The sequence below is a fragment of the Xanthomonas sp. CFBP 7698 genome (assembly GCF_003600855.1).
GTDB classification, from domain to species: Bacteria; Pseudomonadota; Gammaproteobacteria; order Xanthomonadales; family Xanthomonadaceae; genus Xanthomonas; species Xanthomonas cannabis.
On record NZ_PRDN01000006.1, the window covers coordinates 1 to 57,671 of the forward strand.

At 63.5% G+C, this 57,671-nt stretch carries 48 protein-coding genes (1 of these 48 running past the window's edge); 21 read left to right on the plus strand and 27 right to left on the minus strand.

Going from position 1 to position 57,671, the window contains the following annotated elements; all coding sequences use genetic code 11:
- Positions 1-113: 113 nt before the first annotated feature.
- The 14 genes from XnspCFBP7698_RS18405 to XnspCFBP7698_RS18470 form a co-directional block, all read right to left on the minus strand.
- Positions 114-1,064: an NAD-dependent epimerase/dehydratase family protein gene (locus tag XnspCFBP7698_RS18405; RefSeq protein WP_104581740.1), complete on the minus strand. Its 951-nt coding sequence runs from the start codon at positions 1,062-1,064 to the stop codon at positions 114-116.
- The gene (gene gmd / locus XnspCFBP7698_RS18410; protein WP_104581741.1) at positions 1,048-2,082 is read right to left on the minus strand and encodes a GDP-mannose 4,6-dehydratase; all 1,035 of its coding nucleotides are present in this window, start codon (positions 2,080-2,082) and stop codon (positions 1,048-1,050) included. Before gmd ends, XnspCFBP7698_RS18405 begins: the two co-directional genes overlap by 17 nt.
- A gap of 77 nt (positions 2,083-2,159) precedes the next feature.
- A complete protein-coding gene (locus XnspCFBP7698_RS18415; protein WP_221197657.1) occupies positions 2,160-2,759 on the minus strand; it encodes a glycosyltransferase in 600 nt (199 codons plus the stop codon).
- A 35-nt stretch (positions 2,760-2,794) separates the two neighbouring features.
- On the minus strand, positions 2,795-4,543 hold the full coding sequence (locus XnspCFBP7698_RS18420; protein WP_104581743.1) for a glycosyltransferase: 1,749 nt from the start codon (positions 4,541-4,543) through the stop codon (positions 2,795-2,797).
- 20 nt (positions 4,544-4,563) lie between these two features.
- Positions 4,564-5,625 (minus strand): glycosyltransferase, encoded by a 1,062-nt coding sequence (locus XnspCFBP7698_RS18425; protein ID WP_104581744.1) that lies wholly within the window; start codon positions 5,623-5,625, stop codon positions 4,564-4,566.
- Positions 5,626-5,674: 49 nt separating this feature from the next.
- Positions 5,675-7,963, minus strand: a complete 2,289-nt coding sequence (locus tag XnspCFBP7698_RS18430; RefSeq protein ID WP_233549026.1) for a methyltransferase domain-containing protein — start codon at positions 7,961-7,963, stop codon at positions 5,675-5,677.
- Between the two features lie 39 nt (positions 7,964-8,002).
- A complete protein-coding gene (locus XnspCFBP7698_RS18435) occupies positions 8,003-9,289 on the minus strand; it encodes an ABC transporter ATP-binding protein (RefSeq protein ID WP_104581746.1) in 1,287 nt (428 codons plus the stop codon).
- Positions 9,286-10,071, minus strand: coding sequence for an ABC transporter permease (locus XnspCFBP7698_RS18440; protein ID WP_184375384.1), 786 nt, complete (start codon positions 10,069-10,071; stop codon positions 9,286-9,288). Before XnspCFBP7698_RS18440 ends, XnspCFBP7698_RS18435 begins: the two co-directional genes overlap by 4 nt.
- Positions 10,072-10,162: 91 nt before the next feature.
- A complete protein-coding gene (locus tag XnspCFBP7698_RS18445) occupies positions 10,163-11,542 on the minus strand; it encodes a glycosyltransferase family 4 protein (RefSeq protein WP_104581748.1) in 1,380 nt (459 codons plus the stop codon).
- Entirely contained in the window at positions 11,539-12,738 is a 1,200-nt protein-coding gene (locus XnspCFBP7698_RS18450) for a cystathionine gamma-synthase (protein WP_104581749.1), read from the minus strand. Before XnspCFBP7698_RS18450 ends, XnspCFBP7698_RS18445 begins: the two co-directional genes overlap by 4 nt.
- 102 nt (positions 12,739-12,840) lie before the next feature.
- Entirely contained in the window at positions 12,841-14,211 is a 1,371-nt protein-coding gene (locus XnspCFBP7698_RS18455) for a pyridoxal-phosphate dependent enzyme (RefSeq protein ID WP_039403582.1), read from the minus strand.
- 231 nt (positions 14,212-14,442) lie between these two features.
- Positions 14,443-14,661, minus strand: a complete 219-nt coding sequence (locus XnspCFBP7698_RS18460; RefSeq protein ID WP_005991804.1) for a YdcH family protein — start codon at positions 14,659-14,661, stop codon at positions 14,443-14,445.
- A 354-nt stretch (positions 14,662-15,015) separates the two neighbouring features.
- Positions 15,016-15,906 (minus strand): hypothetical protein, encoded by an 891-nt coding sequence (locus tag XnspCFBP7698_RS18465; protein ID WP_104581750.1) that lies wholly within the window; start codon positions 15,904-15,906, stop codon positions 15,016-15,018.
- Positions 15,903-16,286 (minus strand): DUF4398 domain-containing protein, encoded by a 384-nt coding sequence (locus XnspCFBP7698_RS18470; RefSeq protein ID WP_047692969.1) that lies wholly within the window; start codon positions 16,284-16,286, stop codon positions 15,903-15,905. The genes XnspCFBP7698_RS18465 and XnspCFBP7698_RS18470 overlap by 4 nt, the downstream gene beginning before the upstream one ends.
- 99 nt (positions 16,287-16,385) lie before the next feature.
- On the opposite strand from XnspCFBP7698_RS18470, the gene XnspCFBP7698_RS18475 reads away from it, so the two are divergent.
- Complete coding sequence (locus tag XnspCFBP7698_RS18475) at positions 16,386-17,519, plus strand: PilT/PilU family type 4a pilus ATPase (protein WP_039403605.1); 1,134 nt, start codon at positions 16,386-16,388, stop codon at positions 17,517-17,519.
- Between the two features lie 598 nt (positions 17,520-18,117).
- On the opposite strand, the gene maiA is transcribed toward XnspCFBP7698_RS18475, so the two are convergent.
- Together maiA and XnspCFBP7698_RS18485 are read right to left on the minus strand one after the other, a co-directional pair.
- Positions 18,118-18,780, minus strand: a complete 663-nt coding sequence (maiA, locus tag XnspCFBP7698_RS18480; protein WP_104581751.1) for a maleylacetoacetate isomerase — start codon at positions 18,778-18,780, stop codon at positions 18,118-18,120.
- Positions 18,781-18,823: 43 nt separating this feature from the next.
- Positions 18,824-19,813: a fumarylacetoacetate hydrolase family protein gene (locus tag XnspCFBP7698_RS18485; RefSeq protein WP_123137679.1), complete on the minus strand. Its 990-nt coding sequence runs from the start codon at positions 19,811-19,813 to the stop codon at positions 18,824-18,826.
- A gap of 377 nt (positions 19,814-20,190) precedes the next feature.
- Here XnspCFBP7698_RS18485 and XnspCFBP7698_RS18495 point away from each other — a divergent pair, with 377 nt between their 5' ends.
- The gene (locus tag XnspCFBP7698_RS18495; RefSeq protein WP_039403615.1) at positions 20,191-21,573 is read left to right on the plus strand and encodes a DEAD/DEAH box helicase; all 1,383 of its coding nucleotides are present in this window, start codon (positions 20,191-20,193) and stop codon (positions 21,571-21,573) included.
- Between the two features lie 196 nt (positions 21,574-21,769).
- Here XnspCFBP7698_RS18495 and XnspCFBP7698_RS18500 read toward each other — a convergent pair whose 3' ends face one another.
- Both XnspCFBP7698_RS18500 and XnspCFBP7698_RS18505 read right to left on the minus strand, forming a co-directional pair.
- A complete protein-coding gene (locus XnspCFBP7698_RS18500) occupies positions 21,770-24,079 on the minus strand; it encodes a transferrin receptor-like dimerization domain-containing protein (protein ID WP_104581753.1) in 2,310 nt (769 codons plus the stop codon).
- A 165-nt stretch (positions 24,080-24,244) separates the two neighbouring features.
- Positions 24,245-26,878 (minus strand): TonB-dependent receptor, encoded by a 2,634-nt coding sequence (locus XnspCFBP7698_RS18505; RefSeq protein WP_233549027.1) that lies wholly within the window; start codon positions 26,876-26,878, stop codon positions 24,245-24,247.
- Positions 26,879-27,140: 262 nt separating this feature from the next.
- Between XnspCFBP7698_RS18505 and queD the strand changes: the two genes are divergently transcribed.
- Both queD and XnspCFBP7698_RS18520 read left to right on the plus strand, forming a co-directional pair.
- Positions 27,141-27,494 (plus strand): 6-carboxytetrahydropterin synthase QueD, encoded by a 354-nt coding sequence (queD, locus tag XnspCFBP7698_RS18515; RefSeq protein WP_008576903.1) that lies wholly within the window; start codon positions 27,141-27,143, stop codon positions 27,492-27,494.
- A gap of 193 nt (positions 27,495-27,687) precedes the next feature.
- Positions 27,688-28,023, plus strand: coding sequence for a phasin family protein (locus XnspCFBP7698_RS18520; protein WP_104581755.1), 336 nt, complete (start codon positions 27,688-27,690; stop codon positions 28,021-28,023).
- A gap of 319 nt (positions 28,024-28,342) precedes the next feature.
- Here XnspCFBP7698_RS18520 and bioD read toward each other — a convergent pair whose 3' ends face one another.
- Positions 28,343-29,017, minus strand: coding sequence for a dethiobiotin synthase (gene bioD / locus XnspCFBP7698_RS18525; RefSeq protein WP_104581756.1), 675 nt, complete (start codon positions 29,015-29,017; stop codon positions 28,343-28,345).
- A gap of 264 nt (positions 29,018-29,281) precedes the next feature.
- Here bioD and XnspCFBP7698_RS18530 point away from each other — a divergent pair, with 264 nt between their 5' ends.
- Both XnspCFBP7698_RS18530 and XnspCFBP7698_RS18535 read left to right on the plus strand, forming a co-directional pair.
- Entirely contained in the window at positions 29,282-29,764 is a 483-nt protein-coding gene (locus tag XnspCFBP7698_RS18530) for a GAF domain-containing protein (RefSeq protein ID WP_104579445.1), read from the plus strand.
- The gene (locus tag XnspCFBP7698_RS18535; protein WP_228334471.1) at positions 29,761-30,153 is read left to right on the plus strand and encodes a TfoX/Sxy family protein; all 393 of its coding nucleotides are present in this window, start codon (positions 29,761-29,763) and stop codon (positions 30,151-30,153) included. Before XnspCFBP7698_RS18530 ends, XnspCFBP7698_RS18535 begins: the two co-directional genes overlap by 4 nt.
- Before the next feature lie 259 nt (positions 30,154-30,412).
- On the opposite strand, the gene gph is transcribed toward XnspCFBP7698_RS18535, so the two are convergent.
- Together gph and dinB are read right to left on the minus strand one after the other, a co-directional pair.
- On the minus strand, positions 30,413-31,063 hold the full coding sequence (gene gph / locus XnspCFBP7698_RS18540; protein WP_047692961.1) for a phosphoglycolate phosphatase: 651 nt from the start codon (positions 31,061-31,063) through the stop codon (positions 30,413-30,415).
- A 119-nt stretch (positions 31,064-31,182) separates the two neighbouring features.
- Positions 31,183-32,262 carry a DNA polymerase IV gene (gene dinB / locus XnspCFBP7698_RS18545; protein ID WP_104579446.1) on the minus strand — a complete coding sequence of 360 codons (1,080 nt, stop codon included), beginning with the start codon at positions 32,260-32,262 and terminating at the stop codon, positions 31,183-31,185.
- Between the two features lie 346 nt (positions 32,263-32,608).
- Between dinB and fabA the strand changes: the two genes are divergently transcribed.
- Complete coding sequence (fabA, locus tag XnspCFBP7698_RS18555) at positions 32,609-33,124, plus strand: 3-hydroxyacyl-[acyl-carrier-protein] dehydratase FabA (RefSeq protein WP_039403728.1); 516 nt, start codon at positions 32,609-32,611, stop codon at positions 33,122-33,124.
- A complete protein-coding gene (gene fabB, locus XnspCFBP7698_RS18560; RefSeq protein WP_104579448.1) occupies positions 33,124-34,332 on the plus strand; it encodes a beta-ketoacyl-ACP synthase I in 1,209 nt (402 codons plus the stop codon). The genes fabA and fabB overlap by 1 nt, the downstream gene beginning before the upstream one ends.
- A gap of 98 nt (positions 34,333-34,430) precedes the next feature.
- Here the strand turns inward: fabB and XnspCFBP7698_RS18565 are convergent, their stop codons facing one another.
- Positions 34,431-36,455: a M3 family metallopeptidase gene (locus tag XnspCFBP7698_RS18565; protein ID WP_104579449.1), complete on the minus strand. Its 2,025-nt coding sequence runs from the start codon at positions 36,453-36,455 to the stop codon at positions 34,431-34,433.
- Positions 36,456-36,548: 93 nt separating this feature from the next.
- Complete coding sequence (locus XnspCFBP7698_RS18570; protein WP_039403655.1) at positions 36,549-37,652, minus strand: PLP-dependent cysteine synthase family protein; 1,104 nt, start codon at positions 37,650-37,652, stop codon at positions 36,549-36,551.
- A gap of 134 nt (positions 37,653-37,786) precedes the next feature.
- On the opposite strand from XnspCFBP7698_RS18570, the gene XnspCFBP7698_RS18575 reads away from it, so the two are divergent.
- The 6 genes from XnspCFBP7698_RS18575 (at position 37,787) to XnspCFBP7698_RS18600 (ending at position 44,994) form a co-directional block, all read left to right on the plus strand.
- Entirely contained in the window at positions 37,787-38,203 is a 417-nt protein-coding gene (locus XnspCFBP7698_RS18575) for a CopL family metal-binding regulatory protein (RefSeq protein ID WP_104579450.1), read from the plus strand.
- Positions 38,204-38,429: 226 nt separating this feature from the next.
- Complete coding sequence (locus XnspCFBP7698_RS18580; RefSeq protein WP_104579451.1) at positions 38,430-40,214, plus strand: copper resistance system multicopper oxidase; 1,785 nt, start codon at positions 38,430-38,432, stop codon at positions 40,212-40,214.
- Positions 40,211-41,242: a copper resistance protein B gene (locus XnspCFBP7698_RS18585; RefSeq protein WP_104579452.1), complete on the plus strand. Its 1,032-nt coding sequence runs from the start codon at positions 40,211-40,213 to the stop codon at positions 41,240-41,242. Before XnspCFBP7698_RS18580 ends, XnspCFBP7698_RS18585 begins: the two co-directional genes overlap by 4 nt.
- 159 nt (positions 41,243-41,401) lie before the next feature.
- Entirely contained in the window at positions 41,402-41,926 is a 525-nt protein-coding gene (gloA, locus tag XnspCFBP7698_RS18590; protein WP_104579453.1) for a lactoylglutathione lyase, read from the plus strand.
- Positions 41,927-42,258: 332 nt separating this feature from the next.
- Positions 42,259-43,020: a hypothetical protein gene (locus XnspCFBP7698_RS18595; RefSeq protein WP_047692993.1), complete on the plus strand. Its 762-nt coding sequence runs from the start codon at positions 42,259-42,261 to the stop codon at positions 43,018-43,020.
- A gap of 72 nt (positions 43,021-43,092) precedes the next feature.
- Positions 43,093-44,994, plus strand: a complete 1,902-nt coding sequence (locus tag XnspCFBP7698_RS18600) for a peptidoglycan-binding protein (RefSeq protein ID WP_104579721.1) — start codon at positions 43,093-43,095, stop codon at positions 44,992-44,994.
- A gap of 134 nt (positions 44,995-45,128) precedes the next feature.
- Here XnspCFBP7698_RS18600 and XnspCFBP7698_RS18605 read toward each other — a convergent pair whose 3' ends face one another.
- From XnspCFBP7698_RS18605 to glmS, 3 genes are all read right to left on the minus strand, one after another.
- Positions 45,129-46,274, minus strand: a complete 1,146-nt coding sequence (locus tag XnspCFBP7698_RS18605) for a hypothetical protein (RefSeq protein WP_104579454.1) — start codon at positions 46,272-46,274, stop codon at positions 45,129-45,131.
- Positions 46,275-46,508: 234 nt separating this feature from the next.
- Complete coding sequence (locus XnspCFBP7698_RS18610) at positions 46,509-46,982, minus strand: hypothetical protein (RefSeq protein ID WP_039564281.1); 474 nt, start codon at positions 46,980-46,982, stop codon at positions 46,509-46,511.
- A 391-nt stretch (positions 46,983-47,373) separates the two neighbouring features.
- Positions 47,374-49,203: a glutamine--fructose-6-phosphate transaminase (isomerizing) gene (gene glmS, locus XnspCFBP7698_RS18615; protein WP_104579455.1), complete on the minus strand. Its 1,830-nt coding sequence runs from the start codon at positions 49,201-49,203 to the stop codon at positions 47,374-47,376.
- Positions 49,204-49,408: 205 nt separating this feature from the next.
- On the opposite strand from glmS, the gene XnspCFBP7698_RS18620 reads away from it, so the two are divergent.
- The 7 genes from XnspCFBP7698_RS18620 (at position 49,409) to XnspCFBP7698_RS18650 (ending at position 57,445) form a co-directional block, all read left to right on the plus strand.
- The gene (locus tag XnspCFBP7698_RS18620) at positions 49,409-50,680 is read left to right on the plus strand and encodes an efflux RND transporter periplasmic adaptor subunit (RefSeq protein WP_104579456.1); all 1,272 of its coding nucleotides are present in this window, start codon (positions 49,409-49,411) and stop codon (positions 50,678-50,680) included.
- A 48-nt stretch (positions 50,681-50,728) separates the two neighbouring features.
- Positions 50,729-51,448: an ABC transporter ATP-binding protein gene (locus XnspCFBP7698_RS18625; RefSeq protein WP_047692950.1), complete on the plus strand. Its 720-nt coding sequence runs from the start codon at positions 50,729-50,731 to the stop codon at positions 51,446-51,448.
- Between the two features lie 11 nt (positions 51,449-51,459).
- On the plus strand, positions 51,460-52,761 hold the full coding sequence (locus XnspCFBP7698_RS18630) for an ABC transporter permease (RefSeq protein WP_104579457.1): 1,302 nt from the start codon (positions 51,460-51,462) through the stop codon (positions 52,759-52,761).
- A 55-nt stretch (positions 52,762-52,816) separates the two neighbouring features.
- Positions 52,817-54,049 carry an FtsX-like permease family protein gene (locus XnspCFBP7698_RS18635; RefSeq protein ID WP_047692948.1) on the plus strand — a complete coding sequence of 411 codons (1,233 nt, stop codon included), beginning with the start codon at positions 52,817-52,819 and terminating at the stop codon, positions 54,047-54,049.
- Between the two features lie 199 nt (positions 54,050-54,248).
- Positions 54,249-54,596, plus strand: coding sequence for a hypothetical protein (locus XnspCFBP7698_RS18640; protein ID WP_104579722.1), 348 nt, complete (start codon positions 54,249-54,251; stop codon positions 54,594-54,596).
- A gap of 150 nt (positions 54,597-54,746) precedes the next feature.
- Positions 54,747-56,090 (plus strand): sigma-54 dependent transcriptional regulator, encoded by a 1,344-nt coding sequence (locus XnspCFBP7698_RS18645; RefSeq protein WP_104579458.1) that lies wholly within the window; start codon positions 54,747-54,749, stop codon positions 56,088-56,090.
- 8 nt (positions 56,091-56,098) lie between these two features.
- Positions 56,099-57,445 carry a HAMP domain-containing sensor histidine kinase gene (locus XnspCFBP7698_RS18650; protein WP_039409248.1) on the plus strand — a complete coding sequence of 449 codons (1,347 nt, stop codon included), beginning with the start codon at positions 56,099-56,101 and terminating at the stop codon, positions 57,443-57,445.
- A 206-nt stretch (positions 57,446-57,651) separates the two neighbouring features.
- Here XnspCFBP7698_RS18650 and glmU read toward each other — a convergent pair whose 3' ends face one another.
- Positions 57,652-57,671: the final stretch of a bifunctional UDP-N-acetylglucosamine diphosphorylase/glucosamine-1-phosphate N-acetyltransferase GlmU gene (gene glmU, locus XnspCFBP7698_RS18655; protein WP_104579459.1), read on the minus strand. It continues 1,345 nt past the right edge of the window; the window shows 20 of its 1,365 coding nt (coding positions 1,346-1,365); its start codon lies beyond the right edge, outside the window; the stop codon is at positions 57,652-57,654.

Here is a 57,671-nt window from a genome sequence, read left to right on the forward strand (position 1 = left end):
TCATGGAACCTCCTCGGAAAAGGGTACGAGAAAATTCCACTTCTGGCGTCAGCTAACCTGTGGGGGGATTACCCTCTGAGAGCGAGGCTTTGCTATTTTGTTAGTTATACGATTTAGTCTACTCTCAAGCTACTTTGACTTGCACTCTCAAGCATCCACCGCAACGTGTCTTCCAGTGGCGGGCAACGCCACTCACCGATCAGGCTCTGCAATTTCGCATTGCTGCCAAGCAGTTTCTTGACTTCGTTCTGACGAACAAATGCGGGGTTCACCTGCACATCGATCCGGTGTCCGGTGATTTCCGAGCAGATCCTGATGATGTCACCCAACGAACTGGCAGCCCCGGAACATACATTGACGGTTTGTCCATCGGCATCAGGTGTCTGCAAAAGCTGCCGATAGGCCAGCACGACCGACCTGACGTCTCCGAAATCACGCCACACCTCGGTATTGCCGAGCTCTATTGCAGGAGCTCGCGATGCGAAGTGGGAAACAATTTTCGGCACTAGAAAATTGGCTGACTGACCGACGCCGGTGTAGTTGAACGGGCGCGTGATCACCAACGGAAGACGCTCATGCCACAGCCTTACCACGTATTCCATGGCGAGCTTGCTTACCGCGTAATCGTTCGCCGGAGCTGGCTTTACCGATTCCTCGATGACACCCTCGGTCGCATTACCATAGACATTTGCGCTACTGGCAATCAGCACCCTCTCTGGACGGCGTCGGGCGGAGGCCAGCGCCTGCAGTAGGTTACGCGTTCCGATCAGATTGACATGATAGAAATCGTCGGCCTCGCCATGTCCGACGAAGGCCACCGCAGCCAAGTGGACGACGTAGTCGGCGTCAACCTCTGCAACGACGCGCGCAACATCCGCCGCATCGCGCAGGTCCATCGGCAGAAACTCGTCTGTAACGGCCGAACCCGCGCTTTCCGTACGGGTTCCCACTCCGATCACGGTGCAGCCCTGCTCTTTGAGTTCCTGGGTCAGATAGCGCCCGGTGAACCCGGACGCTCCGCTGACCAGGACGCGCTTGCCGTTCAGATCAGAACGAGAAGCCATGCGCGTTCCTCTTGAGGTCGGCCTCGACCATCATCTGGCAGAGCTGCTCCAGCGTGGTTTCAGGCTTCCAGCCGAGGACGCGCGTCGCCTTCTCAGGATCGCCGATCAACAGGTCCACTTCTGCAGGGCGGTGGAATTTCGCGTTGATGCGCATCACCACCTTGCCGGTAGCGACATCCACTGCAGTTTCATCTGCATCCTTGCCGCGGAATTCAACATCAATTCCGGCTCCCTTGAAAGCCATACTGACAAAATCACGGACGGTTTCAGTGCGATTTGTTGCCAGAACAAAAGTGTCCGGCTCAGCGGCCTGAAGCATGCGCCACATCCCTTCCACGTACTCGCGCGCAAATCCCCAATCGCGCTTGGCATCCAGATTGCCCAGCTCTAGGCATTCCAACCGCCCGAGTTTGATCTTGGCCACCGAATCGGTGATCTTGCGCGTCACAAATTCGCGGCCGCGCAGCGGGCTTTCATGATTGAACAAAATCCCGCTGGAGCCGAAGATGCCATAGCTCTCACGATAATTGACCGTCATCCAATGCGCATACAGCTTCGCAACGCCATAAGGGCTGCGAGGATAGAACGGCGTGCTTTCGATCTGCGGGACCGCCTGCACCTTGCCAAACATTTCCGATGTCGAGGCCTGGTAAAACCGAATGTCCTTGTTCACCTGCCGAATGGCTTCCAGCAGGTGCACCGGGCCGATACCGGTGATGTGCGCGGTCGTCGTCGGCTGGTCGAACGACACGCCCACGAAACTTTGGGCCGCCAGGTTGTACACCTCGGTGGCGCCCGTGCTTTCAAGCATACGGATGCTCGAACCAAGGTCGGTCAGGTCGTACTCGATCAGGTGCAAATTGGGATGGTTTGCAATTCCCACCTCTTCGATTCGCCAGAAATTGACCGAACTGGTACGGCGATATGTGCCGAACACGCGGTAGCCTTTATCCAACAACAGCTGGGCCAAGTAGGCACCGTCTTGGCCGGAAATGCCGGTAATCAACGCAGTTTTCATCATCCCTCTCTTGTTTACTTATAAATTCTGGAATCAAGCCGAGAATTAACGCGGCTCTTTCCTCTGATCGTGGAGTCTCAGCGCGTGGCCAAAGGCTTTCCGCCTGCACCGCAAACCGTTTCCTTGCCCTGGTCCTGGCACGAAGTCAGGGGACCATAATCGAGCGAATCCACCTTGAAGTCGCTATACCACGCCACCGATTCCTGGACGAGGCCGAATCGCAGCGTTTTCCCAATCACTGCCTGGCTGGGTACATCTGCGACCACCTCAGCGGAACCACCCGCCGGAATGCCCTCGGCAGGAAGCGGCGCGCGCAGGAAGTCCCGATTCGAGAAATTGCCGGAATCATCCACCAGGGAGATGGCGAGATTGACCGGCAGTGTACCCTTGGAGTTGATCACGACCTTGCCCGAATTGGTGACAGACACCGCAATCCGCACCAGTTCGCCGTTATTGACCAGTACCGGTTCCGAGGCAATGGCGTAGCGTGCGCCGACCTGCTCTTGCGTCAGCGGAGTCGACATGCCGCCGGCCTCGGTAGTCTGGGCAGCCTGCTGCGGCTCAGCCTTCACTGGCTGTTCTGCCTCCGGGGCCTTTGAGCAGCCAGTGAACGCGATTACCGTTGCAAGTACGGCAACTGAACCGAAGGAAACAGGGGATTTCATACTATTTTTCATGGATAAGGACCTGTGGTGGATGAGTGCGCCGCTCATTATTGAGCGGCTTCTACTCGAATGAGAAGTCGGGCCGGTGAGAAGCCACGGCTTTTGAACCAGCAGACCGACTCCTGGACTAGATCAATCTCCAGGTAATAGTCACCTGCAACTGCCGGAGCGCGGACGGTGAGATCGTGGACCGAAGAAGACATCGGCGCGACCGCATCGAGAATAAAATGACGAGGCTGCTCGGCTACTGCCGTCGGTGTTTCTGCATGAATCCAGAAGTGTCCAAGGTAAATGCCGAACGGCCGCAGTACGTGACCGAGCGGACTGAACCAGGAGTATGCGCTGTTGTTGGTCAATTCGACACGCAAGGAGATTATGCTGGACGGCTCGGCAACTAGCACCTCCTGCTCAGCAACGACAGCTTGCCCCTGAAAGGCCTCTTCCGGCAGTGGCTCACTGTAGGGATAGGGTCCCACTGTTGCCCCCACTACACGCGCATGCGAATCCAGTTCTTGATCCTTCAATGCTGCCAGGGCTGGGTTAACCCAGCGGTCCCCACGCAGGCTGCTCAGCACATCAATTCGATGCAACTCTTCGGCAAGCGGCGAGTCGATTTCGACCTTCAGGCTCACGACTGCATCGGCAACCCGGTCCCTGAAATCGGAGACGACACAATGCCGTCTCAGCAGGCGTGCATACTGCTTGGTAGCGACATATGGATCTAGCGCCGGCCGCCTTGCTGCATCGGAGCACTCTTCAGCCCATGCGGCGTAAGCTGCCGGGTCAAGTGCCAGTTGGCGCAGCAATGCGGCAAGGGCCTGCGGGCACTCCGTGTCCGGCGCGAGCTTCCTGACCGAAGCGGGCAGTTCTGCGTACCACCCGTGATCGGATACGACGCTCGGAAGGCCAGCTTGCATTGCCTTGCACACGACTGCCGAAGCCTCGCCCATCGTCGGTTGGCGCAACGCTATCATCAGGTCCGCGCGCTCGAATACCCCCCAGAACTGATCATCATCGACATGACCATGGTTGACCAATCGCACGTTGCGCAGGTCGGCAAGAGTTTCCAACTGTAAGAGTACGGCCGCTTCCACCTGGCCGGCAATCTCCAGCGTGATGGGTTTACCCAGATCGGCGTCGATCATCGCCAGTGCCTGCACGACCCAGTCGAAGCGGCGATTGGCCTGTCCACCACCTAATAATGCGATGGTACGAAGGCCGTCGCGGACGCGGTGCGGAGCAACGACTGGGTACAGCTGTGGCACTACCGTGACGGGAAGCCAGGGAAAATCTCTGTTGACGCGATCGGCCGCATACTGTGAATGAACCACCACCTCGATGGCCAGCTTCGTCGCCACTTGGTGCAGCGGGAAACGAACTACGTCTTCCCGATTCCATACAGGCGATCCACTACGAAGCGCCAGACTCGCGGTCCGGACATCAGTGACCGAGCACCACTTATCCAGCAGACCCAGATAGTCGCCGTTGAGTAGACGGCCTTCGTCGTTTAGCACTCCGGCCGCCATGTGATGCAATACGAGGTCATGCAAATGCACGATCCCCGGCGCTGCTGCCATCAAGGGCAGCATCCAGCCGTGAAACGCCGGGTGGTTCCCCATTTGGTAAACGATCGCATCTGCGTCAAGCAATCTGCCGACGGCGACGCTCACACCGAGGCGAGTAAGATCTTCCAGGGTAAATGCATCGACTTGCATGCCCTGGTCGCGCAGCAAATTCGACAGTCCTGCCGTGTACTCAGCAATGCCTGAGCGTTCCGGAGGATGCGGCCCAACCATCGCGATGCGAAACGGCGTACTCAAAGCCGGCTCTCCACCAGATTGCTTATCACGCGATCCCAGGTAATGGAGGTACTCATGTGCTGTCCAGCCTCGGCCAATGCACGAAGTTGCGCCGGTCCTTTCTCATAACAATCAAGCAGGCTTTCAGCGATCGCCTCTGGCGTAGGACTTGTGACCCAACCGCTGCCGGTGGACTCGACGATCCTACCCACCTCACCGCTATCGTCAACCGTAATGACCGGCTTGTAGGCGGCGAAACTTTCCAACGTCGCAAATCCGTAATCCTCATCCACCGGCGAGTAGAAGACCGCACGGCAGTTGGCAATCAGCTCGAGCAGCTTCTCGTCTTCCACGAAACCTGCAAGTTCGACGCGATCCGTCAGGCCCAGCTCGCGGATCAGCGGTGCCAGAGAGTGGGCATACTCGCTGGCACCGGTTCCGGCGATGACCACCTTGGCATGGGGGACATGCTTCGCGGCCCGGATCAGCAGGTCGGGACGCTTCATCAACTCAAGACGACCGATACACAGCACGTAGTCGCCATAGTCTCCCGAGGTGATGAATGGCGCCAGCTTCGACGGCGGATAGAGAACCTCGGAGCCCAAACCGCTGTACTGCTGCAGACGGTCGGTAACCGTCTGAGAAATGGTGTAGCGCGGCTCGATCTCCGCCAGCAGCTCGCGATCGGAGGCGCGCAGGGCATCACGCACCGCTGAATCCTTCGCGGTCAGGTGGGGCTGATCGAACCGCGTGCGTTCCAGGTCGTAGAGCACCCGATGCTGATGCACGAGCCAAAGCGCCTTATTGGCATGCGAGGCGGCATAGGTCGGATACTTGGTGCAGATGCACAGGTCGATCTTCTGACCATTGCTTTCGTTCAAATTCAACAGTCTCCATGCGAGCATGGAAGACAGAATTTCTGTTTCTGGATACCACTTATAAGGCAACTGCACCAGCTCTGCGACGACCTGGCGCTGTTTGCCCCACAGATTGATCTGCTTGACAAGCTCTTCGTTAAGCAGCTCCGCGCCGCCTCTGATAAATGGCACCTGCGCGCCAAGCACAATAACTCTCTTCACCTACATTCCCCTTCATGATGTCCTTGCCGGTACATTGCAATCCCTGTCCTTATTTCTTCGATTTCCTGATCCGGCTACCCAACTGATCCAGCGCTGCCAGCTGCTTGTCGATTGCCACATCGGCGGGCGTTGCCACCTCATCCTCCACAAGCACAGGCTCTGTGCGTTCCAGGCGCTGTGGTGCATGAACCACGAGAGGTCCGCCACGCTTGGTCACCTTCATGGTGACCCATCTCAAAGGTGCTGTCACACGCCATGAGCGACTCGTATGAAGCTCTCCGATCTGGCCCTCCAGCATATCCACTGCCAACTCAAGTTCACGAATGCGGCTACGTGCGTCCTCGAGGGCCTTCAAGCGATGGGACAGATCCAGCTGCAGCTCCTTCACCCTGCGTGCGTCCGTGGCGCCGGCAGTCTCCGACCTATTGATGCGCTCAACCAGAGAAACAATTTTCGCCTGCAGTTCGTCGATGGTTGACTGCTGCTGCGTGTTGACGCGCTCCATCTCCGACATGCTGGCCTGCATGCCATCGCGTTCCTCAACCAGTCGACTGAGGTCAGCGGCAAGCAATTCCGACAGTTCACGAACCCGTTGACGCTCTTCCAGCTCGGACTCGAGCACCGAAATCTGCGAGACGAGCCTTGCGTTCTCGGCCTCGCGATCCGCCATGCCCTTATTGAGCTGCTTCTCCCTGTCCTCGGCTTCGGCAGTGCGCTTTTCCAGATCTTTTGCCCACTCCTGCAGTTCGCTACTAACCTTTTCCAGATCGCGGTAGCGGTTATCGGCTGTCTCTGCTTCCAGCTGAAGGGTTGCAAGCTTGTCCTGGGCCTGCTTAGCACCGACTTGCAGGCGCTCAATCAAGGATGCGCGTGCCGCAAGCTCAACACGGTCATGCTCATTCTGCGTATAGAGCGCTCCAAGGCGTGTGTTGTAGCTCAGCAGCGCCTGTTGCATGTGGCTATAAAGCGAAGTCCACTCTGGCGCATGTAGCGCGACGGATTCGGAACGCGCTAGGCACTCCTGGAGCTCTGCAAACGTCCAGCGCGCTTGATCACTTCCGAATGCCTGGATGAATGCATTGCGATAACGCGGCGGAAGCGTCATGAAGTCCAGGGCCGGCTCCCGACCGGGGCTGGCCGGGACGATGCGACGCTGCAGGATTTCCTTGACCGTAATCAGGAAAGACAACAACAGATCGCCGAGCCAGGAGCAGTCGGTGGCTTCGGCAGAAATGGCGCCGTAGTCGATCAGAACTGCCTTGCCTTCCTGCGTAATCAGAACATTCCAGCAGCGCACGTCATTGTGATAGAGACCCACGCGCTCGAGCATTACCAATTGCTCAAGCAACTCGGAGACCACTTTATCCGGATCATAGGGAGAGCCGTCATCAATCAACTCCGAAAGCAGGCGTCCGTCGTCCATCTCCCTGACGAGGAACAAGTCCGATGCATCGTCCAAGGCCGCGATCAGCCTTGGTACGGGATACGATGCAGGAGGATTTCTGAGAAACTCGACCTCATTATTGAATTCCTGCCAATTTATTTCGGCGCGACCACCGATGCCCATCGTCATCTTCTTGACGAACACCTTGTCGCCGAAATAATAGCGCCTGCTGTACTGATGCGTTCCTCGTCCATAGGCATGCGCCTCGCCCGACCAGGAACTGAACCTGCCGACAGCCTCACCCACATACCAGAACTTGCTGCTGGCGAAGTACAGCGGCCTGGAAATCGAAGACAGATGGGTTGCCTGCCTCGACAACAATCTGGTGAAAGCATAATCGGTCAACAGCTCCGCGGGGTCGTGCGGCAAAGAGGGGCCCCAGTACAGCGGCTCCTCACGCAATGCCAGCTCGAAGATTCCGGCGTCCGTGACTTCGGAGAGCTTGCGGCATAATCCAGCCACCCGGGCAATTCCCTGGGAATGCACCAGATGGTGAAAGACACTCAACCCAAGGACGAAGTCGTACTGGTCTGGATCAAGCCGCGCGATAACGTCTTCTACGGTACCGTGCTCGAAAGACGCAGCGAACATCGGATGTTCCTGGGCCAACGCTTGGCACACATCGACGTTGAGATCCAGAAAGTCCACACCGTGAACCTGATGCCCGTCCGCCGCGAGGCTGAGGGAAAAAAATCCCTGCGCGCAGCCCAGATCCAGCACCCGCAGCGGGCGACCAAGCTCTCCCTGGAGCTTTTGCGCGCACTCGCGAATCAGCACGAACCTGTCTTCGCAGCCGCGCGAACTTCCCTCCGAAAGCTCGGGGTGTCCGAAAATCGGCTGATATTTCTCAGGCAGAGCTGCCACCCGCGCGCCAATATGCATTGTTTCAGTCATGACTGATGTTCTCTGATGTGTTGGTAGATCCTGACGCCGTCATGACAACGCTTCTACGATTTCGAAATCGGCCTTGAGGTCCATCATCCCCCAGAACTGCATCCCTCTTGCGACATTCAGCACGATGGCGTCGTAACGACGATCCAGCGGCGTCAATTCCACGAGAGGGTCACCACTGGAAATGCCGAGCGAGACCAGATAGTTCGCTTCATTGAGGTCGAGAGGCATGCTGAACTTGCAGACGATTACCTGCCCTGCTTTTACCGAAATCCCGGACCGCCCCTCACTGGAAAGGAAGGAGTTGGTGCCATAGAGGAATAGACCCTCGAGGGTTTTGATCAAAAACCCCGGCACTACACTGTCAAAATCCTGATCGAAGGCGATCTTGACGTAAAATACCGTCCTGGTACCGCTCTCTACGCGAGCAGGAAATTCCTCCCCGCCGCTGACAACGACATAATCAAGTATTCGCGCACCGCCCTGCCCCCAGCGATGTTCACCGGCATTGTAGTAAGGGCGCGTATGGAAGATATCCTCGTTACCAGCCTGCATCTGGCCTGGTGCATCATCTGCCTGTGCTTGAAGCGATGCAGGCTTCTTGCCGAACAACTCGTCCAGATAAAGGTTCGACACCTCACGCGATGGACCATCGGCATGAACGCTACCGTCCTTGATCAAAATGGCACGATCGCAGTGTTTGACAACATCTCCGACCGCGTGACTGACCAGGATGAGTGTCATTCCCTCGTCCTTGTAAGACTGGATGCGCTTGAAACACTTCGCCTGAAAATACGCATCGCCCACCGACAATGCTTCGTCGACAATGAGTATATCGGGCCGAAATGCGGTGGCCACCGCAAACGCGACGCGCACCTGCATACCGCTTGAGTAAGTGCGTACCGGCTCATCGAAGTATTCCCCGATCTCGGAAAACTCCTGTATCTCGGGCAACACCTTGTCGATTTGTTCCAATGTGTAACCCATGAGCCCGGCAGAATGCCTGGCATTCTCCCGGCCACTCAGGTCCGGATTGAAACCCATGCCGAGCTCAAGAATCGCGGCGATGCGGCCATGCCGGACGATTCGTCCTTCGGTCGGTTGCGACGTACCGGTGATCAGCTTGAGCAATGTGCTCTTTCCGGCGCCATTGCGCCCCATGATTCCGATCGACTCGCCCGGAGCGACCGAGAACCCGACATTCCGCAGAACCCAGTGCTCCTCTCGCGGCGTGACCTTCAACCCGAACCAGTTGGCAGCGCGTAGCCACTCGCTACCCCAAACCCGGTAGGATTTGCCAAGCCCTTCAACCATCAACACCGGGCTCATAGGGCATCCACCATTTCGGCGCTCGCGCGGCGAAAAACAACCAAGGACAGGACACATAGGACGAGGGTCGCCACCATGAGCGGGACAAGCTCGATCCACGCCGGGGAACGTCCGTAAAGAAGTACTCCCTGATAAGCGCTGACAAGCGGGAACAGGGGATTGAGCTTGAAGAGTTCCTGGGTCTGCGCGGGAAGGATATCGATGGTGTAAACGATAGGCGTCACCCAGAACATTGCCTGCAGAACGACCGGCACGACCTGCCCGATGTCACGCACGAAGACATTGAAGACGCCGAGCAGCAATCCAATCGACATCGAGAAAGCCAACGTCAGCAGCATCAGCAGCGGCAGCCAGGCTGCCTGCGGCCCCAGGGTGTGCCCCAGGATCGCGAACACGATGATGATTGCCAGGAACAGCAACAGGTTGTTCACCATGACGGTGCCGCCGGCAATGAGTGGGAGACATATCCGCGGGAAGGCCTGCTTCTTCATCAAATTGCCGTTATCCACGAACAATGAAACACACTTGCCAATGCATTCGGCAAACAGGGTCCAGCAAAGCGTTCCGGCCATCAGATACAGTGCGTAAGCAAACTTGTTATTGACCCCTGGCAGCTTCGCGGCCAGCACCTCGGAAAGAATCGTCGCAAAGATCAGCACCTGCATGAGCGGGTGGATGATCATCCACAATGCACCGAGTTTGCTGCGCAGGAAGCGCAGACGCAGGTCATTCCTGATCGACGACAGGATGAAGTATCGGAAGGCCCATACGGACCGGATCATGTCCAACGTTGCTACCTCTGAAAGTGTTCACTACTTTGGTGAAGCGGGGTAATCAGATCGCTACATCACAGGATCGACAAAAAAGTCACCGTCAGTGCGTTGACGCGACCACGTTCGCAGCCCTTGCAAGTAGATGCTCCGCTACGCTTCGGGGAGCAAGCCTTGTGGAGATATCGGCCCTGGCTGCTTCGCCCAGCCGCCGCGACTGTGACGGGTCGTCCGCGAGCCGACGCATGGCAGCTGCCGCAGATGCGATGCTCGGCTCTGCCCAGCGCGCGCCATCCGACTCCGGATATCGGCCCGCAACCGGCACAAGGTCGTAGTCTACGAGGCAGGAGTTGCTGTCCGTCATGAACTCCATGTTGCCCGACCAGCCCGTCGCGATGACCGGCTTGCCGAGCGACATGCACTCAGCAAGCCCCAACCCGAAGCCTTCGGCCCGATGCAGCGATACATATACGTCACAGCATCGCTGCAGCGCGCGCACATGCATCCTGTCGATCACCTCGTCCCGCAGCAGGATCCGCTTGTCTGCCGCGACCAGGCTCAGGAGTTCTGCCATCTGTTCGGGGTACATATGGCCATTGCTGGATTTCACGACGAGACACACATCGTCACGATCGTCGGGAAACGCATGCCTGAATGCATTGACCACGGCCTGGGGATTTTTCCTGGCCACGAAAGAGTGGAAATCAAAAGTGAAAAGAAAGACGAAGGTTTCTGGCTCCAGCCCAAAGTCCTGTCTCTGCAATCCACTATCACGCTGATCGGAGAGCGGCAGCGGGAGTCGTATGATCGGTTTGTCAGTCACGCTGCGGAATGCATCCTCTATAAATCGTGAGGCCACCATGATCTCGTCCACCAGTGCAATGGCGCTCAGCCAACTTGGCGGAATCACCTCAAGTTCCCAGAACCAGCATGCAATGACGTAATGTCCTTCCATGCGGGCCCGGCCGATCTTCTCGAACGCGGCTTCCAGGTAGTCGGGATTGACGAAGACGACGGTGACCTGATGCGGCATGCGCTGGTCGATGAGACCATCCAGGCTCCGGTCGTCCCAGGAGTGCGGAAGCCCCATGTCTAGGTCATACAACGATACGGGCACGCCAGCGCTGATCAGCGCACGCGCATACATCCTTGCACTCTCCGCCAACCCGAAGTCGCCACGGAGATAGCCGACAATGTTGATCCCCACCGATGGAATCTCGGTGACGGAGAAATCAGCGTTCATCGGCGGGGGAGCGTCAGCGCCTTTTGAGTTCAGCTTCCAGGCATCCGTGCGCTGGAACCGCGTTTGAACCAAAGAGCGGGCGGATAGTGTGGAAGAAACGCGGTCACGCCACTTCTGCGGAAAAACGCGATAGATCCGCTGCAACCAGGACTGTTGGCGTACCCACGACTGCAGGCGAAGGCCGGCCAGCCCGCTCCGCCAGTAAGCGAAGAAGTCCTGTCGTTGCGGCGACGCAGTCATGGAGAACGGAATGCCTCAAGGGCCCGCTCCAAATCCCCCCGCAAATCCCCCACATCCTCAACCCCCACACTCAGCCTTACCAGCGCATCGCTGATACCAAGCTGGTCGCGGCGGGCCACGGGGATGGAGGCGTGCGTCATGACGGCTGGATGGTTCACCAGGCTTTCCACGCCGCCCAGCGATTCGGCCAGGGTGAACAGTTCGGTCTTCTCGCAGAAACGCTTGGCCGCGTCGAAGCCGCCCTTGAGGACGATCGAGACGATGCCGCCGAAGCCGTACATCTGGCTTTTCGCGAGCGCGTGCTGCGGGTGCGAAGGCAGGCCGGGGTAGATCACCTTCTCGATCGCGGGATGCGTCTCCAGCCACTGCGCCAGCGCCAGAGCGTTTTCGCAATGCGCGCGCATGCGCAGCGGCAACGTCTTCAATCCACGCAACGCGAGGAAGCTGTCGAACGGGCCCTGGACGCCGCCGATGGAGTTCTGCAGGAACGCCAGTTGTTCGGCCAGTTCGGTGTTGTCGCCGACCACGGCGATGCCGCCCACCATGTCCGAGTGACCGTTGAGGTACTTGGTGGCCGAGTGCACGACGATGTCGGCGCCCAGGCTGAGCGGGCGTTGCAGCATCGGCGAGGCGAAAGTGTTGTCGACCACGATCAGCAGACCGTGCTTGCGCGCGATCGCAGCGATGGCGGCGATGTCGACCAGCTTGAGCATCGGGTTGGTCGGGGTTTCGATCCACACCATCTTGGTGTCGGGGCGGATCGCGGCTTCGAAGGCGGCCGCGTCGGTCAGATCGACGAAGCTGAAATCCAGGCCGGCGGTGCGACGGCGCACGCGCTCGAACAGACGGAAGGTGCCGCCGTACAGATCGTCCATCGCTACGACGTGGTTGCCGGCATCCAGCAGTTCCATCACCGTGGAGGTGGCGGCCATGCCGGAGGCGAAGGCGAATGCACGCGTGCCCCCTTCCAGCGATGCGACACAGCGCTCATAGGCAAAGCGCGTGGGGTTGTGGGTGCGCGAGTACTCGAAACCCTGATGCTCGCCCGGGCTGGACTGCGCATAGGTGGACGTCGCATAGATCGGCGGCATCACCGCCCCGGTGCTGGGATCCGGCGACTGCCCTCCATGGATCGCCAGCGTCGCGAGCGACAGTGCGCGCTCGCCATCATGGCTGTTGGTGGTGCGATTGGACATGGAGGTTCCCGGAAAAAGTGGCGGATTGTAGCAAGCAGGTCTGAATGGCCGGTGCCGCGCGTCTCATCCGGGCGCGCGGCGCTGGCTGATCACTGCATGCGATCACTGCACGCGGCGGCGCAGGTAGTTGAGCAGGTCGATACGGGTGATCAGGCCCAGGAACTGCTTGCCGTCCATGACGATGGCGACCTGGCCGCGGTCGAACACCGGCAGCAGCGCTTCGATCGGCGACGCGACATCCAGGCGATCGAGCTTGCTGACCATGGCAGTGGAAATCGGGTCGCGGAAGCGCGCTTCGTCGCCATACACATGCAGCAGCACGTCGCTCTCGTCGACGATGCCGACCAGCTCGCCGTCGTCGATCACCGGCAGCTGCGAGACGTCGTACAGCTTCATGCGCTGATACGCGGTGGTCAGCAGGTCCTTCGGGCCGACCACGACGGTGTCGCGCTTGTTGTACGGACGCAGGATCAGGTCGCGCAGGTCGCCGTGCTGCGGGCGTTCCAAAAAACCGTTGTCCAGCATCCAGTAGTCGTTGTACATCTTCGACAGGTACTTGTTGCCGGTGTCGCAGACGAACACCAGCACGCGCTTGGGCGTGGTCTGCTCGCGGCAGTACTTCAGCGCAGCGGCCAGCAAGGTGCCGGTGGACGAGCCACCGAGGATGCCCTCCTTAGCCAGCAGCTCGCGCGCGGTATGGAAGCTCTCCGCATCGCTGATGGAATAGGCCTTCTTGACGCGCGTGAAGTCGGAGATATCCGGCAGGAAATCCTCGCCGATGCCTTCGACCAGCCAGCTGCCGGACTTTTCGCTAACCGTGCCCTCTTCGATGTACTGGGTCAGGATCGAGCCGACCGGGTCGGCCAGCACCAGTTCGGTGTGCGGCGAGGCGCTGGCGAACGCGCGCGACAGGCCGGTCATGGTGCCGGAGCTGCCGCAGCCGAACACGATCGCGTCCAGCTGGCCGTCCATCTGCGCCAGGATTTCCGGGCCGGTGCCGAATTCGTGCGCGGCCGGGTTGTCCGGATTGCCGAACTGGTTGATGAAGTAGGCGCCCGGGGTCTCGGCGGCGATCTTGGCGGCCAGGTCCTGGTAGTACTCCGGGTGGCCCTTGGCCACGTCCGAGCGGGTCAGCACCACGTTGGCGCCCATGGCCTTGAGATTGAAGATCTTCTCGCGGCTCATCTTGTCCGGCACCACCAGGATCAGCTGGTAGCCCTTCTGCTGCGCCACCAGGGCCAGACCCAGGCCGGTATTGCCGGCGGTGCCTTCCACCAGGGTGGCGCCGGGCTTCAGGTCGCCGCGCTGCTCAGCTGCCTCGATCATCGACAGGCCGATGCGGTCCTTGATCGATCCGCCGGGATTGTTCGCCTCCAGCTTGAGGAACAGCTCGCAGACGCCGGTGTCCAGGCGCTGGGCCTTGACGATCGGCGTGTTGCCAATCAGTTCGAGTACGGAGGAATGAATCGCCATCGGGATATCGTCGCTGCGCCGCGCGGGCTAGACCGGTCATTATCCGACGAACCGGCGGGGAATGCTCATTCAGGCGTGAAGCGATTGCGCGCCCCCATGAACAAACGTGCTCAACCGCCCTGGCAACATGCAACAACCGGCGCTGGCCAAATAAAGACGCGGACGGTGGCAAGCCGACGAGGAGGCCGCCACCGCCCGCGACGGTGAACTTGTTCTAGCGGTGGGGAAGGATCAGTGCGTGAGCTGGTCGTACATCCGGGTGAGCTTTTCTTTGGCCTGCAACTTCTCGCGTTTCATCTGGCCCAAGGTCACGTCGTCGATGGGGAGCACCCCAAGTTCGGCATCCATGCATTTCTTGTTCAAGAGCTTGTGGCGTTGGTACAGCTGCTTGAACTCGGGATCGGACTTGATCAATGCGTCGATTTCGGTCTGCGGTTGCCCTTCGAACATGGCGTTACCTCCTTCACTTAAAACAAGAACGCCCCGGCCGCGGGCGGCACGGGGCGCTGCTTGGGGATGGAAGACCCACGAGTCACGGTGGCAAAGGTGACAACGGCACACGCACTGGCGAGACCACCTGCTCTTCCACCACGTTGCGTCGCTGCGTGCCCTTGCGTCACTGGCCCGGCCCTCCGTACTTTCCAGGCAGCGGAGTTGCTGCCTGGAGGTACGACCCTACGCCGGTCGCGCAGGGGGTTCAAGGCCGAAAGGGCCGCTCCGCCGCTTCTTGGCGTGAATCAGTGACCGCGGTTCAACCGGGCGTCATGCCGGAGTTAAAAAACCTTAACTTCCAACCACTTGCCATCAGGGCGCAACAACGACCTCGGCTGCCCGCGTCTTGCTGGCGGCACCCTTGGCGCCGCTGACCTGCAACCGGGACGCAGCCACCCCGCCGGCCACCAACGCATCGCGTACCGCCTCGGCACGCTTCTTGGCCGTGGCCGCGTCGCTGTCGAAGCCAACGATGCTGACCCGGCCCTTCTTGCCGATGTTCAGGTATTCGGCCAGGGCCTTGGCCTGCCCGGCCGCATCACCGGACAACGCCGTCTTGCCACCGAAGGCACCGCTGCCCAGGGAAAAGACCTCGCCACGGCTATCGAACTTGGCGGCCGGCAACTTGGCCCCGGCCACCAGTTCGGCCTCCTCGTGTGCCAGCTGCACGGCCTTCTGCTGGGCCGCATTGAGCTTGGCGGTCTGCTTGCCGGCCACGCTGGTCAGCGCCAGCTCGGCGTCCTGCCGGGCCAGGGTTTCCTGCTCGGCCGCCTGACGCATGCGCTCGGCCTCTTCGGCCTGGATCTGCGCCTGCACGCGCAAGCGTTCGGCCTCCTGGCGCGCACGCGAGGCGTCGCGACGGCTGGCTTCGATCAGCAGATCGTTACGGGTGCCTTCCAGCCGATCCAGCTCACGCCGCGCCAGTGCGGTGCGGGCGGTGAGTTCGGCAATTTCGACCCGGCGGTCGGCCAGGAACACCAGCTCGTCGCGGTCGCGGCGCTTGGCCTCGGCCAGTGCGGCCACGCTTTGCTGGGCCTGCAGCCGCTCGAAGCGGGCCAGGTCGCTGGTCTGCGGGTCGTTCTGCAGCGCGGCCAGGCGCCGGTTGAGCGCGTCGGCCTGCGGGTCGTCCTTGGCCGCCATCGCCAGCGGCGGCACGCTGGCCAGGCTCAATACACCGATGTAGAGCAGCGGGCGCAGTTTCATCGGCCGCCCTCCCCGGTGTTGAGGCTGTTCTGCAACTGCGCCACTTCCTTCTTGCGCTGTTCCAGCTGGGCGGTGACCACCGCCTCTTCGCTGCGGGCCTTGGCCAGATCGGCGTCGGCCGCTGCGCGCAAGGCGATCTGCGGCACCTGCTTGCGCTGGCGCTTGTCCAGTTGCGCCTGCTGGGCCTGCATCAATTCCTGGCGTGCCAGGTTGACCAGATCCGGTGCGTATTGGTCGGCATCGGCCTGGGTGGCGCGTTGCACGGCCTGTTCGGCGGCGGTGAGCTCCGGGGCCACCTGAGCGGCGGCCGGAGAGGAAAGAACCATGAAACAGGCGATGCCATACAGGGATCGCCGCAAGTATGCGAAGCTAGCCGTCATTAGGGGAGCCGTAGCGAGGAAGTCTCGAGCACGGCCATTGTCGGAAGCCTGCGGCGGACTTGCAACGAGACGCTGCTGTTTGTTGGGGAACCATTGCGCATGGATATCGGCTACTTCCTGAAGCTGATGACCGAAAAGAATGCCTCGGACATGTTCTTGACCACCGGCGCGCCGGTGTACATCAAGATCGAAGGCAAGCTCTACCCGCTCGGCAATACGGGGTTGCCGCCGGGAATGGTCAAGAAAATCGCCTATTCCTTGATGGACGAGGGCCAGGTGCCGCAGTTCGAGCGCGAGCTCGAGCTCAACATGGCCATCGCCCTGCCCGACGCGGGCCGCTTCCGCGTCAACGTGTTCAAGCAGCGCGGCGAAGTGGGCATGGTGATCCGTGCCATCCGCAGCCGCATCCCGAGCATCGAAGAGCTCAACCTGCCGCAGGTGCTCAAGGACGTCATCATGACCCCGCGCGGGCTGGTGCTGGTGGTGGGGTCCACCGGTTCGGGCAAGTCGACCTCGCTGGCGTCGATGATCGACCATCGCAACAGCACCACCACCGGGCACATCCTCACCATCGAGGACCCGATCGAATATCTGCACAAGCACAAGATGTCGATCGTGAACCAGCGCGAGGTGGGCCTGGATACCCACGCCTTTCAGAGCGCGCTGAAGAACGCGATGCGCGAGGCGCCGGACGTGATCCTGATCGGCGAGATCCTGGACGCCGAAACCATGGAGGCGGCCATCGCGTTCGCCGAAACCGGCCACCTGTGCCTGGCCACGCTGCACTCCAACAATGCCGACCAGACCATCGAGCGCATCCTCAATTTCTTCCCCGAGAGCGCGCACAAGAACGTGCTGATGAATCTGGCGCTGAACCTGCGCGCGGTGGTGTCGCTGCGCCTGGTCAAGGGCGTGGACGGACGCCGCCGGCCGGCGACTGAGGTACTGCTCAACACGCCGATGATCCGCGACCTGCTGCGGCGCGGGCAGGTGCACGAGGTCAAGCAGGCGATGGAGGAGTCGCTGGAAGAAGGCATGCAGACCTTCGACCAATGCCTGTTCCGGATGGTCAAGACCGGCGAGATCGAGCAGGAAGAGGCGCTGCGCGCCGCCGATTCACGCGATGGCCTGGCGCTGAAATTCCGCCTGTCGGAAGGTGGCTCGGGCGAGCACGACCCTTACGCGGATTACGAAGCGGCAGCTTCGCCGAAGATCAGTCACGGGTTCATCTGATCGGTCTGGCGGCGAAGGTCGGTCATTGCGGCGCTCGGGTTGCCGGCTCCTGCACTGTCAGGCGGACGCTGCGACGAGCCCCTCATTCGCGACATCGATGCGACAGGCGCCCTCATCCGGCGCTGCGCGCCACCTTCTCCCGCATGCGGGAGAAGGGACACCAGCGAGCGTGCGGTGCCTTGGCGCTGGCCTTTGAACCGTACGGGTTTGCGTCGCAACATCAGCCAGCATCGCAACGGCCCGGATCGGGCCAGACGCCTGGCCTGCCCTTCTCCCGTCCCACGGGAGAAGGGACACCAGTGAGCGTGCGGTGCCTTGGCGCTGGCCTTTGAACCGTACGGGTTAGCGTCGCAACATCAACCAGCATCGCAACGGCCCGGATCGAGCCAGATGCCTGGCTTGCCCTTCTCCCGTCCACGGGAGGATGGACACCAGTGAGCGTGCGGTGCCTTGGCGCTGGCGCTTTGAACCGTACGGCTTTGCGTCGCAACTTCATCCAGCATCGCAACGCTGGGATCGAATCAGACGCCCGCCTGCCCTTCTCCCGTCCACGGGAGAAGGTGCCCGAAGGGCGGATGAGGGCCTCGATGCGCAGCCCTCACGCCACCGCATCCACCTGCATCTCCGGCCGTGCCGCGTCGAAGGCCGGTAACGCCAGGCAGGCCTGTTCGATGCGCTGCAGGGTGGGATACGGGCCCAGATCGACCTCGAACCGGTGCGCGTTGTAGAGCTGCGGGATCAATACCCCATCGGCCAGGCCTGGCACATCGCCATGACAGAAGCGGCCAGTGAGCGGGTCGCGTGCCAGCTGCTGTTCCAGTGCGGCAAAGCCGCGCTCCATCCAGTGCCGCGTCCAGTGCTGGCGTTGCGCCGCATCCAGCGCGAACTCGCGCTCCAGCAACTGCATGACGCGCAGGTTGTTGAGCGGATGCACATCGCAGGCAATGACCTGCGCCAGCGCACGCACGCGGGCGCGCTCGGCAGGCGCTGCCGGTAACAGACGAGGCGTCTCGGGGAAGGCATCTTCCAGATACTCCAGGATCGCCAGCGATTGCGCGATCACCACCGGGCCATGCCGCAGGGTGGGTACCAGTTCCTGCGGATTGAGCTGCGCATAGGCCGGCGCATGCTGCTCGCCACCGCCGCGCACCAGATGCACCGGATGCGCACGATAGTCCAACGCCTTCAGATGCAGGCCGATGCGCACGCGATAGGCAGCACTGGAGCGCCAGTACGAAAACAGCTCCAGCGGCGTGCTCATGCGCGGCCGCCGGTGGCGACATCACGCGACGCGGCAACGCAGTTCACGGCAACGGCTGCCGTTCGACGCGCTGCTCAATCGCCCCGAAGATGCTGGCGCCGTCGGCCGCGAACATCTCGATCCGCACCACGTCGCCGAAGGCCATGAACGGCGTGCTGGGCTTGCCGTCGCGCAGGGTCTCGACCACGCGCTGCTCGGCAAAACACGAGGCACCCAGGCTGGTGTCCTGGTTGGCAATCGTGCCCGAGCCGACGATCGTGCCGGCCGACAACGGGCGGGTCTTGGCGGCATGGGCGATCAGCTGGGCGAAGTCGAACTGCATGTCGTTGCCGGCTTCCGGCGCACCGAACCAGGTGCCGTTGACGTGGGTCACCAACGGCAGATGCACCTTGCTGTCGCGCCAGGCATCGCCCAGCTCGTCCGGGGTCACGAACACCGGCGACAGCGCCGAGCGCGGCTTGGATTGCACAAAACCGAAGCCCTTGGCGAGCTCGGCCGGGATCAGGTTGCGCAGCGAGACATCGTTGACCAGGCCGACCAACTGGATGTGCCCAGCCGCCTGCTCAGGCGAAGCGGCCATCGGCACGTCGTCGGTGATCACCACAATTTCCGCTTCCAGATCGATGCCGTGCTCTTCGCTGATCACCTTGATGGCATCGCGCGGGCCGTAGAAGCCGGCGCTGGTGGCCTGGTACATCAGCGGGTCGGTGTAGAAGCTCTCCGGCACTTCGGCGTTGCGCGCGCGGCGTACGCGCTCCACGTGCGGCAGGTAGGCACTGCCGTCGACGAACTCGTAGGCGCGCGGCAGCGGCGCGGCCAGGGCCTGCATATCCAGATCGAACACGCCGTCGGCGCTGCCGTCGTTGAGCGAGGCCGACAAGGCGTTCAGACGCGGCGCCACATTGCTCCAGTCTTCCAGCGCGCGCTGCAGGGTGGGCGCGATGCCGGTGGCGCGCACGGCGGTGCGCAGGTCGCGCGAGACCACGATCAGGCTGCCGTCGCGGCCGCCTTCCTTCAGGGAACCTAGCTTCATGACCATCCTGTGCTGTGGCTGATCGGGCGATTGTACGGCCTGCCGCCGCAGTGGTTGCAGTTGAAACAACTGACCGGTACCACAACCGCAGTGACGAGATTTTGTGCAGCGCGCCAAACGCGGGTACACTTGCCGGGTCTGCATGCGGCCGTCCGTTTCCCTTAGGGACAGCCGGCGAGGCCAGGATCGATCGATCCGCTCGCCCGCCCCACCCGACGCCTTTCGTGGTGCCGACAAACCCATCGCTCTTTGATCGGGTTGTTCCACCATCTCGCAGCGCGGTTCACGGGAACGCTCCGAGCCTCACCTTTTTGCATCTGCAATGCGTCTGCGCTCCGGGCTGTGCCTGGCGGCGACGCTTTACTTGGAGCTTCCTGATGTCTTTTGAATCCCTGGGCCTTGCGCCCTTCCTGCTGCGCGCGTTGGCCGAGCAGGGCTATGAAACCCCTACCCCGATCCAGCAGCAGGCGATCCCGCTGGTGCTGGAAGGCCACGACCTGCTGGCCGGCGCACAGACCGGCACCGGCAAGACCGCCGCGTTCGGCCTGCCGCTGCTGCAGCACCTGGGCACCTCGCCGCAGCCGGTCAACGGCCCGCGCAAGCCGCGCGCGCTGATCCTGACCCCCACCCGCGAGCTGGCCACCCAGGTGCATGACAGCCTGCGCGGCTATAGCAAGTACCTGCGCATTCCCAGCGCGGTGATCTACGGCGGCGTGGGCATGGGCAACCAGCTCGACGCGCTGCGCCGTGGCGTGGACCTGCTGATCGCCTGCCCGGGCCGCCTGATCGACCATATCGAGCGTCGCAGCGTGGACCTGTCCGGCATCGAAGTGCTGATCCTGGACGAAGCCGACCGCATGCTCGACATGGGCTTTTTGCCGTCGATCAAGCGCATCCTGACCAAGCTGCCGCGCCAGAACCGCCAGACCCTGCTGTTCTCGGCCACCTTCGAAGAGAACATCAAGCAGCTGGCGCTGGAGTTCATGCGCAACCCGATGCAGATCCAGGTCACCCCGAGCAACACCGTGGCCGAGAGCATCACCCACCGCGTGCACCCGGTCGATGGCGCGCGCAAGCGCGATCTGCTGCTGCACCTGCTGGCGCAGGACAGCCGCGAGCAGACCCTGGTGTTCGCGCGCACCAAGCATGGCAGCGACAAGCTGGCGCTGTTCCTGGAGAAGTCCGGCATCAAGACCGCGGCGATCCACGGCAACAAGAGCCAGGGCCAGCGCATGCGTGCACTGAGCGACTTCAAGGCCGGCCGCGTCACCGTGCTGGTGGCCACCGACATCGCCGCGCGCGGTATCGATATCGACCAGCTGCCGAAGGTCATCAACTACGACCTGCCGATGGTGGCCGAAGACTACGTGCACCGTATCGGCCGCACCGGCCGTAACGGCTCCACCGGCGAGGCGATCTCGCTGGTGGCGCAGGACGAAGCCAAGCTGCTGCGCCAGATCGTGCGCATGCTGGGGCGCGATGTGGAAATCCGCGACGTGCCGGGCTACGAGCCGCAGACCCCGATCCGCTGGGGCAACAGCGCGCCGGGCCGCGCCGAGCAGCCGGGCGGCGACCGCGCACCGCGCAAGAGCCACGCGCGTCGTCCGCATGGCGATGCGCCGCGCCAGGCGCATGCGCATGCCGGCCCGAAGAAGCCGGGTGGCCAGCGCAGTAGCGGGCCGCGTCAGGCCAACGCCGGTGCGGGCGCCGGCCGTCGCGATGGTGGCCGTGGCGGCCAGCGTCCGAGCGGCACGCGCTGATTCCTGCGCGCCGGTGCGACCGGCGCTTAGGTTCGCGTTGAACCGAAAAAGCCGCCCTTTCCGGGCGGCTTTTTTATGCGCGGTGCAGCGGATGCGCTGTAGCGAACCGGCTGCGCGCATCAGGCATCAGGCAAGACTGGCAGCTGCGGCGGCATCGCTGAGGTCGCGTGCTGCCAGTCTGCCGTGCAGCGCTCCGCTAGCCCTCGATCAACGCGGTATTGCGATCGATGGCCTCGCGATACCGATCCAGCACCACCGCGGTCTGCACGATGTAGTTGCGCAGATCGTCCCAGCGCCGGTCTTCCAGCGCTTCGCGGATACCGGGCAAGGTCTTGACCTCGTAGCCGGTGGCCAGGCCCGGTGCGTAGATCAGGTTGCGGTACCACGGCCGGCCCGGCAAACCGCCCGCGACCAGCAGCGTTTGATCGATGCGTTGCAGCGAGGCATTGAGCTTGCCGCGCACGTTTGCCTCCAGGTTGCCGCCACGGGCGGCCAGTGCAGCGTCGTAGCGCTTGGCGCTGGTCTGCAGCCGCGTGATCGCCTGATCCAAGGCGGCGAAATCGATCGACGGCACCGCCGCCTTGGGCTCGGGGGCACGCTGCGGACGGTTGGGGTTATCGACCGCCGCGTACGCACCGGCCTGCAACAGCTCGGCCTGCGTGCGCGCCGCGGTGCGGTCGCTATCGGCCTGCTGCTTGAGCTCCTGCGCATAGCCGGCCACCGCATCGGCGAAGTCGCCAAACCGTTGCGGCAACACCGGAGCATTGGCCACGCGCAACACGGTGCGGCCCACCGTTTGCGACAGCAACGGCAGATAGCTGAACTCCGGATCGATATAGCGCGCGAAGTAGTCGTAGGAGTCGTAAAACGAGTGGTAGACGCCACTGCCGCCACCCTGCCCGCCATAGCCCAGATCCAGCGTGGCCAACCCCAGATGCTGCAGGAACGGGCTGTAGTCGCTGCCGGAACCGAGCGCCTTGAGCGGGATGTCACCACCGGCGGCCACCTGCTTGGCAATCTCTTTTTGCGCCGGCTTGGCGGTGGGCGCCAACGCATCGATGCGCGCACGCGCGCGTTGCCGTTCGAGCACGCTCACGCCGCTGTCGGGGTCGCGCACGTCTGCCGCCACGCCATTGACCAGCCGCTGCAGCGCATGGCTGCCACCGGCATTGAGAAAGCCGCGTCCGTTGCCGTCGGTGTTGACGTACAGCACCGCCTTGCGACGCAGCTCGTCGGCGTGCTGCTCGGCCCATTCGGTGGAGCCGAGCAGCCCGGCTTCTTCGCCATCCCAGCTGGCATACACGAGCGTGCGCTTGGGGCGCTGGCCCTGTTTGGCCAGCTCGCCGATCGCCTTGGCTTCGGCCAGCAAGGCGGTGGTGCCCGAGAGCGGATCGGCCGCGCCGAACACCCAGCCGTCGCGGTGATTGCCGCGCACGACCCACTGGTCGGGATACTCGCTGCCGCGCAAGGTGGCGATGACGTTGTAGATGGTCTTGCTGCCCCACTCCGCATCGACCTTGAGATGGACGCGTGCGGTGTCGTCGCCACCGATGCGGTAGGTGATCGGCAGGGCGCCACGCCAGTCCTCCGGTGCCACCGGGCCGCCGAGCGCGGCCAGCAGCGGTTGTGCGTCGCCCCAGCTGATCGGTAGGGTCGGGATCTTCAAGACACTGCCGGCCTGTTCGATCTTCAGCCGCTTGGCGCCCTTGCTTGCGCCTACGCCCGGGGTCAGCGGATCGCCCGGATAGATGGCGAAGTTGGCGACCGAGCCGCGTTGCACGCTCCACTGATTGCGCGCCGGGCCAACCGGATAGGCCTGATCCTGGAAATAACCGTCGTCACGCGGGTCGGAATATATGATCGCGCCGATGGCACCGTGCTCCTGCGCCAGCCGCGGCTTGAGCCCGCGCCAGCCCTTGCCGTAGCGCGCAATCACGATCTTGCCGCGCACATCCACGCCGTTGCGCGCCAGCGCTTCGTAGTCTTCGGCGATGCCGTAATTGACGTAGACCAGGTCGCCGGTGACATCGCCATTGCCGCCGTAGACCACATACGGTGGCAACACGTTTTCGGTCTGGGTGGAGGTGCTGTCGCCCGCCAGCGGCGGCTCCTTGAGGCGCGCGACATAGGGCTTGGAGCCCAGCAATTCCAGCTGCGAGGTCTTGGGCGATGGCCACAACACCTCGAAGGTTTCGATACGCGCATCCCAACCGTACACACGCAGGCGCGTTTGCAGATCGCGTGCGTTTTCCAGGTTGTGCGGGGCGCCGACGTGGTTGGGCGCCGAAGACCACTGCTTCAACCAGCCGCGATAATCGGCGTCCTTCAAGCCGCTATCGAAGCGCGCTTCCAGCGCGCGTTGCGCCTGGGCGGCAGCGGCATCGTACCCGGGCAGCGCGACCGACGGCGTTGCTGGTTGCGTTGCTGATTGTGCGACGGGTTGTGCGGCCAGCGAAGGCGCGGCCAAGGCCAGGGCGATCAGCCAGACATGCTGCGAAGAAGTCATCGTGCATCCTTGAAAGTGTTCAGGGCGAAGAGCGAGTGGAATCGTTCGAGGCGATGGCAGCCAGGGCCACCATCGCATGGCCAGGCACGCGCAACTAGCGGGCGATGGCGCGATGGAGGCTTATCGGCAAACCATCACGCGCGCATCGGCGCTGCACTGCGCGGGTCAGAACCGGTAATCCAGTCCAACCGTGAAATAGCGCCCGCGCAGGTCGTACTGGGTGAAGTCGTAAGGCGCGCGAATGCCCGGGAACGAGGCATCCAGCGGCGGCTGCTTGTCGGCCAGGTTCTCGATCTTGGCGTACAGGGTGAGCTTGTCGATGCCGGTGTAACCCAGATACAGATCGAACTGGTTGTAGTCGCCCACGCGCGACTGCACCGCACTGGCCGCCGCACTGGCCTTCTGGTCGTAGCCGCCGGTGTAGTACCAGGTCAGCGCCGCACTGATCGTGCCCAGGTTCCAGTCCAGCGTGGTGGTGGCCTTGTTGCGCGGCAACGATGGGCCGAGATTGCTCCCGGCGTAATCCTGCAGTGGGCCACCGACCACGGTGGGGCGGCGGTAATCGCGTACATGCGTGTAGGCGGTGTTGAGGCCGAAGTTGCCGGCCGCTTCGGTACGCCAGCGCTGGCGCAGTTCGACATCGATCCCGGAGGTGGTCAGCTCGCTGAGGTTTTGATAGCGGTTGTACACCGCCACCAGGGTGCCGCGTTCATTGCGGATCACATCGGCCGGGTTGTTGTTCTGCACGATGGTGGCGTTGTTGCCGGTGCCGACCAGGTTGTCCAGTTCGATCTTGTACCAGTCCACGCTCAGGCTGGTGTCGGCCCACGGCGACAGCACCACGCCCAGGTTGTAGCTGCGCGTGCGTTCGGGGTCGAGGTCGGTGTTGCCGACAGTGAAAAAGGTGGGGTTCTGGCGCGAGCCGGGCACGTCCGGATCGAACGGATCGACCACCGAGCCGTAAGAAATATTGGTGCTGGCCGCATTCTCCGACAACGACGGTGCACGAAACCCGCGCGAGGCCGCCGCGCGCACCAGCACCGCGTCCAGCGGCTGCCAGCGCAGGCTGGCCTTGGGCGAAAACGCATTGCCGAAGTCGCTGTAATGATCGCCACGCCCGGCCAGCTGCAGTTCCAGCGATTGCAGCAGCGGCACGTTGACTTCGGCATACAGCGCCGAGACCTTGCGCTCGCCATCCACCGCGGCGATCGCCGGGCGGATCTGCAGGCCCTGGTCGATCTGCACAGGATTACGCGAGACCAGCTCCTCCTGCCGCCACTCCGCTCCGGCGGCGAACCCGACATTGCCGGCCGGCAACGCGAACAGATTGCCGGAGACCTTGGCATCGACACCACGCAAGGTGGATTGCGCTGGACGCAAGGTGCTGAGGTTGATGCCGTCGATCACCGCTTGCGGCGTGGCCGATGGGTTGCGCAGGTTGTAGCTGCCATCGGCCAGTGCCTGGGCCAGGGTGAAGCGATTGGCGAAGCCACCGGAGACGGTTTCGTGCTCGGTGCTGCGCGCGGTGAACGCGGCCGCTTCCCAGTCCCAGCGCTCGGTCTTGCCGCGCACGCCGCCAAGAAATCGGTAGGACTGCGAGCGATTGGTCTTGACCGTCTGGCCCAGGTCGAAAAAGGTGTATTCGATCGGCACTGCCACCCCGTACGGGTTGTACGGGCTGGAGGCCGGCAGCAGGTTGGACACCGGCTCGGCCAGCCCGGTGCTGGCGTTCAATGCAAAGCGGCCGCCTTCCAGGGTGAAGTACGGGCTGGAGCCGAAGATCGACACACCCTTGACCTCGCTGTAGAGCGCCTCGCCGAACGCTTCGACGGTGTCGCTGAGCCGGAAGGTGGCGTTGGTGTAGGCCTGATAGCGCTTGGTCGAGGGAATCAGCGTGGTGAACGGGGCCTGGTTGAAGCCGCAGGTGTCGCCGGCCAGCCCGTCGATGGGCGCGCTGGCGGTGAGCACGGTGCCGGTGGGGCAATTGCCTTGCGCATCCAGCAGCGGCACCGAGCGGCCACCGATCAGATAGCGGGCGCCCTTGGCCGACCAGCCGTTCCAGCGCCCACCCGGTAGATCGGTATAGATGCCCGAACGGGTCAGCGCGCGCTGGTCCTGATCGAGCCGGTCGCGGTTGTAGGCGTCGAAACTGAAAAGGATGTTGTAGCCGTCACTATCCAGGTCGCCGATGCCGCCGATGAACTTGGCGCGCTGGGTGTCCATGCCGCCCTGATCTGAGGTGCCGCCGCTCACGCCCAGCTCGGCGCCCTGGAAATCCTGGCGGGTGATGATGTTGACCACGCCAGCGACCGCATCGGAGCCGTACACTGCCGAGGCGCCGTCCTTGAGCACTTCGATGCGCTCCACCGCCACCAGCGGCAGCGCATTGAGATTGACGAAGGTGTCGCCCAGGCCGTTGGCAGGAAAGCCGTAGTTGGCCAGCCGGCGGCCGTTGAGCAGCACCAGGGTGTTCTTCTGCGACAGCCCGCGCAGGCCGATGCCCGCCGAGCCGGAAGCCCAGCCGTTATTGGTGGTTTCGTTGGTGGCGTTGCCGGTGTTGGCCGAGATCGAACGCAGCGCGTCGGCCACGGTGACCTTGCCGGACTGCTCCAGTTGCTGGCGGTCGATCACCTGCACGGGGTTCGGGCCTTCGCTGTCGCTGCGCTTGATGTTGGAGCCGGTGACGCTGACCGTGGCCAGGGTCTTGCCCGTTTCCGGTGGCGCGTCGCCGGCGTGTGCAAGGGGAATCAGCGCCGACAACGCGGCAAGAGACAGCAGGTAAGGCGTAGGGCGCTTCACGCACGGCATCCATGAACAGGGGGCTGTGCAGTGAGCCATGTGCGTTTTACTAACAAAAATTACATATCTGCATACGGATATGCGCTGCGGTGACGCACACAGACACACGGGCGCGCTGGCCAGCGCATCGGACCTCGGCGCTGCGCTGCATGTAGGGGAATGCAACCAGGCGAACGCCGATTGGTACCGTGACGCGGCCATATCGCTGCGCGTTGCGCTGGCCGTCGGCTGCAGACGGCCCGGCGCACTTACAATGCCGCGCATGGATATCTTCAAAGTCTTTACGCTCGAGGCCGCGCACCGTCTTCCCAACGTGCCGCCTGGGCACAAATGCGCCCGCCTGCACGGGCATTCGTTTCGGGTCGAACTGCACGTCAGCGGCGAACCCGGTGCCGAGACCGGCTGGATCATGGACTTCGGCGACATCAAGGCCGCCTTCCAGCCGATCTACGACCGCCTGGACCACCATTACCTCAACGATATCGAAGGGCTGGAAAACCCTACCAGCGAGCGGCTGGCGATCTGGATCTGGCAGCAGCTCAAGCCGGCGCTGCCGCAGCTGAGCGAGATCGTGGTGCATGAGACCTGCACGTCCGGCTGCCGCTACCGCGGCTAATCAGTTAGCGCAGTCCCGTGTCCGGAAGCCGCCCATTGGGCGGCGTCCGTCGTTTCGGAACTTCTCTAACCATTTGATCTAGAAAATCTTCTACAGAGAGTTGGCAAATCTTCAGCAAACGTGTTGCATTGCAACAATATCGGCGTATGCTGCAACGCAACAAACGGTCACACGCTTCCCCAAGGGGTACGCAATGTCGGCGCAGTTCGAAAACAGCTTCACCAGTCAGTTTGCTTCTGCAGCAGCACGTGCCAACCAGTTGGCATTGGACACGCTGGAACAGAACGTCAACGCGACCACCAGCTTCTTCGGTGAGTTTGCGCAGGCACGCGACCTGGGCGCCTACCAGACGCTCTGGCCGAAAGGACTGCAACTGGCCCGCGACAACCTGGAACGTCTGGCTTCGGTCAATCAGGAAGTGGTGGGAATGGGGTTGAAGATGTCCAGCGAGCTTGGGCAATTCGCCAAGCAGCAGTTCGACACCGGCAGCGATCAGGCCGGCGCAGCAGGCAAGACCCGGCGCAAGTAACCGCCAATAAATTCAGCGTCTTTGCATGGGTCCCTCCCCCCGTGCAATCCGGCCCGACAGATCCCTCCCTCTGTCGGGCTTTTTTATTGTCCGATCGCTGGGTTTCGCTGCGCAGGGATGGCTCGGAGACGCTGCAGGTGCGCAGCTGCTGCGATGACCTGCAAGCGTGTTGCATACAGAAACAAGTGACCGCGCGCTGCCCGCGCATGGAGCGTGCGGTGCGCTACCTGGTCAGCCACAACACGCGCGTTGGGCGCGGACCAACCAGACACCGACCACGCTGCGTGCCAGTAGGCCCGCGTACTTGCCGGGTCTGATACTAGGCCGGCAATTGCAGCCCTTGCGCCTGGCTGGCGGCATCGGCACCCGGCCGCCACGGAATCCGCCCCCAGCACGGCATCGCCAGACGCGCGTGCAGCATGCGGATGTTGTCTTCGCTGCGTTCCATCTGCGGATCGATTTCGTTGGCGATCCAGCCGATGCAGTCCAGGCCGTCGGCGGCGATGGCAGCGGCGGTCAGGCGCGCATGGTTGATGCAGCCCAGCCGCACGCCGACCACCAGCACCACCGGCAGCCGCAACGCGCGCACCAGATCGGCCTGATCCAGATCGGCGCTCAGCGGCGCGGCCCAGCCACCGACGCCTTCCACCACCACGACGTCGGCCCGCGTGCGCAATTGCGCAAAGGCCTGCGTGATCGGGTCCAGCGACAGCGTCACGCCGACATCGGCTGCCGCCAGCTCTGGTGCCAGCGGTGCGGGCAAGGCGTAGGGGTTGAGCGTGGCGTAGTCCGGCTGCGGGTCGCTGGCGGCCTGCAGGGCCAGCGCGTCTTCGTTGCGCCAGCCCTGCGCGGTGCGCTCGCACCCGCTGGCCACCGGCTTCATGCCTACCGCCTTGCGCCCCCGCGCCCGCAAGGCGTGCAGCAACGCGGTGCTGCCCATGGTCTTGCCGATTCCGGTATCGGTGCCGGTGACATAAAACGCCGGATGCTGCATCGGTCAGGTCCTGCGGCCGCGCCGCCATTGCCGTGAGGGCGCGCAGCATAGCGTGCGCATCCGTACTCGACGCTGAGCCGGCAAGCAGTCGTTGCGGCAGGCGTCGCACCGGCCACGGGCGCCGGGCGCCGGGCGGCGGGCGGCGGGCGGCGGGCGGCGCCGCGAAGCGCCAAGTCGCACGGCTGCCATGCGGGCAAGCGCCGCCAGCGCCGCCCTGCGCTGGCGCGCCATGCCGCCACAGAGCGCCGCTGCTAAACTTCGGCCATGTTCGCCACCTTCTCGCTGACCGGCAGCAAGCCGGAACAATATGCCCAGCTCACCGCCCAGGCCCAGGCACTGGTACACGGCGAGCCGGACCGGATCGCCAATGCCGCCAATCTGGCCGCGCTGATCTTCAACTCCCTGCCCTCGCTCAACTGGGCCGGATTTTATTTCTACGACGGCCGCGAACTGGTGGTGGGTCCGTTCCAGGGTCTGCCTGCATGCGTGCGCATTCCGCTGGACAAGGGCGTGTGCGGCGCAGCGGCCAGCACCCGGCAGAGCCAGCGCATTGCCGACGTGGATGCGTTTCCAGGGCATATCGCCTGCGACTCGGCATCGCGCTCGGAACTGGTGATTCCGCTGGTCAGGGGCGATGCGTTGATCGGCGTGCTGGATCTGGACAGCCCGGAGCTGGACCGCTTCGATGCGGACGACCAGCGCGGCCTGGAAGCGATTGCGCAGGTCTTTGTGGACGCGCTGACGTGACCACCGAACGGCTGCGCAACATCGGCCCCAAGAGTGCGGCGTGGCTGCGCCAAGTCGGGCTGCGCACGCAGCAGGACCTGCAAGCCGTCGGTGCGGTGGGCGCATTCGTGAAAGTACGCCGTGCCGGCTTCAAGCCCAGCCTCAATCTGCTGTATTCGCTGGAAGGCGCGCTGTCCGATTGCCATTGGCAGGACGTTCCGGAAGCGCGGCGCCACGCCCTGCTGGCCGAATACGAAGCGGCCAGCGCGCTGTTGCCGGTGCGCGGCCGTGCGGTTGGCGGACCGGTGGAAACCGTGCATTACGCGCGTGCAGACAATGACGACGCGCAGGCCGATGCAGGCGACCTGCGCGATGACGACCCGGCGATGGACGCCGCACACGGCGACTGAAGGTTTGCGCGCGGCCGTAGCTGACGCGGCGCACCGAGGCTTCGTTTGCATGCGCCGCAACGAGCACCCAAGCACGATGCAATGGTCGCCACTCCAAATGGCACTACCAACTGCAGATACGCACGTGCACGCTTTTCTCGCGACGCTACCAGAGCCGGAACTGCAGATGCGGTGCCGCTGTTGAAGCCCTACGCGCCTGCGTCGCCGCGCACGCAGACCGCAACGAATCGCGCGACACCGCGCGAAGCCATCAAGCGCATCAGCGCAACGCCAGCAGTTCCCGCATGTCATCGACAATGGCCACCGCACCGGAGCCCTGCACGTCGAAGCCGCGCAGATAACCGTAACGCACCATGGCCAGCGGCATGTTGGCGGCATTCGCCGCTGCCGCGTCGGTGCCCGAATCGCCGACCATCAGGCATTGCTGCGGCGTGTACCGGAACTGCGTGGCCAGATGCAGCAGCGGCGTCGGGTCGGGTTTGCGCTGCGGCAGCGAGTCGCCACCGAGCACGCTGCTGAAGGACGCGGCGATGCCCAGATGCTCCAGCAGCGGTGCGATGAATCGCGATGGCTTGTTGGTGCATAGCGCCAGCGTCGCCCCGGCATCGCGCAGGCCGTGCAATGCCTGCGCTACACCCGGATACAGCTGCGGGTCGTGCAGCAGGCATGCTTCGTAATGCCGCATCATCACCGGCATGACCGTGGCCGCATCGTCCGTGCTGCCGGCTTCGCGCAGTGCGGCGGCCAGCAGCACCTGCACCCCTTCGCCGATCCAGCCGCGGATGGTGGATTCGCTGAACTGCTCCAGCCCCAACTCCTGCAAGGTGTCATTGAGGGCTTCGGCGATATTGGGCGCGCTGTCCACGAGGGTGCCGTCCAGATCGAAAATCACCAGCGGATACGCAAACATTCGGACGGCCTTGTGCGGGGAACGTAGCAGTGTACGCAGTGCGGGATTCAGGCCGCGTCACCGCGCGAGCGCAGCCGTTTTACCCGTCGACACGCGCGGCAACGCCGGCAGGCACGCGCTCACGGCGCCTGCGAGACCTCGCCGAACAACTGCCCCTGCACCGCGCCCTCTTCCACATCGCTGAAACCGCTCAGCCCGACACCGACCAGGCGGTAACGCGTATCGGCAGGCAACTCCACGCGCCGGGTCAGCGCCAGCGCAATCTGCGCCAACGCCTCGAACGAAGCCGGTGGTTGCTCGGGCGTGTGGGAGCGCGTCAGGATACGAAAATTGGAGGTCTTCAATTTCAGCACCACCGTCCGGCCGATGCGTTCGGTGCGGCGCGTGGCCAGCCAGGTCTTTTCGGCCAGGCGCAGGATGTGCGGGTCCAGCGCATCAAGCGCAAGATCCTCGCTGAAGGTGTCTTCCGAGGAGACCGATTGCACTTCCTGGTCTGGTTCGACCGGTCGCTCGTCGATGCCGCGTGCGCGGCGGTACAGGCTCTGCCCGAAGCTGCCGAAATGCGCCTGCAATTCTTCCAACGGGCGCAGGCGCAGATCGGCCACGGTGACGATGCCCAACGCCGCCAGCTTGCCGTCCATCACCTTGCCCACGCCGGGAATGCGATTGACCTTGAGCGGCAGCAGAAACGCGTCCACGCGGCTGGGCGCAATCACGAACTGGCCATCGGGCTTGCGCCAGTCCGAGGCGATCTTGGCCAGGAACTTGTTCGGGGCGATGCCGGCCGATGCGGTGAGCCGGGTTTCTTCGCGGATCTGGGTGCGGATCAGTTGCGCGATTTCGGTGGCCAGCTGCATGCCGGTCTTGGCCTGGGTGACATCCAGATAGGCCTCGTCCAGCGACAGCGGCTCCACAAGGTCGGTATGCCGATGGAAGATCTCGCGCACCTGCCGCGACACCGCTTTGTAGCGGGCAAAATCCGGCGGCACGAACACCGCATCCGGACACAGGCGCTCGGCGCGCAGGGCCGGCATTGCCGAGCGGATGCCGAAGGTGCGCGCTTCGTAAGAGGCCGCGCACACCACCGAGCGCGCACCGCGCCAGGCCACCACCACCGGCTTGCCGCGCAGGCTCGGGTCGTCACGTTGCTCCACGGATGCGTAGAACGCATCCATGTCCACGTGCACGATCTTGCGCATCAAGCGGGTTTCTCTGTTGCAGGTCTGCATCCATGATAAGCCAGCGCTGTCTCATGCCTTGAGCGGCGATCGCGCACGATGCAAGCCGAAAACGGGCGCGACCGGCCATCGAACACCAGCGATCGCACCTGAAAGGCACAGCTGCAGAACCAATCATGCGGGCGCGCCAGCTCCCCCAGAGACGGCATGCCGGCATGCTGCCGTTCCACATGCAATCCAGCCCTGATGAACGGCGCAAGCGGCTGAAAACAGCACGCATGCGTACGGATAAAACGTTTGATTGAACCGCGCAGGCTCATGCACCCTTGCCGACCTTGCCTCTCGCTCCTTGCAGGACACGTTCGTCATGACTCGTCAAAGTGCGTACTCGCGCGACCAATTGCTGGCCAGCGCGCGTGGAGAATTGTTTGGGCCCGACAGCGGCAGGCTGCCGAACGATCCGATGCTGATGTTCGACCGCATCACCGAGATCAGCGACACCGGCGGTGCACACGGCAAGGGCGTGATTCGCGCCGAACTGGATATCCGCCCGGACCTGTGGTTCTTCGGCTGCCACTTCATCGGTGACCCGGTGATGCCCGGTTGCCTGGGCCTGGATGCAATGTGGCAGCTCACCGGCTTTTTCCTCACCTGGATCGGTGCGCCCGGCCGCGGCCGCGCCCTGGGCTGTGGGGAGGTCAAGTTCACCGGACAGGTGCTGCCCAGCGCCACCCTGGTGAGCTACGAGATCGATGTCAGCCGCGTGATCAACCGCAAGCTGGTGATGGCGCAGACCGATGCACGCATGCTCGTGGACGGGCGTGAGATCTATACCGCCAAGGATCTGCGCGTGGGCATGTTCACTTCAACGGAGAGCTTCTGATGCGGCGTGTTGTCGTTACCGGAATGGGCATCAATTCGTGTCTGGGCAATGATCTGGACACCGTCTCCACTGCACTGCGCGACAGCCGCTCCGGCATCACCGCGCTGCCCGATCACGCCGAAGCCGGCCTGCGCAGCCAGGTGGGCGGCGCGGTGGCACTGGACCTGGAGGCATTGATCGACCGCAAGCTCAGGCGCTTCATGGGCGATGGCGCGGCCTATGCGTATCTGGCCATGCGCGATGCGATCGCCGATGCGGGCCTGAGCGCCGAGCAGGTCAGCGATCTGCGTACCGGCGTGATTGCCGGCTCCGGCAGCGGCTCCAGCCAGTGGCAGGTGGAAACCGCCGATCTGCTGCGGGCACGCGGCGTGCGCAAGGTAGGCCCGTACATGGTGCCGCGTACGATGAGTTCGGCGGTCTCTGCATCGCTGGCCACCGCGTTCAAGATCCGCGGCCTGAGCTATTCGCTGTCGGCCGCGTGTGCGACCTCGGCGCACTGCATCGGTGCGGCAGCGGATCTGATCCGCCATGGCGCGCAGGACGTGATGTTCGCCGGCGCCGGCGAAGAACTGCACTGGACCATGAGCGTGATGTTCGATGCGATGGGTGCGCTGTCCACCGGCTTCAACGATCGTCCGGCGGTGGCATCGCGCCCGTACGACGCGCAGCGCGATGGCTTCGTCATCAGCAGCGGCGGTGGCATGCTGGTGCTGGAAGACTACGACCACGCCATCGCGCGCGGCGCACGCATCCATGCCGAATTGCTGGGCTACGGCGTGACCTCCGATGGCGCGGACATGGTCGCCCCCAGCGGCGAAGGCGCGGTGCGCTGCATGCACATGGCCATGCAGGGGCTGGATCGCCCCATCGATTACCTCAACACGCACGGCACCTCGACACCGCTGGGCGATGTCACCGAACTGGGCGCGGTGCGCGAGGTGTTCGGCGACAACGTGCCGCCGCTGTCTTCGACCAAGGCGTTGTCCGGCCATTCGCTGGGCTCGGCCAGCGTGCACGAGGCGATCTTCAGCCTGCTGATGTTGCGCGATGGGTTCATGGCCGGCTCGGCGCATATCGAAGAACTGGACCCGCGCGCGGAAGGTTTCCCGATCCTGCGGCAAACCCAGGACGCCAGCTTGAACACGGTGATGTCCAACAGCTTCGGCTTTGGCGGCACCAACGGCACGCTGGTGTTCGGCCGGGTGTAAGTACGCGGCGCTAGACGCCGCGCGGAATGGGGAATGGGGAATCGGTGTGCCGGGAGATCGCTCTTGCCACTCCCCGATCCCGATTCCCCACTCCCGGGTCAGCCGGCCATGCCGTTATGCCGCAGCAACGCGTCGATCCGGGGCGCGCGGCCACGGAAGGCGCGGAAGTTGTCGGCCGCGCTGCGGCTGCCGCCACGCGACAACACCTCGTGGCGGAATCGGGCGCCGGTCTCGGCTACCTGCTCGGGCGCCTCCTCGAACGCGGCATACGCATCGGCGCTGAGCACTTCGGCCCATTTGTAGCTGTAGTAACCGGCCGCATAGCCGCCGGCAAAAATGTGGCTGAACTGGTGCGGGAAGCGATTCCACGCCGGTGGCCGATTGACCGCCACTTCGTCGCGCACGCGCTCGATCAACTGCAGCACGCTGTCCTGCGCCGGGTCGAAGCTGCTGTGCAGCTGCATGTCGAACAAGGCGAATTCCAGCTGGCGCACGGTGAACATGCCGCTCTGGAAATTGCGCGCAGCCAGCAGGCGATCGAACAGGTTGCGCGGCAGCGGCTCGCCGGTCTGCACGTGCGCGGTCATCGCCTGCACGCGCTCCCATTCCCAGCAGAAGTTCTCCATGAACTGGCTCGGCAACTCCACCGCATCCCATTCCACGCCGTTGATGCCGGCCACGCCCAGCTCGCCGATGCGGGTCAGCAGCTGATGCAGGCCGTGGCCCATTTCATGGAACAGCGTGGTGACTTCGCCATGCCGGAAGGTGGCCGGTGCATCGCCGCTGCCGCGGCCGAAGTTGCACACCAGGTACACCAATGGCGTCTGCACGCCGTTGGCCGTTTCGCGGCGATTGCGGCAATCGTCCATCCACGCGCCACCGCGCTTGCCCTCGCGTGCATACAGATCCAGATAGAACTGGCCGACCAGCGCACCTTGCGCATCTTCCAGCCGGTAGAACCGCACATCCGGGTGCCACACCGGCGCGCTGTCCTGTGTGACGCGCAAGCCGTAGAGACTGTGGATCACATCGAACAGACCAGCCAGCACCTTTGGCTCGGTGAAGTACTGCTTCACTTCCTGCTCGGAAAAGCTGTACCGCGCCTGCTTGAGTTTTTCGCTGACGTAGGCCAGATCCCACGCCTGCAGTTCGTCCAATCCCAATTCGTCGCGTGCGAAGACTTCAAGCTCGGCGCGGTCGCGCTGCGCATAGGGCTTGGCGCGCACGGCCAGATCGCGCAGGAAGCCCATCACCTCGTCCGGGCTCTGCGCCATCTTGGTGGCTACCGAATAGTCGGCGTAGCTGGCAAAGCCGAGTAGCTGCGCCAGCTCCGCACGCAGCGCAAGAATGCGGTCGATATTGGCGCTGTTGTCCAGCGCGGCATCGCCGAATTCGGAAGCGCGCTCGGCGTTGGCGCGATACAGCAGCGCGCGCAGTTCGCGGCTGTCGGCATCGCTCTGCACCGGCAGATAGCACGGCATCTGCAAGGTGAACTTCCAGCCCGCCACGCCGTCCTTTTCTGCGGCAGCACGCGCGGCGGCGATCACTTCGGCCGGCAGGCCGGAGAGCTGCGTTTCGTCCTCGGTGACGTGCGACCAGGCATCGGTGGCGTCGAGCACGTTTTGCGAAAACTTGGCCGCCAAGGCCGACAGCTCTTCCTGGATCTGCGCAAAACGCGCCTTGGCGTCGTCATCGAGTTCGGCACCGCCCAGGCGGAAATCACGCAGCGCGTTGTCCAGCACCTTGCGACGTGCCTCGTCGTAGGACGCCGCCTCCGGCGACTGCGCCAACGCCTTGTACTGCGCATACAGCGCCAGGTTCTGGCCCAGCGCACTGCCGAAGCGGCTCACCTTGGGCAGGTTGCTGTTGTAGGCCTCGCGCAACTCCGGGGTGTTCATCACCGCCTGCAGATGACCAACTTGCCCCCAGGCGCGCCACAGGCGCTCGGTGGCATCGTCCAGCGGGGTCACGAAGCTGTCCCAGCTCACCGGGCTGACCTGTTCGGCCGCTTTCACTGCCGCTTCGGCATCGGCGAGCAAGTGGTCGATCGCCGGGCCCACGTGTTCGGGGCGGATCGCATCGAAGGACGGCAGTCCGGACAGGTCGAGCAGCGGGTTGGTCATGGGGCGCTCCGGCGGGGACTGGATCAGGAATGACGAAGTTGTCTGGTGACACGTACCGATACGTTGCGTGTCACTGCGTGGTGGATATGGCGGTCATTCCAGCGCGGCACAAGGCAAGGCGGGCAGATCGCCGCCGTTCACGGCCAGCGCAATGGCTGCATCGCTGCCGCTGACATCGATCTCGCGCGCCACGTACCAGGCCGGGTCGTAATAGCTGTGCGCGTAGCGCTCGCCGGCATCGCACAGGATGGTGACGATGGAGCCCTGACGGCCCTCCTCCCGCATCCGCTGCGCCGCCTGCAGGACGCCGACGAAGTTGGTGCCGGTGGAGCCGCCGACGCGCCGGCCCAGCGTGGCGCTGACATGGCGCATGGCCGCCAGGCTCAGCGCGTCGGGCACCTTGATCATCACGTCCACGCAGCTGGCGATGAAGCTCGACTCCACCCGCGGCCGGCCGATGCCTTCGATGCGCGATCCGCCGGTGATGGCCAGCTCCTTGGGGCACTGCCCGTCCACCGCACGGCAGTAACCGTCGAAGAACACCGACACTTCCGGGTCTGCGCACAGGATGCGGGTGGCATGCCGGCGATAGCGCACATAGCGACCCAACGTGGCGCTGGTGCCGCCGGTGCCGGGGCTGCAGACGATCCAGTCCGGAATCGGGTGCGGCTCCTCGGACAGCTGCTTGAAGATCGATTCGGCGATGTTGTTGTTGGCGCGCCAGTCGGTGGCGCGCTCGGCATAGGTGAACTGGTCCATGAAGTGCCCGCCGGTTTCGCGCGCAAGCGCATGCGAGGCGCTGTCCAGGTCGCAGGCGCGCTCCACCAGATGGCAGCGGCCGCCCTGGAATTCAATCGCGGCAATCTTCTCCGGCGAGGTCGACGCCGGCATCACCGCGATGAAGGGCACGCCCAGCAGGCGCGCGAAATACGCTTCGGAAATGGCGGTGGAGCCGCTCGATGCCTCGATCACCGGGCGCCCGGCACGCAGCCAGCCGTTGGTGAGCGCGTACAGGAACAGCGAGCGCGCCAGCCGGTGCTTGAGGCTGCCAGTGGGGTGGCTGGACTCGTCCTTGAAGTACAGGTCGATGCCCGGATAACCCGGCAGGTCCATCGGGATCAGATGGGTGTCGGCCGAACGGTTGAAATCGGCCTCGATCTTCTGGATGGCGGCGGCCACCCACTGGCGCTGCGACATGGGCACGGACGTGATGCAAAGGAAGAACGCAATTCTAACGCCGCCAGGTGCGCTGCCGGGGCGGGCGGTCATCCGGCGGACAGTTGCCAGGCCGGTGGTATGCTCGTGGCCCCTGTCCGCCGCCTCCACTGCCCGTGCTGCGTTGCCTGCTCCGCCTGCTGCTGTGCCTGTGCCTGGTCGCCAATACGGCCACCGGCGCGTGGGCGTCGGTAGGCATGGCGATGCCGGACACGGTCATGCCGCAGGCCACGGCGCATGCGATGGCGGCGCACCCGTCGACCGCACAGGCCATGCCATGCCACGACGCCATGGCGGCGCCGCACAACGCTGCGCCCGACGCACTGGCCGCGCAGGTCAAGGGCGACCAACCGCATGCGGCCGACTGCTGCAAGCTGGGCAGTTGCGACTGCCTGCAGCATTGCAGCCTGGCCCTGCTGACGCTGCCTGCGGTGCCGACAGCGATGCCGGGCCATTTTGCCGTGCCTGCCGCCCTGGACGAAGGCCGCAGCAGCCCGGCGCACGAGCAACCGGTGCGACCTCCCATCGGCTAAGCGGCCGACGGACCCTGTGCCCGCCAGCAGGCGGGCATGCTCGTCACCCGATGTCGTCAGGTCGTGCATGCGCGCTGCGCGTGCAATCGCGCCCTCGCCGCAGCTTGATGCCGGCTCCGCATCGTCTGTCAGCCACGTCTTATGCCCTTCGCCCTGCGTGCCTGCACGCGGGAGTTCCCAGCGATGCGCTGCGTTCGCCAGTTGGCGCAGACGCACCGGAGGTGTCATGTCTTCCGATTCCCATGTGTTCGATCCAACCTCCGTGCCAGGCCTGAGCCGGCGCCGCTTCGTGCAGGGCCTGGCCCTGGGCGGGGTTGCCGCCACCGCCGGGCTGTGGCGCAACAATGCACGCGCAGCCGGCGCCATGGCTGTGCCCGTCCTGCGCGGCAGCAGCCAGGCGCTGCAGATCGGCCGCCTGCCGGTCAACATCACCGGGCGCACCCGCCCGGCGATCACCGTCAACCAGAGCCTGCCCGCACCCACGCTGCGCTGGCGCGAGGGCGACAGGGTGAGCGTGCGCGTGCGCAACGCGCTACCCGACCAGCCCACCTCGGTGCATTGGCATGGGTTGTTGCTGCCGGCCAACATGGATGGCGTGCCGGGCATGAGCTTCGATGGCATCGCGCCGGGGCAGGAATATCACTACCGCTTCGCGCTGCGCCAATCCGGCACCTACTGGTACCACAGCCATTCGATGTTCCAGGAGCAGGCGGGTTTATACGGCGCCATCGTCATCGACCCGCTGACGCCAGCGCCGTATCGCTACGACCGCGAGCATGTGGTGCTGTTGTCGGACTGGACCGATCTGGACCCGGCCGCGCTGTTCCGCCGGCTCAAGCAGATGCCCAGCCACGACAACTACGCGCAGCGCACGGTGGGCGATTTCCTGCGCGATGCGCGCGAAGACGGTGTGCGGGCAACGTTGGCAGACCGCGGCATGTGGGGGCGCATGCGCATGACCCCCACCGACCTGTCCGACGTCAACGCCAACACCTACACCTACCTGCTCAACGGCGTGGCACCGGCCGGCAACTGGACCGGGCTGTTCACCCCCGGCGAGAAGGTGTTGCTGCGTTTCATCAATGGCTCGTCGATGACCTACTTCGACCTCCGCATCCCCGGGCTGCGCATGACGGTGGTGGCCGCCGATGGCCAGTACGTCCATCCGGTCAGCGTGGACGAACTGCGCATTGCCGCAGCCGAAACCTTCGACGTCATCGTCGAACCGATCGGGCAGGATGCATTTACGTTGTTCGCGCAGGACATGGGGCGTACCGGCTTCGCCTGCGGCACCTTGGCGGTACGGCATGGCTTGCAGGCGCCCATTCCTGCGCTGGACCCGCGTGCGATTTTGACCATGCAGGACATGGGGCATGGCGATGGGATGCATCACGCAATGCCCGCAATGCATGACGCACCCGGGATGCAGGCCGCACATGCGATGCACGACATGCACTCGCATGACGATGCAAAGGCACACGACAAGACCCCACGTCACCCGGCCAGCGAGGCCGGCAACCCGCTGATCGACATGCGCAGCAACGCCACCGCACCGCGGCTGGACGACCCCGGCGTGGGCCTGCGCGACAATGGCCGCCGCGTGCTGCGCTATGGCGATCTGCACAGCCTGTTCGACGACCCGGATGGGCGCGATCCCGGACGCGAGATCGAGCTGCATCTGACCGGGCATATGGAAAAATTCGCCTGGTCGTTCGACGGCGTGGCGTTCGCCTCGGCCGAGCCCTTGCGGCTGCGCTACGGCGAGCGGCTGCGCATCGTGCTGGTCAACGACACCATGATGCAGCACCCCCTCCATCTGCACGGCATGTGGAGCGATCTGGAAGATGCCGACGGCAACTTCCAGGTGCGCAAGCACACCATCGACATGCCGCCGGCCACCCGCCGCAGCTACCGCGTGCGCGCCGATGCGCTGGGCCGCTGGGCGTATCACTGCCATCTGCTGTACCACATGGAAGCGGGCATGATGCGCGAAGTGCGGGTGGAGGCATGAGCGCGCTTCGGCTCACCGCGCTGGTAGCGGGCAGTGTCTTGTTCAGTGCGCCGCTGGCGGCACAGGAGCACGTGCATGCTGCGGTCATCCCGCAAACACCGCAGCAAGCCGTATCGCCTTCGCCAGCCGAGCAACGCCAGATGGCGCACGAGGGCATGGACCATGGCGCGATGAATCATGGGCCGACGGATCATGCCGCGACGGAGCACGCTGCAGTCGACCACGCGGCGATGGATCATACGGCGATGGATCACGCAACGATGGGTCATGCAACAGCCACGAGCACGCCCGCGCCCACATATGTCCCACGTGGCAACACCGCACTGCCACGCGAGCCAATTCCCGAGCCCACCACCGAGGACATCGCGGCGGCCTTTGCCCCGTTGCGCAGCCATGCGATGCACGGAACCGGCATCAACCGGTATGTCCTGCTCGATCGCCTGGAAGCCTTCGACACCGATCGCGGCAGCGGGCAAGCGTGGGAAGCACGGGCGTGGGTCGGCGGCGACATCAACCGGCTCTGGCTCCGCAGTGAAGGCGAGCGACACCGCAGCCGCACCCGGGATGCATCGGTCGAAGCGTTCTACGGTCATGCCATCTCACCGTGGTGGGATCTGCTGGCAGGCGTGCGTCAGGACCTGGGTGCAGACCATCGCAGCTGGGCCGCGTTCGGGGTGCAGGGAGTGGCGCCGTACAAGTTCGAAACCGAAGCCACGCTGTTTGTCGGCAGTGGTCGCGCCGCCATGCGGCTGGAAGGTGAGTACGACGTGCTGCTCACCAACCGCCTGATCCTGCAACCACGTGCAGAGGCGACCATCGCAGTGACCGATGACGATCGACGCGGTATCGACAGCGGGCTGCAACAGGTCGAAGTAGGCATGCGGCTGCGTTACGAAATCACCCGGCGGTTTGCGCCTTACATCGGCTGGGTGCATCACCGCAGCTTCGGTGACCGGGCCAACGCCACGATGGACGAGGAGCCTGCACGCGACAGTCGCTTCGTCGCCGGCGTGCGCATCTGGTTCTGAGCCAGTGGCAAGGGGGCCCAGACTGCTTATCTGGCCCCTGCCGCTGACGGGCGCGCGGACGGTGGCAGCGCGCTGCCATGACACGCACACAACCCCGCCCCCGCTAAAATCGCCGCCCGGCGCTCACCCTGCGCACTCAACTTTCAAGAGGAGATCACCATGCCTTTGACCGATCTGCAGCATGTTCCCGGTGCCAGTGCAGCGCCGGCACAGACCCACGGCTTCGTGTTCAACCACACCATGCTGCGCATCAAGGACGCGCCGCGCTCGCTGGACTTCTACACGCGCGTGCTCGGCTTCCGCCTGCTGGATGCACGTCACTACGCTGAAGCGAAATTCAGCCTGTACTTTCTCGCGTTGTTGCCGCAAGACACTGCCATTCCCGATGACGACGCACAGCGTCGCCTGTGGATGGCCGGCATCCCCGGCGTGCTCGAACTGACCCACAACCACGGCACCGAAACCGAAGACGGTCCCGTGTATCACGACGGCAACAGCGACCCACGCGGCTTCGGCCATATCTGCATCTCGGTGCCGGACATCCACGCCGCCTGCGCACGCTTCGACAGCCTCGAGGTGCCGTATCAAAAGCGCCTGGAAGACGGCCGCATGAAGCACCTGGCCTTCATCAAGGACCCGGACGGATACTGGGTAGAGATCATTTCCAATACGCCGCGGGCCTAAGAGCGGCACGCTCGGCAACCCTGACGTTTCAGCGGATGGGAGTAGACATGAACACTCCTCCCATCCCGCCCCAAGGTCCCACGCCACGGCGGAAAGCCGGCACCACCAGGCGCGGCGCGACGACTGGACACAACGGCGGGCTGGAGTAGACTTTCGCCGCCCTCCGCAATGGATGCACCCCAATGCTCGTCAGGAAGATTCCACTGATCCTTGCGCTAGCAACGATCGCCGCGTGCAAGCCGGCGGCGCCAGACGCTACGGCTCCAAAGACGGCCACTGCCGACACGGCCAGAGCCACCACCCCTAAATCCGCAGACAAGGAAGCATCTCCCATGCAGGACGCAACCCAGGGATCGACCCAGCAAGTGCAGCCGCCGCGACCCGATAGCGTGCTGTATTTCATCAGCAACGTGGACGGCGACGGCGCAACCTCTTACGAGGTCGCCAATGGCAGCTGGATCAATTACTGGTACGGCTTCCAGTTCGAACTTGGCGGTACGCGTTATTACACCGGCTTTGCATGGGAAACGCCCGAACGCTACGGCGCAGAGCGCGAGAATCACTACGCTGCCCCTGGTACCAAGGTGACACTTGCTCACGCCACGTTTGTGGCCAGCGAGCCGGGCAGCAAGTCCCCGTGGAAGCTGCTAGGCGTAGAACCCTACATTGGTGAATTCGGGGGTAGCGAAAAAGGCAACGAGATAGATACTGAGCGCAGGCCCCAGACATGGATCACACCCTCGGGCGACATGCTACTGGCGTTACCCACCTGGTATCTGGTTTCGGGGGTCCGTATGCGGACGATCGAGATACTGCTATTCAATCCGCATGAACTGACGAAAACCGATGAAAATGTGTGGCGCTACCTGGCAACGCTCGAGGCTGGCTCCAATAACGATGCAAGTTGCGGACCGGACTCTCCGGGATCCATCCCTTGCATCGACATCACCGGCACGCTTGCGATCGTGCCGCAAGATGGTAGCGACATGCCCCTGTTGCGGGTAAGCATTCCTGGAGCAGCCGACCAGGGTGACACGGTAACCGAATATCTTTACGATACGTCGCAGAAAACCTACCGGTCGACCTCCCGGTAAGGGCCAATGGATTGGCTCAGGTCGACTTAACGCGGCAGCATCTGTTGCCGCCTCAATCGCATGGAGAACGCGATGGCACGTGACTACAACCGCGCTGAAGTACTGGACATCATCGAACGTGAAGCTCAGCAGCGCGATATTCCGCGCGACGACTTCATGCGGTTCGCATATATTGAAACTGGCGGCCAGTTTAATGAACTGGCATCGCGCGGCCCCAATAGCGCCAAGGGTTTATTCCAGTTCGTACCAGAAACGGCTGAGCAATACGGCATCAGGGGCCGTGAGCTGGATGCGGTCGCTAACACCGATGCCGCTGCACAACTTTATCAGGACAACCGCCGCATCCTGGTAAACCGCCATGGAAGCAACGGCATGCCATATCTGTCGGGCAAAGAGCAGCCCGATGGAATGGACTTATACATGGCGCACCAGCAGGGTGCGGACGGCTATCGTTCAATCCAGTCGGCTATCACACGCGGCGAATTCATCCGTCCCGATACTCGCGCGAAGATCATCAACAATGTCTCCAGAGAAGACTTGAAGGAAGTGACTGGAGTCGAATACGACGCGTTTAAACGCCTAGCCGACAGGGAAATGGCACAAACGTTCAGGCAATACTGGGATACCAAGTTTGATCGTATTCGCATTCCCGAAAAAGGAATTGAACCGATTAACGATGCACCTTCACGTGCACCGACGCAGGCCCAGGGCACGCCCGCACAAACACAGCATAAGGGGGCTATCGCACTAAGCGCTGCCTATGATTTGACAGAGAAGTACGATCACGTCAAATACGCTATGAGCGGCAAACATGCAGGTGTGGACGGGAAGCACCCGGAACAGGGTTATGTTGATTGTTCTGGCTGGGTTGCCACCATGCAGAACGCAACCATGAAGGAGATCAACGAAAAGGCTGGGCATACCGTGTTCGGTAAGGGCGATCAATTCAAGCTGGCAATTGACGGCGCGGCGATGATCGTGGAAAAAGCGCAGGAGCGCTCTGGAGTTCTGATCCAAGGCAAAGACGTCACTGCCCAGAATCTCAAAGAAGGCATGATCATCGGCGAGGACAATGGCCCGCAGAGTTGGGACAAGGGGCGTTACAAGGGCATCGACCACATCACCATGGTGGTGCGCGACCCCAAGGATGGCGAGCTCAAGATCAGCCAGTCCCGCGGTGGCGAGGGTGTCGAACTCAGCTCGCTGGATACCTACCTTGAGCGCAAGCACGACAAGGGCGTCAAGCTCTATGCCAGCGACCCGCTCTCCGAGGCGCGCGAGTTGCTGCAGGACCGCAGCCAGACCAAGCAGCAGTCGCACGACAGCAACGCGCACAAGCCCGCGCATGCACAAGCTGCGGCCGAAACCTCCGGCGTGCTGCGCGAGAAGGCCCACGGTGCCGATGTTCAAAAATTGCAGCAAACCTTGCAACAGCTGGGCTACAAGGACGCCAACGGCAATGAACTCAAAGCCGACAGCGCCTATGGCCAGCGGACGGGCGAGGCAGTCAAGGCGTTCCAGCGTGCACACGGGCTACAGGACGATGGCGTGGTTGGCCGCGATACGCTCAATGCGCTGAAGCAGGCAGAAAAAACACCGCTGCTCTCGGAGAAAACCAACCCCGACCACCCGCTATTCAACCAGGCTGTCAGCAAGCTGGAACAACTGGGTCCAAATGCATTCGCCAACCGGCAGCAGTTGGTGAACGCTGCCGGCCACATGACCTTCGAAGCAAAAGTCAGTGGCCTGCAGCGAATCGACATGGTGGCGCAAAGCAAGGATGGCAGCGGCCTGTTTGCCGTACAGGGCCAGCCGAGCGACCCGGCGCATCAGCGGATCTACACCGACAAGGCAACCGCTGCGGAACGTCCCCTGGAGCAAAGCAGCAATGCCGTGCGGCAGGAAGCGCAATCGCATACGCAGGCGCAAGATCAGCACGAGCAGCAACGCAACCAGGCGCGCAGCGTAGGCTGATCGCTCTGCAATGGAAAGACACAAGGGGCACTGATCGATGGATCAGTGCCCCTTGTGGTTTAGCGATATGTTTAGCGTAATTCGTGTCAGAGCACATCGGGTGCCCGATGTCCGGCGTCGACAGATCCGGCCGTTCAATTGGACGTTGCAACAGCCTCTCTATCGGGGAACCACTGCGGCAACCGCTCGGCGAATTTCGCTGCGCATTCGTCGCTGTAGGCTTTTGCGGCCTCTTTGACCAATGCGTAATCGTTGGCTTCCCACTGCTCCAGAGAAGCAGTCCGCGGTGTCGGCGTACAGTCCATGCTGACCGGGCTCGCCTTGCGCTTGAGAAGGCCGGTGCGTTCCCCGCCGATCGTCACTGCATAGCGCAACTCGTAGGGCGATTTGGTATCGGCCAGGCTCTGATACACCAGCAGCCAGTCGGACATCAGCACCTGCAATGGAAACGGATCCACCGGCAGCGCAGTCGGATGCCCGGTGAAATAGGTCTTCAAGTGCGCGTTGACCGCATCGCGCTGCAATTGATAACCCGGATTGCCTACACCTTCCATCTTCTCGCCTTTCAACTGTCCCTTGTTGAAGGCCGAGACCACGCCCCCACGCGCAAACAAGCTGGTGGCGATCTGCAATCCCACCACCGCCCCGGTATGCCCGCGACGAACCACGCGCAATATTTCATCGCCATTGGGCAGCCCGTTGGAGCCTACGCGCATGCTGGCATGCAACGGCAGCTGCAGGGCCCAGTCAGCCGATGCTGCAATGACGACATCTGCATCGGCTTGCGTTTGTGACGATGGCTGCCCTTCGGCTGCCGCAACCACAATCGTCCCCGCTTCAGCCGCCGCCGCATAGGCAGTTGCCGCAGAGAAATCACCGCCTGCAAACGCAGGCCCCACTGCCGTGGCTTCGGTCACGCGCGCAGGCGTACAAAACGTCCCAGCTGCACGCATCTGCGCTTCATGAAAGCCGATACCGCTGATCTGGTGCACATCGGCATCCTTGCCGTACCGCTCCACCAGCTTGCCGATCACTGCATCAGATGGCGTTTGCTGTGCGCAGACCTTGGCGGCGGCGATACGCGACCAGGCAAATTGCAGCGCAGGGTCCCAACCCATCGCATCTTCGCCTACGAACCCGTGGTCGTAGTGATACGCATAGATGGCAGGGTCGATTTCCTGCAGCGTCATTCCACCCTGACCGGCATAGCCCGGCGGCAGATCTTGCGCAACGGCAAGCCCAGGCAGTGCCAACAGCACCGCCGCGATACACGTCTTCATGGATCCCTGTCCCTATGGATGACTGCGACGCGCTGCATGTCCCCCATGCAGCGCGACCGATGCACCAACGCTTGCACGCGATGGCTTCCAACACTGCAGGGTTCGAATCGACAGGTAATGGCACAGCGCACCCGCAGATCGTCCTGCAGGGATAGTGTGCCCGCACGAGGCAGCCATCGCAGTCGGGGCGGTCCCGACGCCGATGTGGGGACCGCCCCTGCGCACGTTCACTGGTTACGCATGCAAGATCCCGCCAGCGCTCGGTTGCCAATCGTGTGGCGTGCGCAATGCAGCGAGTGTGCGCACCAGCTCGCGATAGCTGCCGGCCAGTTGTGCGAACAGTCCTGCATCGCTGTAGCGGGTGTCGGCTACTTCAGAATATGCGCCGCGCCCCAGGTCGATGAAGTAGTCCACACTCAGCCGACGGCGCTGCGCCACACCCGGGAACAGGCCTGCAATCAGCAGACATCCGTCGCCCACATCGCGTAATGCATCGGCCCGTACGCTGCCGACCTGATCCTGCGCATGCAACCATGCCAGTGCCTGCGTGCGCGACAGCAGATGCGCATCGCGCTGGAAACGCAACAAAACAAACACCAGATAATGCTCACGCGACTCGTCCAGCGGACGTGCGATCCGCTGCCCCGCCTCGCGCACCAACGCCTGCCACAATTCCGCTGGCGCCCCCTGTTTGAAAGACTCGTGCATACGTCCTCCTGCGTGGTGTGACCCTCGCAAGAAGCTTATGCATAACCTGGGCCAAAGCGTTGGCAGCCTCGGAGCGCGGCTGCTAAGTGGCGTTACACGCAGCCGACTTGATGGCGGCCTGCCGCCTGGCTGCCCGAGGACGACGATCGCCGCTATCTCTTGCGTAGCAGCAATGAGGCATCCACGCGGCCTGGCTGCGCACCGCCGTTGCACCATGGCTGCCAGCTCACGCTTCGGTGCAGCGGCGCGATGTGGCTAAGGCACGCAAATCATCGGCCTGAGGCCGGCACTGGCGGCAGGCAGGCACCGTATTCGCGTGGTACAGGCCAAGCAGAATCAACGCACTTGCCGCGCCTGCCTGACGGCGGGCGCGGTCGTCCCGCTCGCGCGCTTACTCCACCGTCACCGACTTGGCCAGATTGCGCGGCTTGTCCACATCGGTGCCGCGTGCCAGGGCGGTGTGATACGCCAGCAGCTGCACCGGGATGGTGTGGATCACCGGCGACAGCACGCCGGCGTGGCGTGGCGTGCGGATGACATGCACGCCTTCGGACTCGCTGAAGTGGCTGTCCTGGTCGGCGAACACGAACAGCTCACCGCCACGTGCGCGCACTTCCTGCATGTTGGATTTGACCTTCTCCAGCAGGCGGTCGTTCGGTGCGATCACCACCACCGGCATCGCTGCGTCCACCAGTGCCAGCGGGCCGTGCTTCAACTCGCCAGCCGGATACGCTTCGGCATGGATATAGGAGATTTCCTTGAGCTTGAGCGCGCCTTCCAGCGCGATCGGGTAATGCAGGCCGCGACCGAGGAACAACGCATTTTCCTTCGCCGAAAACCGCTCGGCCCAGGCCATGATCTGCGGCTCCAGATTCAAGGCGTGCTGCACGCTGCCCGGCAGGAAACGCAGCTGCTCCAGATAATCGGCTTCTTCGGCCTCGCTGATGCGGCCTTGCAGCTTGCCCAGCACCATGGTGAGCTGGAACAGCACCGCCAGTTGCGTGGTGAACGCCTTGGTCGAGGCCACGCCGATCTCGGCGCCGGCGCGCGTATAGCAGACCAGTTCGCTGGCGCGCGGGATCGCGCTTTCGGGCACGTTGCAGATCGACAACGTATGCAGATGCCCCAGCGATTTGGCGTATTTCAGTGCTTCCATCGTGTCCAGCGTTTCGCCGGACTGCGAGATGGTGACGATCAGATGCTTGGGGTTGGCATACGCGGCGCGGTAGCGGTATTCGCTGGCGATTTCCACGCTGCACGGCAGGCCGGCGATGGCTTCGATCCAGTAGCGCGCAGTCATGCCGGCGTAGTAGCTGGTGCCGCAGGCCAGGATCTGCACGCCTTCGATGTCGCGCAACACCGCTTCCGCGTTGGCACCGAACAGCGACGCCGGAAAGCCCTTGGCATCGATGGCCGCTTCGATGGTGTCGGCCAGCGCACGCGGCTGCTCGTGGATTTCCTTCTGCATGAAATGGCGGAACGGGCCCAACTCCAGCGACGCCAACGACACGTCCGACAGGTGCAACGGGCGCTCGACCGGCGCGTCGTTGCCATCGAAGATGCGCACGCCATCGCGACGCAGTTCGGCAGTGTCGCCTTCTTCGAGGAAGATCACCTGGCGGGTGGCCTGCACGATGGCCGACACATCGGAGGCGACGAAGTTCTCGCCCTCGCCCACCCCGATCAGCAACGGGCAGCCCATGCGCGCGCAGACAAACCGTTCCGGCTCGGCCTGGCTCATCACCGCCAGCGCGTAGGCACCGGTGAGCTCCTTGACGGTGCGCTGCAGCGCGGTCAGCAGGTCGCCCGCGCTGCCCAGATGGTGATGGATCAGATGCGCGATGACCTCGGTGTCGGTCTGCGACTCGAAGGTGTAGCCCAGCGCGCGCAGTTTTTCGCGCTGCGCTTCGTGGTTTTCGATGATGCCGTTGTGCACCAGCGCCACGCCGGCGCTGATATGCGGGTGCGCGTTGGCTTCGGTGACACCGCCATGCGTGGCCCAGCGCGTGTGGCCGATGCCCAACGTGGCGCCGAACTGTTCGGCTTGCGCGGCCTGGGCCATTTCGGCCACGCGGCCGGTACGGCGCACCCTGCGCACCTGGTCGCCATCGAGCACCGCAATGCCGGAGGAATCGTAGCCGCGGTATTCCAGCCGCTTGAGTCCTTCGATCAGGACCGGGACCACATCGCGCCCGGCGATCGCTCCGACAATGCCGCACATATGGACAGCTCTTTAGGAAGAAGACCGGCATTTTAGCGTGTCCGCTCTTGTCCACTGCATGACCGTCCCCGGACAGCGTGTCCGCGCAGGTGTCCGCGGACACTGCGGACACCTGCGCTGCGACCCTAAAGTGCAAGAATTTCAGCCACTTGCCGGTTGGCACGCGTCCTGCTTTGTCATCGTGACGCCACCGAGCCCGCCGACCATGATTCGTGACACCTCTGCCCAGGACCAGGTTCTCAGCACCCCCAGCCGGGGCACGCCGTGGCGCCGCTGGCTATGGCCCGGCATCGCGGCGGTCGCCGTGTTGGCCGGTATTGGCTGGGCGGTCACTGCATGGAGCGCCGGCAGCCGCTCGTTCGACGCCAGCCGGGTACGCATCGCCACGGTCAGCCAGGGCGACCTGGTACGCGACATCGCCGCCGACGGCCGGGTGATCGCCGCCAACAGCCCCGTGCTCTACGCCATCTCCGCCGGCACGGTAACGCTGAGCGTGGTCGCCGGCGATGTGGTCAAGCAGGGCCAGGAGCTGGCGCGCATCGACAGCCCGGAGCTGCGCAGCAAGCTGGCGCAGGAGCAGGCCACGCTGGCCGGCCTGGAGGCCGAATCCAGCCGTGCTGCCCTGGATGCCACGCTGGCGCGCGCCAACGCCAGCAAGCTCACCGACCAGGCCCGGATCGACAAGCAGGCCGCCGCACGCGACCTGGAGCGCTATCAGCGCGGCTACGATGGCGGTGCGGTGCCGCAGGTGGAGCTGGCCAAGGCGCAGGACACCTTGAAGAAGACCGACATCGACCTGCAGCACGCCCAGCGCGATGCGGCGCTGAAGAGCCAGGGCGCAGATCTGGATTCGCGCAACAAGCGCCTGCTGGCCGACCGCCAACGCGCGGTGGTGGCCGAGGTGCAGCGCCAGGTGGACGCCCTCACGCTGCTGTCGCCGTTCGATGGCCAGGTCGGTCAGGTGCAGGCCGTGCAGCACACCCAGGTCGCCGCGAACGCACCGATCCTGGGCGTGGTGGATCTGTCCAAGTTCGAAGTCGAGATCAAGGTGCCGGAAAGCTTCGCGCGCGATCTCGCGATCGGCATGCCGGCCCAGCTCACCAGCGGCAGCGGCGAACCGTTCCCCGGCGCCATCTCGGCGGTGTCGCCGGAAGTGGTCAACGGCGAGGTCACCGCGCGCATCCGCTTCACCGACAAGCAGCCGCCGGGCCTGCGCCAGAGCCAGCGCATGAGCGCACGCGTGGTGATGGACACGCGCCGCAACGTGCTCAAGGTCGAGCGCGGCCCCTTCGTCGAACAATCCGGCGGCAGCTACGCCTATGTGATGGATGGCAACACCGCGGTGCGCCGCCCCGTGCGCATGGGCGTCAGCAGCCTGGGCGAAGTGCAGGTGCTGTCCGGGCTGCAGGCTGGCGACCGTGTGGTGGTGTCCGGCGCAGACAACTTCGGCGATGCGCCGCGCGTCACCGTCCACTGATTCAGTCATTCCACCTCGTCGCACTCTCTCTTCGCAAAGGAATCGGCAATGCTCAAGATGCAAGCAGTCTCCAAGGTCTTCCGCACCGAACAGGTGGAAACGCACGCGCTGCGCTCGCTGGACCTGCATGTACGCGAAGGCGAATTCGTCGCGGTCACCGGCCCCTCCGGCTCGGGCAAGACCACCTTCCTCAACCTGGCCGGGCTGCTGGAAACCTTCACCAGCGGGCAGTATCTGCTGGATGGCGAAGACGTCAGCCATCTCTCCGACAATGCGCGCTCGCGCCTGCGTAATCAGAAGATCGGCTTCATCTTTCAAGGCTTCAACCTGATTCCCGACCTCAACCTGTTCGACAACGTCGATGTGCCGCTGCGCTATCGCGGCATGGCCGCGGCCGAGCGCAAGCAGCGCATCGAAGAAGCACTGACCAAGGTCGGCCTGGGCTCGCGCCTGAAGCATTACCCCACCGAACTGTCCGGCGGCCAGCAGCAGCGCGCCGCAATCGCGCGCGCACTGGCCGGCAGCCCACGCCTGCTGCTGGCCGACGAACCCACCGGCAACCTCGATTCGCAAATGGCGCGCGGGGTGATGGAACTGCTAGAAGAGATCAACAGCCAGGGCACCACCATCGTCATGGTCACCCACGACCCGGAACTGGCCGCGCGCGCCCAGCGCAACGTGCACATCGTCGACGGCCAGGCCACCGATCTGGAACGCAACCCCAGCCTGATGCGCGCGCCCAGCGCCGCTGCAACCCTGGCCGACTAAGGAGCCCGCCCATGTTCGGCTATTACTTCACTCTGGCGCTCCGCAGCTTCCGCCGCAACAAGGTGCTCACCGCCCTGATGGTGCTGGCCATCGCGCTGGGCATCGGCGCCAGCATGACCACGTTGACGGTGTTCTACGTGTTGTCAGGCGATCCGATTCCGCAGAAGAGCGACCGGCTGTTCAACGTGCTGGTCGACCCACAACCCAAAGCCGGTTTTCAGCCAGGCGAAGAGCCGGATGATCAAGTAACCCGCTTTGATGCCGAGGCGCTATTACGTGAAAAACGTGCCAACCGCCAGGCACTGATGACCGGCGGGCAAGTGGCCATCGAGCCAGACAAGAAGGGCATCAGCGCATTCAAGTCGGAAGCTCGCTTTACCTCGGCAGATTTCTTCCCGATGTTCGAAACACCATTCCTGTACGGACAGGGCTGGTCGGCCGGCAGCGACGAAAAACACGAACGCGTTGCAGTCATTACCAAGAAACTCAACGACAAATTGTTCGACGGGAGCAACAGCGTCGGTCGCGATTTGCGCATGGACAAGAGCACTTTCCGCATTGTTGGCGTACTCAATGAATGGAATGTCAATCCGCGCTTCTATGACCTCAGCAATAGCTACGGCTCAGACGAACAGGTGTACCTGCCGTTCTCGGTGGCGATCGATCTGAAGATGGACCATTACGGCGGCATGAATTGCTTTGGCAAGAACGACAATAGCGATCAAACCGCGCTCAACGCGTCCTGCACCTGGATGCAGTATTGGGCAGAGCTGGAAAGCCCGGCGAAGGCTGGTGACTACAAGGCCTACCTGGACAACTACTCCGATCAACAACGCGCTGCCGGACGTTTCCAGCGCCCGAACAACACCCGCCTGCGCAACGTGATGGAGTGGCTGGACTATAAAGAGGTGGTTCCCGGTGACGTGCGCCTGCAGTTGTGGCTGGCAATGGGCTTCCTGCTGGTGTGCCTGCTCAATACCGTTGGTTTGTTGCTCGCCAAGTTCCTGCGCCGCAGTGGCGAGATCGGCGTGCGTCGCGCACTGGGCGCATCGCGCGGTGCCATCTTTGCGCAATGCCTGGTCGAAGCCGGCACCATCGGACTTGCAGGCGGCATTGCGGGGCTGGGGCTGGCATTGTTGGGATTGTGGGCGGTACGCCAACAAGCCGTCGACTACGCCGAGCTGGCACATCTGGATCCGACCATGCTGCTGCTGACCTTCGCACTGGCGCTGTCTGCCAGCCTGCTGGCAGGCTTACTGCCGTCCTGGCGTGCCATCCAGGTTGCCCCCGCGCTACAGCTCAAAGCGTCCTGATCACCAGGCCCGCCGCGCTAAGGCGGGCACGGCCTCTTATCCGAAGGTACCGCCCATGGACATTCGCCCTATCGTTTCCACGTTGCGCCGTCACAAGACCGCAGCGGCATTGATCGTGCTCGAAATAGCACTTGCCTGCGCGATTATCTGCAATTCCCTGTTTTTGATCGGCAACCGCATCGAAACGCTGCAGCAGCCCAGTGGCATTGCCGAATCGGAACTGGTCAGCATCCAGCTTGGGGGTATCGGCACCCAGGTCAATGCAGAAGCGCGCACGCGTGAAGATCTGGCAGCACTCCGCAACCTGCCTGGTGTCCGCAGCGCGGCCGTCATCAATCAGATTCCGTTTGTTCATTACTCATGGAACAGCAGTGTCTCTCTTACTCGAGAACAAGAGCGCCCGACACTCAATGCCGCACAATACATGGTCAGCGAAGGCACGCTTGGCACGCTTGGTCTGCAATTGCTGGCAGGGCGCGATTTCACCGCAGGCGAATTCATGGATGTGTCGCAGGCCAACAAGGACAGGTCCATCGATGAGAAAGGCCTTTCGATGATCATTACGCAGCACATGGCCAACAAGCTATTCCCCGCCCAAACTGCATTGGGAAAGACCGTTTACGCAGGCGATACTGCACTACACATCATCGGCATCGTGCAGACACTGGCACGCCCCACCAACAATACCGCAGCCGGTGTTGATCAGAGTAATTACTCGATGTTGCTGCCGCTGCGCATCGATTACACCGCAGGCCAATACATCATCCGCGTCACCGATCCAACGCGTCGGGCAGAGGTCTTGCAATCTGCCGTCGCAGCGCTGATGAAATTGGACAATAGTCGGCTGGTCCTGAAACAGGAGACTTATAGCGAAATCCGCGCGGATTATTTCGAGAACGATCGCGCCATGATCTGGTTGCTTGGCGCAGTCTGCATCGCGCTACTGATCGTCACTGCGCTGGGCATCGTCGGTCTTGCCAGCTTCTGGGTGCAGCAGCGCACCAAGCAGATCGGCATCCGCCGTGCGCTGGGTGCAACGCGTAGCCAGATCCTGCGCTACTTCCAGATGGAGAATTTCCTGCTCGCCTCGATCGGCATCGTGCTCGGCATGCTCATGGCCTACTCGATCAACGTGTGGCTGATGGCACGCTACGAATTGCCGCGGCTGCCGGCGATCTACCTGCCGATCGGCGCCTTGCTGTTGTGGACGCTTGGGCAGGTGGCGGTATTCTGGCCCGCGCGCCGTGCGGCTGCAGTGCCACCGGCTGTCGCCACTCGCAGTGCATGATCAACGACGCCTCTTTCTTGCTGCGAGTTGGACGGGACGAAGCGTCGGCGCCTCCTTGCCATCGCCCGCACGTGCGGCAACTTCACTGATCGGGACACATTCCATGCATCCCTTTGTTGCAACACCGGCGCTGATCCTGCTGACAGTCTCTTGCCTATTGCACGCCGGGCAGGCCAGTGCCGCAACGCAGGCGACCTCCGTGCCAACCACCTCGACCCGCGATGTCCTCGTCATCGAAGACACGCGGCTGGACTGGCGACGTAACGAACAGGTCCTGGAACTCGTCTCGACCGGCGACGGATTGCTGGTGACAAAGGCCAGCGCGGCACTGGCGCTGCAGTTACACCGTGGCGACCGGCTACGCACGGCAGGGCGTACCCAGATCACCAGCGTCGCCCAGCTGATCGCCGCACTGCGTGCCGCTGCAAACGCCCCGATCGAAGTGCACGTGCTACGCGACGGCGTCCAGGTGCGCCTGACCTGGGCCGTAGCAGCGTACGCGCCACTCCTCCCGCCGAGGGCTCCTTCGCCGCCCACGTCCGGCTGACAAGCGGCCAAGTCTCCATCGCGCGCACGGTCGAGTCCGTCGGCATTGCTATCCCCTGCAAATCACGCTCCGACAAGCGACGCATTTGCAGCACCGTCCTGCACAGTATTCTGTGTCGATCCCTCTTCCCGCGCCTTCCTGAGCACCGCGATGCCGCACATCCTGATCATCGACGACAACACCGCCGTGGCCACTGCGTTGGAGGTGCTGTTCTCGTTGCACGACATCGAGGCACGGCATGCGCATTCGCCGCAGGCCGGATTGGCGCTGCTGGACGAGCAGGTGTTCGACCTGGTGATCCAGGACATGAACTTCACCGCTGACACCACCTCCGGCGAGGAAGGCGAGGCGCTGTTTAGCCAACTCCGCCAGCGTCACCCGGACCTGCCGGTGATCCTGCTCACCGCCTGGACCCATCTGGGCAGCGCGGTGGGCCTGGTCAAGGCCGGTGCGGCCGATTACATCGCCAAGCCCTGGGACGACACCAAGCTGCTGACCACGGTCAACAACCTGCTGGAGCTGTCCGAAGCGCGGCGCGAGCTGCAGCGCCGCCGCGAGCGCGAGTATCGCGGCCGCGAGCAACTCACCCAGCGCTATGACCTGCGCGGCGCGGTCTTCGCCGACCCGGTCAGCGAGCGCGCCATTGCGCTCGCCTGCCAGGTGGCACGCTCGAATCTTCCGGTGCTCATCACCGGCCCCAACGGCAGCGGCAAGGAGAAGATCGCCGAGATCATCCAGGCCAATTCCGCCGTCAGGCAGGGGCCGTTCATCGCCCTCAATTGCGGCGCCTTGCCAGGCGAGCTGATCGAAGCGGAACTGTTCGGTGCCGAGGCTGGTGCGTACACCGGCGCCAACAAGGCGCGCGAAGGCAAGTTCGAGGCGGCCGACGGCGGCACCTTATTCCTGGATGAAATCGGCAACCTGCCGCTGGCGGGGCAGATGAAACTGCTGCGCGTGCTGGAAACCGGCCGTTACGAACGCCTGGGCTCCAACCGCGAGCGCCACACCAAGGTACGCGTCATCAGCGCGACCAATGCCGATCTGCAGGGCATGATCCGCGAGGGCGGCTTTCGTGAGGACCTGTACTACCGCCTCAACACGGTGGAGATCGCACTGCCGGCACTGGCCGAGCGGCCAGGCGACATCGGTCCACTGGCCGATCACTTTCTCGCCGGCGAAAAGCCCTTGTCCACACAGGCGCGCGACGCGTTGCAGCGGCACGCCTGGCCGGGCAATGTGCGCGAGCTGCGCAACGTGCTGCAACGTGCCGCACTGCTTGCGCAGGGCGCGCGCATCGAGGCCGGCGATCTGAATCTGCCACGCGCGCCCGCACCGCGCCCGGTGGCTGCAGTGGCCGGCGAGCCCGATCGCGCGCGCATCGAACAGGCGCTGGCCCGCGCGCAAGGCGTGATTGCACAAGCGGCCGCCGAGCTGGGCCTGAGCCGGCAGGCACTGTACCGGCGCATGGACCGCTACGGCATCACTGCCGAATGAGCCATCGCATGTGGAATCGCTCCTTCACCCTTGGCTTGTTCTTGCGGCTGTTGCCGGTACTCGCGCTGGCCGCTGCCCTGCCCTGGTTGATCGCGTACTGGCTGGACCGTAGCTGGGAGGTAGCCCTGGTCTCGGCCGTGGCGCTGCTGTCGGCCATGTGGTGGAGCCTGCGCCGCGCCACCGCGCCGATGCGCTCGCTGTTTCGGGCGCTGGCCGGCACCACCAGCAGTTACCGCGATGGCGAATACAACTTCGGTGTCCACTGGCGCGGCAATGACGAACTGGCGCAATTGGTGCAGGCGCATGCCGAACTCGGCGATGTGCTGCGTGCGCAACGCCGCGACCTGGTGCAACGCGAACTGATGCTCGACACCATGCTGCAGAACACGCCGGTCGCGATGCTGCTGGTGGTGGCCGGCGGCGATGGCCTGCGACGGATCGGTTTTTCCAACAATGCCGCACGCAAACTGCTGCATGGCGGGCGCAAGCTCGAAGGCCAGCATCTGGACGATGTGCTGGAGCGCATGCCGGGCGAATTGCGCGATGCCCTGGCCCGCGGTGGCGACTGCCTGTTTGCGGTACGCGAAGAGGGTGACGACGAAGACGATGAGCAGATCTACCACCTGTCGCGGCGCAGCTTCCACCTCAATGGGCGCGGCCACGAACTGTTGTTGATCCGCACCCTGACCACCGAGCTGCGCCGGCAGGAAGTGCAGACCTGGAAGAAGGTCATCCGCGTCATCAGCCACGAATTGAACAACTCGCTGGCGCCGATCGCCTCGCTGGCGCATTCCGGCGCCGAGCTGCTGCGCCGCGAACGCACCGACCGCCTGGGCACGGTGTTCGAAACCATCGAAGAACGCGCGCGCCATCTGGAAGGGTTTATCCGCGGCTATGCACGGTTCGCAAAGCTGCCGCAGCCGCAGCTGCAGACAATCGCCTGGGAACCATTTCTGGAACGCTTGCGGCAACAGATCCCGTTCCAGTTGCAGGGCGACCTCAGCGATGTCAGCAGCCGCATCGATGCCGCCCAGGTCGAACAGGCGCTGCTCAACCTGCTCAAGAACGCGCACGAAGCCTGCAGCGAAGCGCAGCCGGCCAATAGCGAGGTCGCCGTGCGCGTAAGCCGCGTGCCGCAATGGCTGCGCATCGAAGTGCTCGACCGCGGCAATGGTATGAACGAAGCGGTGCTGCACAATGCGCTGATGCCGTTTTACTCGACCAAGCGCAACGGCACCGGCCTGGGGCTCGCACTGACCCGCGAAATCGCCGAAGCGCACGGCGGGCGCATTTCGCTGCACAACCGCGCGCATGGCGGGCTGTGTGTGACCCTATTGCTGCCATTGGCCGCATGAAGCAGCACTCCGTCCACGCCTGGTAGCGCCTAGGATCAGCACGCGTCATCGTTGCATCAGACCGTCCGCATCAGAACGCCGTCGTGCAGCTGTAGGAGCGCACCCGGGCGCGACAGGCTTCCCGGCATTGTCAGTCGCGCCCGGGTGCGCTCCTACGCAGTCGATCTAGGGCCGCAGCGCACTGTATTGTCCGCCAGCAGGGCGGCCTACTTTTTGCCGGGCCGCT

Coding starts and splice junctions, on each gene's coding strand:
- XnspCFBP7698_RS18620 (WP_104579456.1), top strand. CDS start 49,409: ATGATTCGTGACACCTCTGCCCAGGACCAGGTTCTCAGCACCCCCAGC.
- XnspCFBP7698_RS18500 (WP_104581753.1), bottom strand. CDS start 24,079: ATGACTTCTTCGCAGCATGTCTGGCTGATCGCCCTGGCCTTGGCCGCG.
- maiA (WP_104581751.1), bottom strand. CDS start 18,780: ATGAGCACGCCGCTGGAGCTGTTTTCGTACTGGCGCTCCAGTGCTGCC.
- XnspCFBP7698_RS18495 (WP_039403615.1), top strand. CDS start 20,191: ATGTCTTTTGAATCCCTGGGCCTTGCGCCCTTCCTGCTGCGCGCGTTG.
- XnspCFBP7698_RS18465 (WP_104581750.1), bottom strand. CDS start 15,906: ATGAAACTGCGCCCGCTGCTCTACATCGGTGTATTGAGCCTGGCCAGC.
- queD (WP_008576903.1), top strand. CDS start 27,141: ATGGATATCTTCAAAGTCTTTACGCTCGAGGCCGCGCACCGTCTTCCC.
- gmd (WP_104581741.1), bottom strand. CDS start 2,082: ATGAAAACTGCGTTGATTACCGGCATTTCCGGCCAAGACGGTGCCTAC.
- XnspCFBP7698_RS18650 (WP_039409248.1), top strand. CDS start 56,099: ATGTGGAATCGCTCCTTCACCCTTGGCTTGTTCTTGCGGCTGTTGCCG.
- XnspCFBP7698_RS18595 (WP_047692993.1), top strand. CDS start 42,259: ATGCAGGACGCAACCCAGGGATCGACCCAGCAAGTGCAGCCGCCGCGA.
- XnspCFBP7698_RS18625 (WP_047692950.1), top strand. CDS start 50,729: ATGCTCAAGATGCAAGCAGTCTCCAAGGTCTTCCGCACCGAACAGGTG.
- XnspCFBP7698_RS18475 (WP_039403605.1), top strand. CDS start 16,386: ATGGATATCGGCTACTTCCTGAAGCTGATGACCGAAAAGAATGCCTCG.
- XnspCFBP7698_RS18415 (WP_221197657.1), bottom strand. CDS start 2,759: ATGAAAAATAGTATGAAATCCCCTGTTTCCTTCGGTTCAGTTGCCGTA.
- XnspCFBP7698_RS18420 (WP_104581743.1), bottom strand. CDS start 4,543: ATGGTTGGGCCGCATCCTCCGGAACGCTCAGGCATTGCTGAGTACACG.
- XnspCFBP7698_RS18530 (WP_104579445.1), top strand. CDS start 29,282: ATGTTCGCCACCTTCTCGCTGACCGGCAGCAAGCCGGAACAATATGCC.
- gloA (WP_104579453.1), top strand. CDS start 41,402: ATGCCTTTGACCGATCTGCAGCATGTTCCCGGTGCCAGTGCAGCGCCG.
- XnspCFBP7698_RS18570 (WP_039403655.1), bottom strand. CDS start 37,652: ATGTCGCAGCGCCAGTGGGTGGCCGCCGCCATCCAGAAGATCGAGGCC.
- glmS (WP_104579455.1), bottom strand. CDS start 49,203: ATGTGCGGCATTGTCGGAGCGATCGCCGGGCGCGATGTGGTCCCGGTC.
- XnspCFBP7698_RS18580 (WP_104579451.1), top strand. CDS start 38,430: ATGTCTTCCGATTCCCATGTGTTCGATCCAACCTCCGTGCCAGGCCTG.
- XnspCFBP7698_RS18470 (WP_047692969.1), bottom strand. CDS start 16,286: ATGACGGCTAGCTTCGCATACTTGCGGCGATCCCTGTATGGCATCGCC.
- XnspCFBP7698_RS18630 (WP_104579457.1), top strand. CDS start 51,460: ATGTTCGGCTATTACTTCACTCTGGCGCTCCGCAGCTTCCGCCGCAAC.
- XnspCFBP7698_RS18600 (WP_104579721.1), top strand. CDS start 43,093: ATGGCACGTGACTACAACCGCGCTGAAGTACTGGACATCATCGAACGT.
- XnspCFBP7698_RS18565 (WP_104579449.1), bottom strand. CDS start 36,455: ATGACCAACCCGCTGCTCGACCTGTCCGGACTGCCGTCCTTCGATGCG.
- bioD (WP_104581756.1), bottom strand. CDS start 29,017: ATGCAGCATCCGGCGTTTTATGTCACCGGCACCGATACCGGAATCGGC.
- XnspCFBP7698_RS18610 (WP_039564281.1), bottom strand. CDS start 46,982: ATGCACGAGTCTTTCAAACAGGGGGCGCCAGCGGAATTGTGGCAGGCG.
- gph (WP_047692961.1), bottom strand. CDS start 31,063: ATGTTTGCGTATCCGCTGGTGATTTTCGATCTGGACGGCACCCTCGTG.
- XnspCFBP7698_RS18585 (WP_104579452.1), top strand. CDS start 40,211: ATGAGCGCGCTTCGGCTCACCGCGCTGGTAGCGGGCAGTGTCTTGTTC.
- dinB (WP_104579446.1), bottom strand. CDS start 32,262: ATGCGCAAGATCGTGCACGTGGACATGGATGCGTTCTACGCATCCGTG.
- XnspCFBP7698_RS18405 (WP_104581740.1), bottom strand. CDS start 1,064: ATGGCTTCTCGTTCTGATCTGAACGGCAAGCGCGTCCTGGTCAGCGGA.
- XnspCFBP7698_RS18435 (WP_104581746.1), bottom strand. CDS start 9,289: ATGAGCCCGGTGTTGATGGTTGAAGGGCTTGGCAAATCCTACCGGGTT.
- XnspCFBP7698_RS18430 (WP_233549026.1), bottom strand. CDS start 7,963: ATGACTGAAACAATGCATATTGGCGCGCGGGTGGCAGCTCTGCCTGAG.
- XnspCFBP7698_RS18645 (WP_104579458.1), top strand. CDS start 54,747: ATGCCGCACATCCTGATCATCGACGACAACACCGCCGTGGCCACTGCG.
- XnspCFBP7698_RS18485 (WP_123137679.1), bottom strand. CDS start 19,813: ATGAAGCTAGGTTCCCTGAAGGAAGGCGGCCGCGACGGCAGCCTGATC.
- XnspCFBP7698_RS18635 (WP_047692948.1), top strand. CDS start 52,817: ATGGACATTCGCCCTATCGTTTCCACGTTGCGCCGTCACAAGACCGCA.
- XnspCFBP7698_RS18605 (WP_104579454.1), bottom strand. CDS start 46,274: ATGAAGACGTGTATCGCGGCGGTGCTGTTGGCACTGCCTGGGCTTGCC.
- fabB (WP_104579448.1), top strand. CDS start 33,124: ATGCGGCGTGTTGTCGTTACCGGAATGGGCATCAATTCGTGTCTGGGC.
- XnspCFBP7698_RS18445 (WP_104581748.1), bottom strand. CDS start 11,542: ATGACTGCGTCGCCGCAACGACAGGACTTCTTCGCTTACTGGCGGAGC.
- XnspCFBP7698_RS18455 (WP_039403582.1), bottom strand. CDS start 14,211: ATGGCGATTCATTCCTCCGTACTCGAACTGATTGGCAACACGCCGATC.
- XnspCFBP7698_RS18460 (WP_005991804.1), bottom strand. CDS start 14,661: ATGTTCGAAGGGCAACCGCAGACCGAAATCGACGCATTGATCAAGTCC.
- fabA (WP_039403728.1), top strand. CDS start 32,609: ATGACTCGTCAAAGTGCGTACTCGCGCGACCAATTGCTGGCCAGCGCG.
- XnspCFBP7698_RS18450 (WP_104581749.1), bottom strand. CDS start 12,738: ATGTCCAATCGCACCACCAACAGCCATGATGGCGAGCGCGCACTGTCG.
- XnspCFBP7698_RS18520 (WP_104581755.1), top strand. CDS start 27,688: ATGTCGGCGCAGTTCGAAAACAGCTTCACCAGTCAGTTTGCTTCTGCA.
- XnspCFBP7698_RS18440 (WP_184375384.1), bottom strand. CDS start 10,071: ATGATCCGGTCCGTATGGGCCTTCCGATACTTCATCCTGTCGTCGATC.